Below are 57,671 nucleotides of genomic sequence, written 5' to 3' on the forward strand. Positions count from 1 at the left end.
GTGAACTCCATCGAATCTTGCAAATCCGAAGGAATCATAACCTCTTGAAATCACCCACCTCTTTTTGAGGCAGCTTCTTAAACAGGCGATCCGCTGGTGGAGGCATTGGCTGGTCGGCGAAGACACCGGCATCATGGAAGAACCCGCCTATACCGTGCTGATCAAGGATCCGCACCGGCCGGCGCATTTCTATCCCGACCATCCCGGCCAATGGGTCGGCGAACCCGGCTGGCCGACGCCATCGGTTGAGACGAAGCGGCTTTATCTCAACGCCAATGGGCTTGCCATGGAGCCGGCGACGGATCCCGTCATGCGGCTCAAATCACCCGTCACCGCCGGCCGCGATTGCGGGCGTTACGGCGGCTATGGCGGCGAAGTTCCCGATATGGCGGGCGATCAGCGCCGCGAGGATGGGCTGGGGCTCTGTTTTGAGACGGCTGAACTCGAAGACGATCTCGTGTTGCTCGGCGCAGCCGTGGTCGACCTCGAACTGGCCTCGGACCGGCCGCAGGCGACCATCGTCGCCCGGCTCTGCGAGATCTGGCCCGATGGCATGTCCACATTGATCACCTGGGGCGCACTCAATTTGAGCCAGCGGGAGAGCCGCGAGGCGCCGACGCCGCTTGAGCCCGGGGAACCCGTCAAAGCGCTGCTTGAGCTCAATCATTGCGGCCGGCGGCTGGCGCGCGGCAACCGCCTCCGGCTGGTTCTCTCCAACCAGCACTGGCCTATTCTCTGGCCTGCGCCGGAGATGCCGACTTTCACGCTCGCCTCCGGCGCCTCAGCGCTCTTGCTCCCTGTCCGCGCCGCCCAACCCGGTGACGGCGACATCGCCTTCGAGCCAGCCGAAATGTCCCCGCCCGTCGCAGCGACCGAGTTGCGCGAGACGCATGACAGCCGCATTGTGACAATCGACGCGGGAAAGCGGTGCGAGACGCTGACGCTAGACAGCGATTACGGCCGCCAGCGGCTTGAGGATCGCGGCATCGAGACCTGGTCCGCAGTGCGCGATGTCATGGCGATCACCGAGGATGATCCGCTTTCGGCCAGACTGGAAACCGGCTGGACGCTCGGCTTCAAAAGCGGCGAATGCGACGCCGAGGCGACCTCGCAGGTGACGCTGAGGTCGACGGCGACGCAGTTCCATCTGCAATGGCGCGTCGAGGCGCGGGAGAAGAACGAGACAATTTTCACCAGGGAGGGCAAGGCATGGATCGATCGGGATCATCTCTAGCCCCGTTGAGGAGCCTGCGGGCAAGTGGGCCGCGCCTTGGCTGGGGGAGGGCGACGTCATGACCGCCTTCATTATCCGCCGCGTTGCGCTTGGCGGGCTGATCCTGCTGCTGGTCTCGATTCTGCTCTTCCTGATGCTGCATATGATCCCCGGCGATCCCACCGTGGTGGCGCTCGGACCACGCTCGACGCCGGAAATGCGCGAAGCCTTCCGCGCGATGATGGGCCTCGACAAACCGCTTATCGAGCAACTCGCCGCCCATCTTCTGCGCCTTGCCCATCTCGATCTCGGACAGGATGTCTGGAGCCGCAGGCCGGTGATGGATATCGTCATGGAAGCGCTGCCCTACACGGTGACGCTCGCCTTTTGCAGCTTCATTTGGGCGGTGGCGCTCGGCACGCTGCTCGGCTGCGTCGCCGTGGTTCACCATGGCCGCTGGCAGGATTGGCTGATCGGCCTGTTCTCGGTCGGCTTCGTCGCCGTGCCATCCTTCGTCGTAGCGCTCTATTCGCTGCTGTTCTTCGCCGTAACGCTGCACTGGCTGCCGGCGATCGGCGCAGGCGAGGCGGGCGATCCCCTGTCGCAGATCCGTGCGCTGATCCTGCCGTCTTTCGCCATCGGCATCGGCTGGGTGGGCTATGTCGCCCGCATCATGCGCGCCGCGATGATCGAAGCGCTCGGCGAGAGCCATGTCCGGACGCTGCGGGCCTTCGGGGTCCGGGAAAGCCGCATCGTCTATGGCTACGCGCTGCGGCAGGCCTTTCTCTCGGCTCTGCCGGTGATCGCCATCGGCTTTGGCGGACTGCTGACCGGCTCGGTTTTCGCCGAAATCGTCTTCACCCGCCCGGGCCTCGGCAAACTGACCTATGACGCGGTGATGTCGCGCAATTATCCGGTGGTGATGGGCGCTGTGCTCATCGCCTCAGCCCTCTATGTCGCCTGCATGATCATCGCCGATCTCCTTGCCGCAGCGCTGGATCCCCGCGTCAGGAGCGCCCTCTGACATGGCCGAAATCGCCAGCGCCCGGACCGAGGACAGACATCAGGAGCCCGGCGCGCTGGCGCGGATCGTGGCGGTGCTAGTCTCGGTCCTGTCGACGCCGCTCGGCCTTATCGGAGCGGCGCTCGTGTTGCTGGTCGTCTTCACGGCGCTGTTTGCCCCCTGGCTCGCGCCCTATCCGGCCACCGCCATCAATGTGAAGGAGAGGCTTGCCGATCCCTCCTGGGCGCATTGGCTCGGCACCGATCAGCTCGGGCGAGATCTCTTTTCGCGCGTGGTGATCGGCACGCGCACGGCGATGAGCGTGGCGCTGACCGCGCTCGCCATCGCGCTCGCAGCAGCCCTGCCGCTCGGATTGATCGCCGGCTATGGGCCGCGCTGGCTGGACGCGCTGATGATCCTCGTCTTCGACAGTTTCTCCTCGCTGCCTATGATCATGCTCGGTCTGACGCTCGTGGTGCTGCTCGGCCCCGGTCTTGGCACGGTCATCCTCGTCATCGTCCTCTATTGCATTCCGAGCTATGCCCGGCTGGTGCGCGCACAGGTGCTGAGCCTGAAATCGCTCGATTTCATCAAGGCGCAGCAGGCGATGAACGCCAGCACGCCGCGCATTCTCTTCCTGCATCTGCTGCCCAATGCGGTGGGTCCACTGCTCATCCTCGCCTGTCTCGATCTGTCCACCATCATCACGCTCGAAGCGGGTCTCTCGTTTCTCGGCCTCGGCGTGAAGCCGCAGATCCCCAGCTGGGGCAATATCCTCAGCGATGGCTTCGCCGTGCTGCGCAAGACGCCGGTGCCGGTGATCGCCGGCGGCCTGCCGCTGATCATCGCCACGATCGGCTTCACATTCTTCGGCGAGGCCCTGCGCGACGCGCTCGATCCCAAGCTCGCCAGGAGGCGGTCGACATGACGGACGCTCCAGTGCTCGACATCAACAAGGTAAGCATCACCTATAGCGGTGTCGCGCGCGCGGTGTCCGAGGTCAGTCTCCGAGTGGCGCCCGGCGAGGTGGTCGGGCTGATCGGCGAAAGCGGATCGGGAAAATCAACGCTCGCCCATTCCATTCTCGGCCTCCTGCCCAAAAGCGCCGAGATCAGCGGGAACCGCATGCAGCTTGCCGGCGTCGACCTGCTCAAGGCCGGGGAGCGCGATTTCGCCCGCCTGCGCGGGCCGGCGGCGGCCATGGTGTTCCAGAATCCGATGGCGACCTTCAGCCCGCTGCACCGGATCGGCCGGCAACTGACGGATTTCCTCTGGCGTGACCGCACATCCACAGAACGCCAGAAGCGGGCGAAAATCATCGCAGCCCTCGCGGACGCCGGCATTTCCGACCCCGAAGCGCGCTTTGACGCTTATCCCTTCGAACTCTCGGGCGGCATGTTGCAACGCGTCTCGATCGCCGCCGCCCTGATGTGCGAGCCGGCGCTTCTGATCGCCGACGAGCCGACCACCGCGCTCGACGTCACCATGGAAGCGCAGATCCTGCATCTGATGCGCGAATTGCGCCAGAGAACCGGCGTGGCGATCCTGATGATCTCGCATCAGCTCGGCGTCATCGCCGAAATCTGCGACCGCGTGGCGGTGATGCAGGCGGGCCGGATCGTGGAGGAGGGGCCTGTCGAGCAGATCTTTTCGGAACCCCGGCATCTCTATACCCGCGCTTTGCTCGCCTGCGAATTGTCGCTGGTCGACGACGAAGCCAAGCGGCTTCCGGCCATCACCTGGGATGAGACGATGGAGGCGGCGCGATGACCGCGACGCCAATCCTTGAAACGCGCTCCCTCTCGGTTTCCGTTCCCGGCAAGAGCCGCCTGCCATTCTTAAAGGGCCAGACACTCGATATCCTCCGGGACGTGTCGCTGGATATTGGCCGCAGCGAAATCATCTCCATGGTCGGCGAAAGCGGCTCGGGCAAATCGACCTTCGGGCGCACGTTGGTCGGCCTGATGAACCCGTCCGGCGGCGAGATCCTGCTCGATGGGGAAGCGCTTCCGAAATCACAGGCGAGCGTGAGACGTCTACGGAAGGCGGCGGCGCTTCTATTTCAGGACCCGGTCACCTCTTTCGACCCCCGCCAGCGAATCGGCTCGATCATCGCCGAGCCGCGCCATATCGCCGGTCGCAGCGATACCGGCCGGGACGCGATCGCGGAGATCGCCGCGAAAGCCGGTCTCACCCGCAATCTGCTCGAACGCTTTCCGCATGGTCTCTCAGGCGGACAGGCGCGCCGCGCGGCGGTGGCGCGGGCTTTATCAGTCACGCCGCGGCTGATCATCGCCGACGAGCCGACCGCCGGCCTCGATCTCTCGGTGCAGGCGGGCGTTCTCAATCTCTTTCTCGACATCCGCGACAATGTCGGCTCGGCCTTCCTGATCATCACGCATAACCTGGCCGTCGCGCGCCGCGTCTCCGACCGCGTCGCCATCATGTATCTCGGCCGCATCGTCGAGACAGGGCCGACGCGCGAGATCTTCGCCGCCCCGCGCCATCCCTATACGCAGGCGCTTCTGGCCGCAGAACCCGCGCCGGACCCGCGCAAGCGGCGAACCGAACCGCCGGTGATCGGCGAAACGCCGAGCCTCCTGCATCGTCCCACAGGCTGCGAATTTCATCCGCGCTGTCGCTTCGCGCAAGACCGCTGCCGAACCGAAGCGCCTGTGGAGACCCAGCTCTCCGACGACCACCGTATCCGCTGCCACACTCCGCTCACGCCACCGGCGTCAGGAGACGGCTGACCGCATCGCATCACAAAAGAGGGAACGATCATGACCGGACTGATGATGAATCGCAGGCATTTCCTTCACACCGCAGCGGCGGCGGCCGGCGCATTGGCGCTGAGACCCGGCCTTTCCTACGCCGTCGAGGGCGACACGCTGGTGATCCGCGGCGCCTCCGATATCGAAGTGCTCGATCCCGCCTTCCAGAATGGTCTTCTTGAAGAGGAGGTCGGCCGCGCGCTGTTTCTGTCGCTCAACCGGCTCGGCGATGTCCGCGGCGGCACGAAATGGGATCTCTACGCCGCCAAGGAGCTCAAGCAACTGTCGCCGACCGAAATCGGCTTTGAGCTGCATGACTGGCTGGAATGGACCGGCGGCCATGGCCCCGTCACCGCCGACGACGTGAAATTCTCCTTCGAACGGGTGAAGGATCCCGCCAACGCCTCGGCCTGGGCTTATGCCTTCGACGCCATGGACAAGGTCGAGGTCACAGGCGAACGCACCGGCGTCATCAAGCTGAATGCGCCCTCAGCCCCTTTCTGGCTGACCACCATGCCCTATTACATGGGCAAGATCGTCTGCCGCAAAGCGGTGGAAAAGGCGGGCGGCAAATTCACCACAGAAGCGCCGGCGACGTCAGGCCCCTATGTGATCGAAAAATGGACGCCGAAGCAGAATCTGACGCTCGCCCTCAATCCCGGCTGGAAGGGACCAGCCCCGGCCTTCCCGAAAATCCGTTTCGAGATCGTCACCGACGACGAGGCGGCCGCGCTCGCCTATGAATCCAAGGCGATCGACTATGCCAAGATCAGCCTCAACACGCTCGCCGCCTATCGCGATAAGCTGCCTGAGAATACCGACTTGATAGAGATGGATGGCAACCGCTTTCTGTGGCTCGCCATCAACGTCAACAATGAGAAACTCAAGGATGAACGCGTCCGCCGCGCGATCCAATATGCCGTCGATGTCGAGCAGATCATGCAGGGCAGCTATTCCGGCCTCGCCAAGGCGGCCACCGGCGTGATCCCGCCGGGGATGACCGGTCATCGCGACGCAATCCTCTATCCCGCCGACGCCGCAAAGGCGCAGGCGCTTCTGGAAGAGGCCGGCGTTTCGGAGCTGACGGTGGAGTTGATCTGCCAGAACGACAAGACCAGCCAGCTCACCTGCCAGATCGTCCAGGCGCTGCTCGGCCAGATCGGCGTCACCGTCGAGATCAAGGCCTTGGATGACGGCGTCTATTGGACGGTCGGCGACAAGAGTTCGGGCGAGCAGTGGAAGACGCTGGAGATCGTGCTGATGAATTTCGCCGGCGGCGTCGATCCCTCCGAAAATCTCACCTGGTTCCGCCCCTCGCAGATCGGCGTCTACAACTGGTCGCAATTCGACAATCCCGACTTCGAAATGCTCTATCAGGAGGGCGTGGCCGAGACGGACGCGGTCAAGCGTGACGTCATCTACAAGAAGATGCAGGATCTGATGGAGCAATCCGGCGGCTTCGTCTTCCTGACCCATGAAACCTTCGCCGCCGTTGCGCGCAACGGGCTGAGGCCGATGATCCTGGCAGACGGCTATCTCGACGTCACCCGCTTCGCCAAAGCCTGACCTTAACCCCGATACGGCTCCTCTTCACTGAAAGAGGAGCCTCTGATGCAGGAGAAGACCATGACGCGACAGGCGGGACGCCGCGAGGCGAGACGAACGGCGGGCGGCATCAGGCAGATGGGCTTTGGCGGCGTCGTCAATCGCTATCCGCCGATCGCGCTGTTGAGCGAGGACGAGGTCCACTCCATCCATCTCGCCTCGCTCGATCTACTCGCCCGGACGGGCATGGAGGTGATGCATGGCGAAAGCCGAAAGCTTCTGAAAGCGGCCGGCGCGAATGTCGACGAAGCCAGCCAGCGGGTGCGCTTCGATCCCGCTATGATCGAAGAGATCATCCGCAGCGCGCCGTCGTCCTTCACCTTGCAGGCCCGAAATCCCGCCCGCGATCTCCGGGTTGGCGACGGCAGCCTGATTTTCGCGGCCACCGGCGGCCCGGCCTTTGTCTCCGATCTCGATCGCGGCCGCCGCGCCGGCAATTATCGCGACATGTGCGACTATATCAAAGTCGTCCAGAGCCTGAATGTCATTCATCAGGAAGGCGGTTGCCCTTGTGAGCCCACAGACCTCGATCCTGACAGCCGCCATCTCGATTTCTACGACGCGGCCATCCGGCTGACCGACAAGTCCTGGCAATGCTGGGCGCTCGGCCGCTATCGGGTGGAAGACGCGCTGGACATGCTGGCCATCGCGCTCGGCCAGAGCCGGGATGAGTTGCGCCGGAAGCCGGCGACACTGACGGTGGTGAACTCCAACTCGCCGCTCCGTCTCGATATTCCCATGGGGGAGGGGCTTCTGGCCATGGCGCGGGCCGGCCAGCCGGTGGCGATGACGCCGTTTACGCTGTCCGGCGCCATGAGCCCGGTCACGATCGCCGGCGCGCTGACCCAGCAGAACGCCGAAGCGCTCGCGCTGATCACGCTGGCGCAGATCGCAGCGCCGGGCGCGCCGGTGCTTTATGGCGGCTTCACCTCGAATGTCGACATGCGCACGGGATCACCGGCCTTCGGCACGCCGGAATACGCCAAGGCGCAGATCGCCTCGGGCCAACTGGCGCGGAAATACCGTGTTCCCTTCCGCTCTTCCAATGTCACGGCCTCGAATACAGTCGATGTCCAGGCGGCTTATGAAAGCGGCATGTCGCTGTGGTCCACCATCATGGGCGGCGCGCATCTCATCGAACATGCCGCCGGCTGGCTGGAGGGCGGGCTGACCGCCTCCTTCGAAAAGCTGATCCTCGACGCCGAAATGCTGCAGATGATGCGCAGCTTCCTCGATCCGCTGCAGGTCGACGCCGACACCCGCGCCGTCGAGACAATCGGCGATGTCGGCCCCGGCGGCCATTTCTTCGGCGCGCCGCACACGATCGCCCGTTTCGAAAACGCGTTCTACGAGCCGATGCTGTCGGATTGGCGCAATTTCGAGACTTGGTCCGAGACGGGCGCTCGCAGCGGCACGGAACGCGCCAACGCCATCTGGAAGGAGCTGCTCAGAACCTATCAGCAGCCGGCATTGGATCCCGCTGTCGGAGAGGAACTGGAAGCCTATGTCGCGCGCCGGAAAGAAGAGATTGGCCGCGGCCAACTCGACGCGGCCTGATCGGACCTCGGTCCGATCATCTCTCCTTGCTCACCAGTTCCGCCGCCGCGCGGTTGGCGCTGTGCAGAGCCTGCTCGAAGCCCGCGCCCCGCGCCATTTCTGCTGCGAGAACGCCGGTGAATTCGTCGCCGGCGCCATGCGTGCTGACGAGCTTCACCTTGATCGCCTCGATCGCGTAGTCTTCGCCGTCCGCGACGGCGGCGACGCCATCGCCGCCAGCCGTCACCACGACGGCAGGGAAGCGTTTTGCCAGCCCCTTGGCCGCATCGAGCGCGCCGGGGAGGGAATCGACCACGGCTGAGCCGCCGATCTGCTCGGCCTCGATGGCGTTGACCACGAGGACATCGACGAGCCCCGTCATCTCCGCAGACAGCGGACGCGCCGGCGCGGCGTTCAGGATGACCGCGCCGCCTGCCTTGCGCATGGCCTTGGCGGCGGCGATGTTGGCGGCTTCGGGAACTTCGTTCTGCAACACCAGAACAGCGCCATTCGTGAAGAGGGCGGCGGCGTCGTCGATATCGGCCTGTCCCAAAGCGAGATTGCTGCCGGAGACGATCACCGCGCCGTAATCGCCGTCTGAATCGAAGATCGCCACGCTCATGCCGCTGCCGGAGCCTTCGAGCGTGCGGACAAAACGATGGTCAACGCCGCCCAGTTCGAGATTGTCGATCAGCGCCTTGCCGAAGGCGTCGTCGGCGACCGCCCCGATCATGGCCGTTGCGACGCCGGCGCGGGCGGCGGCCACAGCCTGATTGCCGCCTTTGCCGCCGCATTTCGGCTCCCAGGCGCGGCCGGTGACCGTTTCGCCCTTGCGTGGACGGTCGGGGCCATAGACCATGATGTCGTAATGCAGGCTGCCGAGCACAACCACCGACGGCTTGGAACTCATGGGATCTCGTCCTTTCGCTTCGACATGGCGGCAATGAGTTTGTTGTGCGCGACTGCCGCCTTCAGTTCAACATCCACAGACCGGAAATCGCGTCAACCAGCGCCGGGCTCGATGAGGATGGCTCTGAAATCATTGACATTGGTGAGAGTCGGCCCCGTGACGACCTGACGGCCGATCACGCCGAAGAAAGTGTGCGCATCGTTCTCCGCCAGCGCCTTGGCCGCGTCGAGCCCCGCCTGTTCGGCGTCAGCCAATATATCGGGATCGACCAATGCGCCGGCGACTTCCGCCGCGCCGTCGACGCCGTCGGTATCGCAGGCGAGCGCATGGATGCCAGTCGCGCCACCGAGCGCCAGAGCAAGAGCGAGGCAATATTCCGCATTGGGCCCGCCGACACCACCGCCACGGCGCGTTACCGTCAGCTCGCCGCCGGACAGGAGCAGGACGGGCGCATCTCCAGGCTTCAGAGAGGCGCAGATTTGCAGGGCGAGGCGCGCCTGTTCGGCAGCGACATCGCGTGCTTCGCCCTCCAGCGCATCGCCCAGAATGCGAACGTCGCAGCCGCTTTCGGAAGCGAGATCGGCCGCCGCCTGCAGCGACTGCCGCGGCGCGGCGAAGATGACGTTGTCGACGCGAGATAGCCTCACGTCTTCAGGGGCAACGACGCCCGAGTGGCCCTTGAGCGCTTGCTCGACGGAGGCGGGCACGCCGACCTTCCAGCGCTCCAGCGCCGCGCGCGCATCGGCCGGCGTCGACAGATCGCCGACCGTTGGTCCGGAGCCGATAAAGGCGGGATCATCCCCAGGCACATCCGACAGCAGAAGCGCCAGCATGCGGGCGGGATAGGCCGCCGCCGCAAGTTGTCCGCCCTTCACCCGGCTCAGATGCTTGCGCACCGTATTCATCCGGTCGATCGGCGCGCCGGAGGCCAAAAGCGCCTGATTGACCGCCTGCTTTTCCTGAAGCGTCACACCGTCGACCGGTTGCACCAGAAGCGCCGACGCTCCGCCTGAGATCAGCGCCAGCACGAAATCTGCTTCCGATGCGCCTTGTACCAGCTCCAGCATCCGCGCCGTCGCTTGGAGCCCGGCTTCGTCAGGCACCGGATGCGCCGCTTCGACAATCTCGACGCCTTGGCAGGGACGGCCATAGCCGTAGCGGGTGATAACCAGACCCTCGCAAGGCCCCCAGACCGCCTCGACCGCCTCGGCCATCCGGGCGCTGGCCTTGCCGGCCCCGACGACCAGAATGCGGCCCTGCGGCTTCGGCGGCAGGAAGGCGGCGAGGGCGCGCATGGGATCGGCGACCTCCACCGCCCGGTCAAACAGCCGTTTCAGGAAGTCTCCGGGATGCTCGATCACGCTGGCTCCGCCCTTCGCATGAGATGGGATGAGGCCTGTTTATCTGAGTCGCATGCTCGGCGCCCGCATCTCCCGTCAGCCGGCGGCCCTGACCCGGGCGGTTCCGGCGGCTACAGGAGAGAACTCCACCCAAGTCCGGTTCTCGTCGTAGCGCCAGGCCATCTGTCCCCTGTCATCAAGGGTGAAGAGACTGAGCCAACCATTGTCGAACAGTGCGCGGACATTCGGATGACGCTGCAGTATCTCCGAAATCGCCTCCTTCGGCGCTTCCAAGGCCACTGTCAGACGTAAGGGCTCGTGTACAAAGGCTTCGCCGTCATGCACGGATTGCCAGGGCAGACCGGCGCGCAGGTTTCCGCCATTGCCTTCGACCACGCCGACGCCGCCGACGACATTGTGCAACAGCTTGTTGCCGGCGCCGAACAGCGAGGGCGCAACCGAGGAACCGAAATACTGCAGGCTGATCCAGCTCGCCACCACCACCGGCGCCGTCAGGATCAGTTCGAGGATCTTGAAGCCCTCGTCCTTCCGCCAGACATAATCATGCAGGAAGACCTGCCCGTCGAGCGACCGGCCCGCCGTACGCGACCGCGGCGCAGCGATGAAGGCGCGGCAGCCGGCGAGACCGAGTTCCGGCCGCACTTCCGACCAGTCGCGGCTCCGGGCAATCACATCGCTCGCTTTGGCGCGCGGCAGCTTCCGGGTCCGTTCGGCCCGTGTCAGCTGTCCCGCGAGAGCGAGCCAATGTCGGATGCGCGCGAGGTCTTCAGCCGCGATCGCCGGTTCGACATCATCGGCAAACAGGGTGACCGCATCCGTGGTCGTGTCATGCAGACCGGCGAGGAAAACTGTGTCCGGCGGGATGCGGAGACCCTTCACGGCAAGCCGTTCGCGCACGGCCCGATCATTAAGGAGATCCGCCAGGAGACGCGCATTCACGTCGCCGGCATAGCCGCCGCAGGCGCCGCAATGCAGTGCGCTGGCATAGGGATTGTTGACCGTGTTGGCGCCGTGGCCAGCGATCAGCACATAGCGGCCGAAGCCTTCCGTCAGCGACATCGCCTTCAGCACGGTCTCCGCAATGCCGGCGCGCTGGTCGAAATCGAGGCTCGCAGAGAAGCGCGGCTTGGCAGTATCTGGACGCTTGGCCTTGCCGAAGCCGAGACCGTCGCGCAGGAGTTTGGCCGCATAGACCGGCCCCATCGCCTCGACGAAGGCGAAGGACGAGACGGCCGCGAGCTTGAACCGACCCCAGGCGCGAAGGCCGCGCGCGGTGAAGCGGGCCTGCCTGTCCACATCCTTGTCCCGATCGACTTCGGCGCAGGTGAAGACCGACGGCTTTAGAAGCACAGGCAAGCGGTGTTCCGACACGTCGGAGGCAAAACCCCTATGGCTGGCGCCGAGGCCGAAGAAGCCGGCGAAGCCCAGAGTGCGGATGCCGCTATCGGCGCTTTCGAGCGCGCGCCGGAACACTTCCGAACGCACGTCGATGCAGAAAGCGGCCTGCAGCATCGGCCTGATCTCGGCGACTTTGGCTTGGGAGGGGGCGGCGAGCAAGGACGCCAGCTTGCGTTGCGCAGCCCTCTCGGCGGCCTGTTGCAGCACGGCGTCGATGCGGGTGTCGGCATCCGGGCTCGCCGGCTCGGCATGGGTCTTCCGAACCCTGCGCCACTCATCCTCGATTGCGCTTCTGTGGCGGAGATAGAGGGCTTCTTCGAAGACGAGGCGGATGGCGAGGAGTTCGAGCGGCGTCGTGTCGCTCAGGCCTGAGATTTCCGCCTTGAACTGGATATGGCGGGCATATTGCGCCCAGCCGCCAAGGGTCAGCAACAATTGGTGGAAATAGGAGCCGGGCTCGGCGCCGAGGCTGAGCGAAACGGCGGCGCGTTCGATCGCCGCCTGCGGCGTTTCCGGCGTGTCGGAAACATGTCCGCCAAAACCCTTGAGGCCGAGGATCTCCGGCGTCAGGTCATGCATGGCGAATGCGCGCCAGGCGGCATAGAGGCCATTGCGCCGCGAGGCGGCCCAAAGCGCCTGCCCCTCATCGAAGTAGCCGGCGGCGAAAGCGCCGATCCGGTCCGCCACCAGCGCCGGCCAATCTTTTCCTGCAGCGCGGGCCGCGAGTTCGGCAATGGTGGGCAAAGCGGAGATCGGCTTCGGCTCGACAGTCAGCGCCAATTTGAGCGCAGCGAGATCCAGGTCCGACCCGGCTCTGGAGGCGTGAAGCGCCGCCAGCAGATCGTCGTCCGTGATGTCGCCCGCAGCGACCTTGTCGGCATAGTGCTTGCGGGGCAGAGCGAGGCGCACGCCGCCGATGCGCGAGAGGAGGGCGGCGGTCGTTTCGAAGTTTTCAGTCGACTGGCCGAGAAAGGGATTGACGGCGACGGTCGCGGTGAGCGGCCAGGCCGGCGGGATCGCCCTGACGGCCTTGTCCGCCGCGCGAGACAGCGCCTGACCATGCAACGTGTCGAAAGAAGAAGTGTCGGCCATGGGTCAATCCTTCGCAATAGCGGGTTGAGCGGAGAGCAAGCGAGAGCTGGACCAACCGCCGAGGAGGCGATCGAAGAGGGCGTTGACATAGAGTCCGTTGGAAAGATGGACGCGGGGGCCAGCGGCGGCCGGGTGATAAGCCCAGAGCGGGAAGAGCGACTGCGCCACCGCCACCGCGCCGAAGGAAACGACGGCCAAGAGCATCAGCGACCATTCGAGCGGCCCGGGCGAGGGCGGGGGCGGCAAGACGCCATGCATCAGCAAGTCCGACAGGCGGTGAAGCCCGAAATAGGCTGTGGCGGCGGCAATCGAATAGAGCGTCGTCCGCCAGGTCAGCGCCCAAGGGGCCGCATCGGCCAGTCCCTGCGCGATGAGATAGGCGACGCCGAAGATCAGCATGGCGCCGAGCGCCATCGCCTGCGGGGACATATGGCAGAAGCCGAACAGCAGGCCGATCACTGCGTAGATGGCAAGCGCCAGCAGGAAGGCGCGACCGACGGCCTTTACGTCGGGGATCGCCACCGGGCCGGGCCGGCGGATGGACGCGACCCGTTCGATGGCCGAGCCGGACGCCAGAAAGGCGTGCGCCTTGTAAAGAGAGTGGGCGACGATGTGTAGCAGCGCGATCGGAAACAGGGCGAGACCGCATTGCAGGATCATGAAGCCCATCTGCGCGACCGTGGACCAGGCCAGCGACGTCTTCACCGCCGGCTGGGTCAGCATCACCAAGCAGCCGAACAGCGCGGTGAACCCGCCGACCATGACCAGCACCGCCAGCACGCCGGGCGCCTGCAACATGACATCGGCAAAACGGATAAGCAGGAAGCCGCCGGCATTGACGACGCCGGCATGCAGGAGCGCTGAGACCGGCGTCGGCGCCTCCATGACCTCCGTCAGCCAGCCATGGGTGGGAAATTGCGCGGACTTCAGGAGCGCGGCGAGTGCGAAGAGAGCGGCCGCGCAGACCGTGAGCGGTAGTCCTGGCCCCTGCCGCGCGGACGCCAGAATGGTGGCGATGTCTCCGGTTTCGAAGGAAACGGCCAAGAGCCCGGCTGCACCGATCAGCGCCGCGTCGCCGAAGCGCGAGACGATGAACTTCTTGCGCGCGGCTCGCCGCGCAGCCGGCCGCTCCGGATAAAACAACAGCAACCGATGCAACAGCAGGCTGGCGCCGACCCAGCCGATGATCAGCATCAGCAGCGAGCCCGCCTGAACCAGCAACAGGACCGCAGCCAGCGTCGCCGTCATCCAGCCGGTGAATGGCCCTTGCCGGGCTTCGCCGTCGAGAAAGACGCCTGCGAAACGAAGCACCGCCCAACCGACGAAAGAGACGAGGGCGAGCATAACAAGACTGACGAGATCCAAGCGAGCAGAGAGCGTGACATAACCGATGCCAATGGCGGGGCTGGTCCCGGCCCCATACCTGCCGATCACGAGCGCGGAAGCGGTAACAACTATTATGGAACACACGGCTGCGATCTCAGCGGCGCGGACTGCTCTTCGCGGACGACGCCCGGGAGACATGAACGCGAACACGGAAGCTGCCGCGAAAAACAACGGCGCGAGCATTGGCAAAGCATGGATCATGAAAACGCTCCGATCAAAAGCCCAGCCTCGGACGGCGGCGTAGGCCAAATTCACGGCTTTGTTATCAGGCGAAGTTCCTCAATAAAAATTCATTGTTTCTGCAATTTCATTCTATAAAATAGATCTATGCTGGAACTGAACTATCATCATCTGCGCTATTTTCGCGCCGTCGCCCATGACGGGAACCTGACGCGCACGGCGGAGCGCCTCAACCTGTCGCAGTCGGCGTTGTCGATCCAGATCAAGCAGTTGGAGGAACGCCTGGGACACGCGCTTTTCGAACGCAGGGGTCGGCAACTGTTTCTGACCGAAGCCGGCCGGATCGCGCTCGATCATGCCGACACGATTTTCTCCGCCGGCGAAGAACTGGTCGAAACCCTGAAGGAGACCGGGCGAACTCGACGCGCCATCCGCATCGGGTCGCTCGCGACGCTGTCGCGCAACTTCCAGATCGAATTTCTCCGTCCGATTCTCGGCCGGTCGGACGTAGACATCATCCTGCGTTCGGGCAGCGCCGGGGAATTGTTGGGCGCGTTGGAGGGACTCAATCTCGACATAGTCCTTCTGAACCAGCCGCCCATGGCCCAAGCCACCACGCCCTTCATCGCCCAGCATATCTATCAACAGCGGGTGAGCCTCGTCGGCCGACCATCCTATGGCGAACCGGGCGCGAAACTCTCGGATCTATTGGCCTCTCATCCGGTGATATTGCCCACGCTCGAAAGCGGCGTGCGCACGCAATTCGAGGCGTTGGCGACGCGCCTCGGCGTGACCCCGCAGGTGGCTGCAGAAGTCGACGACATGGCGATGATGCGCCTCCTGGCGCGTGAGGGCGCGGGCCTCGCCGTGCTGCCGCCGATCGTCGTGAAGGGTGAACTCGAAACGGGCGCGCTCGTGGAATTCGACGCCCTGCCCGGAATGATCGAGTCTTTCTACGCCGTGACGGTCAAACGCCGCTTCCCCAACCCGCTGATCGGCCCGCTCCTGGAACCCGCACTGGAGCGCACGATCGGGACATGACCAAAAATGGATACCGACGGTTTCACCCGGCGCCGCCCACCGTCTATGTTCCGACGCTGGAGCGCAATGCACGCTCCAGCCCATTCCAGCTGCATACCGGCCGTCAGTCCGCCTTCGCCAGAGACAGCAAGCCGTCATAGAGCGCAGTCGCCAAGGGATCTACGCCGGGCGCTTCGTCATTGAGCCTGAACGTCGTCGCCACCAGCTTGCCGCGACCCAGCCGCTTCTCGACCAAAAACGCAGCCGGCTTGTGGACCCAACCGACGACGACGCCGGCATGCACCCGGCCGTGAAACTCCCAGGGACGAAAACCCGCCATCAATTGCTGGGGCGCGACCGTGCTGAAGGACAGATCGAACAAAGGGCCGCCCGGGATCGCCGAAAAGGCGCCGTCTCGCCGAAGCCATGAGAAATTGCCCACCCAGTCACCGCGCCAGATCGTCTTGTGACGATTGACGAGATTATAACCGGGGAAGCTGAAATAAGGTCCGGAGATCATGCCGCCGGCGCCGGGATCGATCTCCATGGACATAGGGCCGTCGCGCGGCGGCGTGTCGTCGCGCAGGCGGCCCGGCTCCTTGGCGACGATCTGCAAAACGCGCAGACCCGAATGGATCGCTTCCACCCGCGCCGCGTCGATGTCGCCGGTGACGAAGACCTCGCTGTCGCCGATATCGACCTGCTCATGCCCGAGGGCCGTCAGACGCGCAGCGATATCCTCGGCGTCGGACGCAAACCGAACCGGCTGCAGGTCCTTGCGGCTCGCATGGATCGAAATCGTCTCGGTGTTGCGCGCCAGCCGCTGGCCATTCGGACCGAGGATGCTGAATTCCGCCGTTTTGCGCTCTGCGCCGGACGCCCTGTCCGACCCCGCGCGTATTTCGACATTCTGGACCTCCATCGACGACGAGGATTTCAGCGCCACATCGCCGCTCTCATCGCCAAACCGCCAGACGAGGCGACTGCCTTCCGGCAACGACGCGCCGCCGGTGGCGATCTTGAGATCGAACTGTGCGTCGTCGCCTGAGGCGATTGCCAAACGCCGCGCGCCCGGCGAGATGACGATGTCGGAATTCACGTCCGGGAGCGCCTCGGCGAACGCGCGAGGATTGCGCGCCATGTCCATCAGCCCATTGCCTTCCCAATGGACATCGGTGAGTTCGGTGATCACATATCCACCGATCGGCGCATGGCTGCGGATCACCTCGAGTTCATATTTCAGGTTCATGTGCTGGTGCCACTGCACCTGCTCGATGAAGCTCGAAAACGCTCCGAAGACCTGCCCCAGGCCGAGCTCGCGATAGCGCGCCTCCACGCCTTGCGGCAGCGCGACGCCATCGGCCCAGGTGGCTCCATAAGGCATCCACCAGGGATCGCGGCCGTTCTCGTCACGCAGCTTGGCCGGATCCGGCAGGCCCCAGACGCCAAATTCGGACAGGATCAAAGGCTCCTGTTTCGTCCAGACCGCTTCCTTGTCCTGAGAAAACGTCCATTCGGGATTGCCCGCGAATTCCTGGCAGAGCCTGTCCCATTCCTCGCGGCGATCGACCGCCGTGCGATAAAAATGATAGTCGTTGATATCGGTCTTGACGTGAACATTGGGGAAGCAGGCGGAATTGTCGACAACCAGGCGCAGCGGATCTTCCGCGCGCAGCCAGTCCACCATCGCCGAGATCCATTCGCGCTGCTCGGCGGCTTCGCGCAACCGCGTGCCCCAGTCTTCGTTGATCAAGGTCCAGATCACGATCGACGGATGGTTCCGGTCCCGCGCCAGGATCCCTTCCATCGTGGCCCGCAAACGCGCGCTCGAAGCGGGGGAATAGGTCTCGATATTGGGGATCTCCGTCCAGATCAACATGCCCAGACGATCGGCGACGTCGTAATAGCGCGGGTCAGGCACTTTGATGTGGCAGCGCAGGCAGTTGAGTCCCATGGACTTGGCCTTGCGCAGCTGATCTTCCAGCATTTCGAGCGAGGGCGGGGTTCCGAAACCATCGGGATAATAATCCTGGTCGAGCGCGCCGCGGAGATAGAGTGGTTCGCCATTGAGATGAAGATAGCCGTCCCGGGTTTCGAACTTTCGAAAACCGATCCACTCGACGCGCTCATCTATGACAGTATCGCCAGCCCGCAGCGTGGCGCGAACCTTGTAGAGAATCGGCGCATCCGGCGACCAGGACTCGACGTCGTTCAGCGATACGCTGTGCCGGCCTTGCCCATTATCGACAGCGCAGGAACTCGTATGTACCACCGTCCCGTCCGCACTGGTGATTTCGAAGGCGAGCGACAGGGCCGATCCTTCGGAAACGCCGGCCAGGATATCGAGCCGGCCTTCCGGCCATATCGGGTCCAGCCGAAGCGTGCCGATATGCAGCGGATTGCGCGCTTCAAGTCGCACCGACTGCCAGATGCCCCCTTGGGGACCGTACCAGCTTTGCTTGCCATGCGGGATTTCGGCGAAATCGGCATGATCGCCGCGACGACGCGCGTCCGGCAAGGTAGCGATCACCTCGACGACATTGTCCGCTTTCAGCACATGCTCCGGAATGACGATCTCGAACGGCAGATAGCCGCCCTCGTGACGGCCGATCTCAAGCCCATTGACCGAAACGACGGCGAATTCGCTCACCGCGCCGAAGCAAAGCGCCACTTGCTTGCCGCCCCAGCCCGCCGGGATCGAAAACGCGCGCCGGTATGTCGCTTCGCCGAAGCTGACGGCGAGATCGTCGAAGCAGGCTTGCCACGGCGCCGGCACTTTCGCCTGCCGCCAACCGGCCTCCTTCTCGAAGCGAAACTGCCACATTCCATCGAGGGAAATCGCCGTGCGAAGCGGCGTCCTGGATTGGCGGGGCATGGGGGAATGGGCATTCATCGGGTTTTCCTCGGCAAGGCGATTTCGGTCCAGGACATGCGAGCGCCGAGCCCGCATGTCCTGGTGGGAGGCCAGCCCTGACAAGCAGGGCTGGAGGGACGGTCAGCGGTTGCGGCGCAAGATGCGTTCCGCGCCGGCCTGCATGGCTTCCAGCGCAGCCTGGGGTTCAGCGCCGGCGAGCCACATGGCGTTGAGGTCGGTCGTCATGGCGTTGTAGATGCCGCGCTGGTTCTGGATCTGCGGCAAGGACGTGGCGTTGTTGGCCGTGTCGGCAAATTCGGCGCGATGCGGCAGCGCCTTGAATTCCTCGGATCCCAGCACCGACTGGCGCACCGAAAGGTGACCCGTCCGCGACCACTGGAAATTGTTGTCGTTGAGGAATTTGATGAAGGCGAGCGCGGCTTCGGTCTTCTCGGCGCTGCGGTCGTCGTTCTTCGGCATGACCCACATATGGCTGTCGGCCCAGACGGCCGGCTTCGAGAACAGTTGCGGGACATTGGCGACGCGATAGTTCTTGAGCGCGACCTTGCCGCTCTTGGCCTGCGCGTCGTAATTGTCGACGCCCCAGGTGCCGTTGATCAGGATGCCGGCTTCGCCGTTCAGGAAAGCCTGCTCGGAACCGGGATAGTCGAGCGCGGGATTTGCGAGACCTTCGGAATAGATCGAGGAAATCAATTTGGCGGCGTTCAGGCCTTCGGGCGTATTGATGCTGGCCGTCTTGCCGTCGGCGGAAATCACGTCGACGCCCTGCTGCCAGACCAGCGAGTCGAAGATGCGCACCATCGTCCCCTCGGAACTCTGCGATTCCACGGAGATGTAGAATTTCCCGGTGGCCTCCTTGAATTTCTTGCCGTGCTCGATCAGTTCTTCCGGCGACTTGGGCAGGATCGGCGTGCCATCGGCGTTGACGAGGCCAGCCTGCTTCATCAGGTCCATATTGACGTGGAACAGTTCGGCATGCAGGTCATAGGGCAGCGCATAGACTTCGCCGTTGGCGCTGGCGTTCTTCAGCGCGGCCGGCGCGAAATCCGCGGTGTCGATGCCGATGTCGGCCATCGGCTTGGACAGCGGCGTCAACAGATCACGGCCGGAGAAGTTCGGCATCACCGATGCATGCATCACCGCGACATCCGGAACGTTGCCCGTCGAATACGTCGCCGTCAGCAGATCGTAATAGGCGCCCCAATCCACCGTCTGTGTGACGACCTTGGCGCCGATCTTGTTCTCGGCGTTGAACTTATTGGTCAGAGCGGTGATGATGCCGCATTCGCCATAGGCTTTGGACATGTCAGTGACGTTGCCGAATTCGGTGTTGCAGTCACCGAAGAAGCGAAAGAACGAGATCTCGGCGGCGCTGACGGCGCCCGTCCAAAGCGAGGTCATCAAGGCCGTGGCCAGCGCCAGGCGCTGTATCGTTTTTGTCTTGCGCATCATATCCTCCTGTCGATGCGGTTGTCGTTATCTCGCCCGGCTCGCCGGGACAGAGGGCGTCTACTTACCGGCGCTCATGGCGACACCCGCCACGATGAAACGCTGGAAGATCAGAAACAGAAGCACGATCGGCAGGCTCGCGAAGACGGCCGACGCCATGACGGAGCCCAATCCCTCGGTGAAGGCGAAATTTCCCTGGATCGACGCCAGTCCGAGGGTCACCGTGTACATGTCGGCCTTGGTGGCCGAGACCAACGGCCACAGAAAGTCGTTCCAGGCGAAAATGAAGGTGAACAGCCCGAGCGTGGTCAGCGCCGGCACGGAAAGCGGCAGCATGATCTTGAGGAAGATCGTCAGCCGCGAGGCATGATCGATCGCGGCGGCTTCCTCCAACTCCTTGGGCACGCCGCGAAAGAACTGCGTCATCAGGAAAACGCCGATCGGTACGGCCACCCGCGGCATCACGAGCGCAAAGTGAGTGTTGTGCAGGCCCCAATCGGAAAACATCGTGTGCAGCGGGATGAACACAGACTGTTCCGGGACCATCAGACCCGCGATCATCAGCAGGAAGAGCGTCTTCTTGAACGGGAACTCGAGACGGGCGAACGCGTAGCCCGCCATGGAGGAGACGACCAGAACCACGCACGTCATCGAAACGGCGACCAGGAAACTGTGCATCAGCCAGCGCGGCACGGTGTCGAGTTTCAGCAGTCCGATATAATTGTCCAACGTGAACGGGATCGGCAAAAATCCGACCGTGGAGCGCATCAGTTCCTGATTGGGCTTCAGCGACATCGCCACCACCCAGATGATCGGGGCGAGCCAGAGGATCGCGAAGGCGACGGTGGCGCCGAGGATCAGCGTATCGGTGATGCGGCGAGCGCCGATTGCGCGTGCGGTGGCCATCATTCCTCTCCCTTGCGGCCGAGCCAGAGCTGCAGCATGGTGAAGCCGAACATCAGGATGAACAGGCCGAAGGACATGGCCGATGCATACCCGACCTGCCAGTCGCGGAAGCTCGTCTCGTAAATGTACTGAACCAACATTTTCGTCTTGTTGGCCGGCCCGCCCTGGGTCATCAGATGCGCCTGGCCGAAGATCTGGAACTGGCCGACGATCTGCAGCACCAGCACCAGCAGCAATGTCGGGCGGATGGACGGCAATGTGATCCGGATCAATGTCGTAAACCGGCCCGCATGATCGAGCTCGGCAGCTTCGTAGAGCTCGGATGGAATCTGGCTGAGCGCGGCCAGAAACAGCGCCATCGGCAACCCGACGCCCCACCAGAGCGTCGTCAGAGCGAGCGACGGCATGGCGAGCGTCGGATGACCGAGGAAATTGATCGGCTTGACGCCGAACAGATTGAACAGCGGCACGAGCAGACCGTTGTCGGCGGACAGCACCATCGACCAGATCAGCGTCACCACAGACACCGAGAAGACGCTGGACATGAAGAAGATCGACCGCAGCGCACCCTTCAGCCTGCCATCGCCAAAGACCGCCAGAGCCAGAGCCAAAGCCAGAACGGTCATGGCGGGAACGGTCATGACGACGAATTTCAGCGTGTTGCCGACCGCCTTCCAGAAAATCGTGTCGGCCCAGAGGTCCCGATAGTTCAGGAATCCGATGAACTCCCGATAGTCGCCGGCGAGCTCCCAGTCATGCAGGCTGATCCACAATCCCTTGAAAAAGGGATAGACGAGAAAGGTGCTATAGATGACGAGAAACGGCGCCAGGAAGACAAAAGCCGCCAAGGCGTCGCGGCGACGGACGATCTTCTGCGTGACGGCTGTCATGCGCCAGCCTCCGCATGTCGGGTGATGGCAACGTCGTCCCCATTGAAGACATGCCGAATACCCGCGCCGATGGCGAAGTGAACGCGTGATCCGATCGCCGGCGTGGCCGCCCCCCGAACCTCGGAGACGACCGAGGCGCCATCGGCGAGCGTGGCATAAACCAGCTGGCTCGACCCGAGTTGCTCGACAACGTCGACGACGCCCGCGATCGATCCGTCCGCGGACGGCGTGAGATTTTCCGGCCGTAGCCCGAGCGTGACTTTGTCGCCGGTCCGGACCGATCCCGGCGCGACCTTCGCCTGCACGCGGGCGCCGCCGGGCCCCGACAGTTCCACGTCGTCGCCGCCCACGGAAACGACCGTGGCGGGAATGAGATTGATGCGAGGAGCGCCGAGAAAGCCCGCCACGAAAGCATTGACGGGGCGCTCATAGAGTTCGATCGGCGCGCCCACCTGCTCGATCCGCCCCGCGCGCAACACGACGATCCGGTCGGCCATCGTCATCGCTTCGGTCTGGTCATGGGTGACATAGATCATCGTCGCGGCAAGGCGATGATGGAGCTTCGCAATCTCGGTGCGCATGGACACGCGCAAGGCGGCGTCGAGATTGGACAAAGGCTCGTCGAATAGAAACACGTCGGGTTCATGCATGATGGCGCGACCGATGGCGACGCGCTGGCGCTGGCCGCCCGACAGGGCCCGGGGCTTTCGTTCGAGATAGGGGCCGAGCTGCAGAATATCGGACGCCTTGGCGATGCGCTGGGCGATTTCCGCCTTTGGCGTGCCGATATTCTTCAGCCCGAAAGCCATATTCTCGCGAGCGGTCATATGCGGATAGAGCGCGTAGTTCTGGAACACCATGGCCACGCCGCGATCACGGGCGGCCACGTCGTTGACCCTGTTGTCGCCGATCCGGATCTCTCCGCCGGTGATGGTCTCGAATCCGGCGATCATTCTCAGGAGGGTCGACTTGCCGCAACCGGACGGCCCGACGAACACCACGAACTCCCCGTCCCGGATCTCGAGCGAGACATCGCGAATGACGTTCACGGCGCCATAGTCCTTCGACACGTTCGCCAACGTTACCTTCGCCATTCACCCCTCCCCGAGCGATTAGTTATAATTTAGCGTTTATAACCTATTTTATTATCAGGCAAGCCCCCGGCGAATCTTTTGAACGGCGAAACTTCGTGTTAAGCGATAGGCAGCATAGCGTGAGGGGCCGCGTGACCAAGAAGCCGACCATGTCCGACATCGCCACCGCCTGCGGGGTTTCGCAGGCGACGGTGTCGCTTGTTCTGAACAATTCGCCGGGGACGCGCGTTTCGGACGCCACACGCGCCGCAGTGCTTCGGAAAGCGGAGGAAATCGGTTATAAAACCGGCCATCGCCGCTTTGAGCAACGCCGCCTGATCGCGATGATCATCAACGAAGTGTCGAGTTCGCCGCATGTGGCCGGCCTGATCGAAGGGGTCTCCGAAGCCGCCAACGATCTCGGCTTCCTCACGACGATCATTCCGACGGCCGGAGACGACGACGCCGAACATTCGGCGCTCGAACATCTGGCGGGCCTGCCGGTGGCAGGCGTCATCTACACGCGCCTGATCACCCAACAGATCGAGCCGCCTCCTCAACTCGCGCATTGGCCGACAGTGCTGCTCAACTGCCATGCGACGGGCGACCCGTTTCCGAGCGTCGTGCCCGGCGATCTCGCCGGCGGCATGGCGGCGACCCTGAGATTGATCGCGGCCGGCCACAGGCGGATCGCCTATATCGGCGGCGAGGACACGATCGAAGCCTCGCGCGAGCGCATCAAGGGCTATCGCCGCGCATTGACGACCAATGATATTCCCGTGGATACGTCATTGATCATCAAGGGCGGCTGGACCATCAAAGGCGGCTATAACGCCTTCAAGAAACTGCAGAAGCTCCAGACGCCGCCGACCGCCATCTGCTGCTATTGCGATCGCACCGCGATGGGCGTCTATGCCGCCGCCGCCGAAGCCGGTCTTTCGATACCGGACGACATCTCGATCATCGGCTTCGACAACGAATCCTTCACCGCAGACATGCTGCCGGCGCTGACGACGCTGGAATTGCCGCACTACGACATGGCGCGCTGCGCGGTCGAGCAATTGGCTGAAATGATCGCCACGCCGAAACGCCGGCATGGCCATCACAAGCTGAAAGTCGAGTGCGAACTCATCGAACGCTCCTCCGTTCGCCCTCTCGACCGAACTGAGCCGGAGCCCGCTTAGATCGGGGTTCGCGACTGTTCGAAACGCAGGCCAGCGATTGAACGGGACCTTCACTTGACGGTCGCCCGTCAGAGCAATTCGACGGGTTTCGTCCACTGAATGAGAACGACGCAACCCTCCTCGGAGGCGACGGAATGGACCGTGCCTTCCGCGTTGGCGACCAGCGAGCCAGGACCATATCGGCCAGATTCGTCGCTTTGCGAGCCTTCAAGCACCAGGATTGTCTCCAGACCGGTATGCAGATGCTTGGGCACGCTGGCGCCCGGAGCGTATCGAAGCAGAGCCAGTTCCGGCTCGCCACGGACAAGGCGGCAGATTTCGACGCCGTCGCGAAAATATTCGAAGGCGCATTGACGCCAGGCGCCGGTCAGGAAGTCAGCGATATGCAGCGGTTCAGTCATCAAGCGCCTCGACAATCTCATCGACGGTGGCCGCCCAGCCGACGATCGCACTTTGGGCGATTATCATATCGATGGCGGCTTTCTTGAATTCGGGAAAATAGCTTTCGGTGGCGTCGGTGGCGAGAAGGCACTCATAGCCGCGATCATTGGCCTCGCGCATGGTCGTCTGCACGCAAACCTCGGTAGTCACGCCGGCGAACACCAGTTGGGAGACGCCTTTGCCCGCAAGGATGTCGCCGAGCGGCGTCGCGTAGAAAGCGCCCTTGCCCGGCTTGTCGATGACCGTTTCACTCGGCAGCGGATAAAGCTCTTCCACGATGTCGGCCCCTGTTTCCCCCGCGATCAGGATACGACCCATGGGACCCGGATCGCCGATGCGCAGGGACGGTTTGCCCCGCGTCCGTTTCGCTGGAGGGCAGTCGGACAGATCGGGCGCATGGCATTCCCGCGTATGGATGACCGGCAGTCCGGCCTTGCGAAAGCCGGCGATCAGCCTGGCGGTGGCGGGAATGATGGCCCGAAGCAGGGAGACGTCGTTGCCGAGCGTCGCGCCGAAGCCGCCCGGCTCGATGAAATCGCGCTGCATGTCGATGACGATGAGCGCCGTTTTCGCCGGAACGAGGGTGAAATCGAAGGGTCGCGCCTTGACCGTCGCCATCAGTGATGTCCCGCCATGTGTTTCCCGATCTCGCCGATATCGGCGCCCGCCGCCTGGGTTTCGAAGACGATGGATCCTTCCGACATAACCAGAATGCGATCCGAAAGCTCGAGTATTTCATCGAGATCCTCGCTGATCAGCAGCACCGCCGCCCCCGCATTGCGGGCCGCCATGATGCGGGCGCGGATATCGGCGACGGCCGAGAAATCGAGCCCGAAACACGGATTTGCGATGAGGAGGAGATCAACCTCTCCGTTGAGTTCGCGCGCGAGCACGGCGCGCTGCACATTGCCGCCCGACAAAGACGATATCGGCGTGTCGAGCGAGGCTGTTTTCACGTTGTATTCGCCGACCAGCCGGGCGGCCAGCGACGCCATGCGGCGGCCCTCGAGCCAGAATTTCGATGTGCCGGCGACGACGTCGAAATCACGGAAGAAGATGTTTTCGGCGACGCTCATCTTGGGCGCGCAGGCGTTGCGCAGCGGTTCTTCCGGCAGAAAGCGCACATTGAGCGCTCTCACCTCGCTGCGGGTGGCGCGGAACGGCGCGTCGCCGACCCGGATCCGGCCCGCCGACAGCGGACGCTGTCCCGAGAGCATTTCCATCAGTTCCATCTGGCCATTGCCGGAAATTCCGGCGATGCCGACGATCTCGCCGGATTTGACCTGGAGATCGGCGATATCGATCGTCTTCAGACCCGAACGATCCGACGCCGTCGCGCCCGACATCGTCAGAACGGGTTTGCCGTCGATCGCCATGCGGGCGGCGGGCCGCACGAGTTCCTTCTCGCCGATCATCAACGCCGCCATATCCGCCGTCGAGAGATCGGAGACCTTGCCGCCGCCGACATGCTCGCCGCGCCTGAGAACGGAGACTTCGTCGGCGAAAGCGGTCACTTCGCGGAATTTGTGAGAAATCATCAGGCAGGTCAGTTCGCCCGATGTCGTCAGTCCGCGCACCATGCCCAGCAATTCATCCGCCTCGGCCGGCGTCAGCACCGACGTGGGTTCATCGAGAATAAGAAAGCGGCGACCGAGATAGAGCTGCTTGAGCAGTTCCAGCTTCTGTTTTCCCCCGGCCGCCAGTCTGCCGACCGGCACGTCCAGAGGAACGGCAAACGGCATCGTCGACATGAAGGCCGAGAGCGCCGCGCGCTCCCTCTCCCAATCGATGCGCGCGGGCGCGTCGTTGCGGCTGATCACCAGGTTCTCCGCCGCCGTCAGCGACGGCGCGAGCGTGAAGTGCTGATAGACCATGCCCAGGCCGAGATCATGCGCCGCGCGCGGATCCGGGACCTCCACTTCGCGACCCTCCACCGCCATCTGCCCCGATGTCGGGCGGTAGAAGCCCATCATGCATTTGACGAGCGTGGATTTGCCGGCGCCGTTTTCGCCGAGAAGAACGTGAAAGGAACCGGCCGCGACCCGGATCGACACATCCTTCAAGGCCGTGAAGGAGCCGAAGCGCATGGTCATGCCGATCGTCTCGACGCCGATGGCGCGCGACGGCGCCTCCTGCTGGAGCGGCGGGACTCTCATGGCAGCGCCTCGACGAATTTGGCGCTGTCGGAGACCGAGCCGAACACGCCGCCCTGCATCTTCACCATCTTGATGGCGGCAGCGTGGTTGCCGGGATCGGTGGCGGCGCAGCAATCCTCGAGCAGCAGGCATTCGAAGCCGCGGTCATTGGCCTCTCGCATCGTCGTGTGCACGCAGACATCGGTGGTGATGCCCGAAAGCACGATGTTCTCGATGCCGCGCGTGCGCAGGAGCAGTTCGAGATCTGTGGCGCAGAACGAGCCCTTGCCCGGCTTGTCGATGATCGGCTCGCCGTCCAGCGGCTTGAGCTCATTGATGATCTCCCAGCCCGGCTCTCCGCGCACCAGGATGCGACCGCAAGGCCCGGCGTCGCCGATGCCCGCGCCGATCTGGCGCGAACGCCAGCGCTTGTTCGGCGGCAGGTCGGAAAGGTCGGGCCGATGTCCCTCGCGGGTATGGATGACGTGGTAGCCCTTGGTCCGCATGGCCGTGAGCACCGCTTTGATCGGCTCGATCGGCGCCCGGGTGAGCGAGATGTCGTAGCCCATCGTGTCGACATAGCCGCCCGGCCCGCAGAAATCCGTCTGCATGTCGATGATGATCAGGGCGGTGTTTTCCGGCCTGAGATCGCCGTTGTAAGGCCAGAGATAAGGATCGGCCTGAATGGTGGTCATCACGGTCTCCATTCCTTCGCCGCCGGTTGCGGCGCATGTCTATTTGGTGATGCTGAGTTCGCCCGGAGCCGACGGCATCGCCCGGGTCGGCGAGCTGGTGGCAACCAAGAGCCCGAGGGTGAGCACGTAAGGCGCAGCGTAGAAAAGATAGTAGCCGCTGGTGACGCCGACCGATTGCAATGCCGGACCGAGCGCTCCCGCGCCGCCGAACAGCAACGAGGCATAGAGGCAATTGACCGGGTTCCAGCGGGCGAAAATGACGAGCGCCACCGCCATCAGACCCTGGCCTGAGGAAATGCCTTCGTTCCAGCTGCCGGGATAGTAGAGCGAAAGATAGGCTCCGCCGACGCCTGCGAGCGCGCCGCCGGCCGCCGTGGACCAGAGCCGTACGCGGTTCACATCGATGCCGATGGCGCGGGCGGCGTCGGCGCTGTCGCCTGTGACGCGGATGGTCAGCCCGACGCGGGTGTTTTTCAGCATCCAGGCCGCCGCAAATGCCAGGACGACGCCGATCAGGAACAGAACATTGACGTTGAGCGCCGCCGCGACCTGCGGGCTGCCGGACCAGAAACCGAGCGGAATGGCAGGAAGATCCGGCGCGACGGGCTGCACATAGGGCTTGCCGAAGAAGAAGGCGAGGCCGGTTCCGAAGATCATCAAAGCGATGCCGATGGCGATGTCGTTGACGCGCGGCATCTTGCAGATCCAACCATGCAACAGGCCAAACAGCAGGCCGGCAAAGGCTGCCGCGAGCGTTCCCAGCCAGGGAGAGCCCGTGTGATAGGCCACCGCATAGCCGCTCATCGCGCCGAAGACCAGCGTGCCCTCGAGACCGAGATTGATCCGTCCCGAGCGCTCCGTCAGGCATTCCCCGATCGAGACGAAGATGAAGGGGGTGGAGACGCGGATCGCGCCGCCGAGAATGGCGAGGGGCACGCCCCAAAGGCCGATATCGTCCGTCATGCCCGCCTCCGTTCGAAAGTCGCCAGAAAGCGCAGCCGGCCCTGAACCGAGTCCGACAGGAGGATGGCGATAAAGACCATGCCCTCCAGCACCAGAACCGTCGCATCGGGCAGATCCATTCGCCGCTGCACGAGCCCGCTCGACGCCTCGAAACCGGCCAGAAGAACAGCGGCGGGAATGATGGCCAGGCCATTGTGGCGGGCGAGAAAGGCGATGAGAATGCCGGTGTAACCGTAGCCCGCGGCCAGAGACGCATTGGCCGAGCCATGAACGGCTGCGACTTCGAACATGCCGGCAAGGCCGGCGAACGCGCCGCCGAGAGCCGTAAAGCCGATGGCCAGCACAGCCGTCGGCAATCCCTGAATTTGAGCGGCGCGGACATTGCCGCCGACGATCCGGGCGGCGAAGCCGAGTGTCGTCCTCTCGATCAGCACCCAGCTGACAAGGCAGGCGAAAATGCCGACCGCGAGACCCCAATGCACGCCCATGCCCGGAATCTCGCCGATCCGCCACGCCTCTGGCAGGGACGCGGTCGAGGGCTTGTTCAAACTGGCGGGATCACGGAAAGGACCTTCGATCAGGTGGTTCATCAGCGCAATGGCGATATAGGCCATCAGCAGACTTGAAATGGTTTCGTTGACGCCGCGCAGCTGGCGGAGCGCCCCGACCCCGCCGATCCAAAGACCGCCCACGACCATCGCGGCGATCGCCATGATTCCGATGCCGAGGGGCGCCGGCAGACCCGGCGCGAGCATGGCGACGACGCCCGCCGCCACGCCGCCCAGCACGATGGCCCCCTCCCCGCCGATGATCACCAGACCGAGCCGCGCCGGCAGCGCCACGCAGAGGGCGGCGAACAGAAGCGGCGCCGCCCTCGCCAGGGTGTTGGTCCATGAAAAGCCGGTGCCGAAACCGGCCTTGTAGACCAGAAGATAGAATTCGACGGGCGATTTGCCGAGCGCGGCCAGAAAGACGGCGAAGGCCGCCAATCCAGCCAGCAAGGCCCCGAGCGGCAGAAGCGCCGCCTCGACCCGCCGCGCTGCGGCTTCGCTGAGGAAGCCCCCCCGTCCGGCGAACGCAGCCGCCTGTTCGACCTGCACGCTCATGGTCTGCCCTCCGGTCTTCAACCGCTGTTTCAGGAGGTGGAGCCGACAACGCCTTCCACGAGGTAGTCCATGCTCTCGAGCGCCACGTCGGTCTCGACGAAGGCCTGCCCCTCGGTCGCCACGACCTTGCCCTTGTTGTCCTTGAGCGGCCCCTTGATGGCGGCGAAACCGCCCTTCAGGATCTCGGCCTTCACCGCTTCGAACTGGGTGCGGGCCGCTTCGGAGACGGCCGGGCCGAGCGGGCTCATCTTGATGAACCCTTCGGCGAGGCCGCCACGCACGAAATTATCGATCGTTCCGCCCGACAGGGTCGCCTTGACCATGTCGGTGTAGACCTTGCCCCAATTCCATTCGGCGCCGGTAAGATACTTTTCGGGCGCAAGCGCGCTTTGGTTGGCGTGATAGCCGCACAGATACATGCCGCGGCCCGCGCCGGTTTCCATCACCACCTTGGGACCATCCACATGGCAGGTGACAACATCGACGCCCTGATCGGCGAGCGCATTGACGGCCTCGGCCTCTTTCACCGCCAGCGACCATTCGCCGGTGAAGATGACCTGGCAGGTGATGGCGGGATCGACCGCGCGCGCGCCGAGCAGGAAGGAGTTGATGTTGAGGAGCACCTGGGGAATGGGTTTGGCGGCGACGAAGCCGATCTTCTTGGTCTTGGTCGCATGGCCGGCGGCGATGCCGTTGAGATACTGACCCATGCCGATATAGCCGAAATAGGAGCCGACATTCTTGGGCTTGTCGGGCGTCCACAAGCCGCCACAATGCTCGAAACGCACAGCCGGGTTTTTCGGCGCCAGGGCCAGGATGTGCGGATCGAAATAGCCGAAGGAGGTCGGGAAGAGCAGCGTCGCGCCGTCGAAGCCAATCATGCTCTCCATGGTCTTTTGCACGTCGACGGTTTCGGGAACCTGTTCCTCCTCGACCACGGTGACGCCTTCGATCGCCTTGACGGCGGCCGCGCCTTCGGCATGCGACTGGTTATAGCCGAAATCGTCCTTGGGGCCGACATAGATGAAGCCGACCGTCAGCCCGGCGGCGCGCGCCATTCCGGCCGGCAACAATCCGGAAAGAGCGGCTGCGCCGGCGAGGCCGGCGGTCGTTTGAAGAAACTGGCGGCGATTGGGCATCAGGATCTTGGACATGAGATGGTTCCCCGTTCTTGTTTGATGCGGCGTCGTCCGCCGTCTTGAATTCTGACGCCAGTAATCCAGATGGACGCGCTTCTGTCTTGTGCTATGTTTTGGCCAGGCCGCTGCAAATATTGCAGCGCCGGAGGGAAGCCGGCATGCGCTATCTGTCATCCATCCGCTATATCGACGCCGTGGTGAAGGCAGGCTCCATCAGAGCCGCAGCGGATACGCTCGCCATCACGTCGACGGCGCTCAATCGCCGTATTCTGGCGATGGAGGAGGAGTTGGGCGTGCCGATTTTCGAGCGTCTTCCGCACGGCGTGCGGCTGTCGGCGGCAGGCGAGATCTATATCCACCATATCCGCAACCAGCTCTCCGACATGGAGCGGGTGCGCTCCCAGATCGCGGACCTGTCAGGGGTAAGGCGGGGCCATGTCTCGATCGCCTGCAGCCAGGCGCTCTTGCCGTATTTCCTGCCGAACCAGATTGCGCTCTACCGGAAGGAGCATCCGAATGTAACCTTCGGCGTACACCTGCGCGACCGCGAAGCGGCCGAAGGGGCTCTGGTCGATCACAGCGCCGATCTGGCCGTCGTGTTCGAGCCGGTTCGGCTGACGGATTTCATGACCTTGATCAGGGTGCGCCAGCCGGTGCATGCGGTCATGTCGCCGGATCACCCCCTGGCGAGGAAGACGACCTTGCGTCTATCCGACTGCGTCGACTATCCGATTTCACTGCCGACAACGGCTTACGGGGTCAGGCACCTTCTGGATATCGCGATGCGAATGACCGGAGTGCGTCTCGACCCGGTCATTCAGTCCGACAATTTCGAATTTCTCCGCAATCATGCAGTGGCGGAAAACATCATCACGTTCCAGATCCCGATCGGTTTGTCGGACCAGACCTCGACCGGCCGGTTGATCTCCCGCCCCCTCGACATTCGCGACGTGCCGGCGGGAATTCTTTATCTCGGCCAGTTGAAAGGCCGTACCCTGCCCGTTGCGGCCGCCCGTTTCGCCTCGCAACTCACCAGCGCTCTGGCGAGCCAGTTCGAAGCATCGTAAGCTGCGCATGCCGCGGCTCGAGGCATGCCTGCGCAGCGCCCATGCCGTTGTCTTTGGGCGCATCGTATCGAAGCCCAGGCAAGCCGGGCTTACGGTCAGATCCGCAGCCCCGATACGCCGTCGAACAAATGAACAGAGCCCTGGTCGAGCCGAAGCGAGCAGGTCGCCCCGATGCCGAAGTCAGGCCGGCTTCGCATGACCATCGAGATGGGTTTGCCGTTCATCACCAGTTCGACGAATGTCTCCGAACCTGTCGGCTCGATGTTGACGACGGTGGCCGAGAGAGGACCGGGCGCGTCAAGGGCTATTTCCTCCGGGCGCTTGCCGATCTGGACCGCGCTTCCTTCGGCCAGGCCTGCGGGAGCGGCAATGGCTGTCTGGGCGACATCGTCGATCAGCAATTGCCCATTGCGCACCGTCGTCGTGAACAGGTTCATGGCCGGCGAGCCGATGAATTGCGCGACGAAACTGTTGGCGGGCCGATCATAGAGTTCCAGCGGCGCGCCGATCTGCTCCACGCGTCCGCCTTGCAGAACGATGATGCGGTCGGCCATGGTCATCGCCTCGACCTGGTCATGCGTGACATAGATCATCGTCGTGCCCAGGCGGCGATGCAGCGCCTTGATTTCGCTGCGCATCTGCACCCGCAGCTTGGCGTCGAGATTGGAGAGCGGCTCGTCGAACAAGAAAACCTGCGGGCTCCTGACGATGGACCGCCCCATCGCGACGCGCTGGCGCTGACCGCCCGACAGTTCTTTCGGCTTGCGCTCGAGCAGTGGCGTGAGCCCGAGGATCTCGGCGGCTTCCCGAACCCTTCTATCCTTCTCCGCCTTGGGCGCCCCCGCAAGCGTCATGGAAAACGCCATGTTTTCCGCGACCGTCATATGCGGATAGAGAGCGTAGTTCTGAAACACCATGGAGATGTCGCGTTCCTTCGGCGGAAGATCGTTGACGACGCGCCCGCCGATCGAGATCGCCCCGCCGGAAATGTCCTCCAGTCCGGCGATCATCCGCAGCAGCGTGGACTTGCCGCAGCCGGAAGGGCCGACCAAGACGACGAACTCACCGTCCCGGATTGCCGCATCCACTCCGTGGAGAACCTCCACCTTGCCGTATCGTTTCACCGCGTTCTGGATTGTGACGCTTGCCATCAGTTTCTCCTCAGACAGGACGGACGCGGATGCGGGTCGCGGAAAGCGCCCCTTCATACACGACCAGACCGGCCGCTCCGCCAGGGAAAGAGGCGTCGCTGGCGGTGATGACCGTATCGCCGATGCGAGCCTCCATTCGGTCCTGGACGGCGCTGACCGTCATCGCAAAGGCCGTTTCGAACGGCATGTCGAGCGATGTCTCGGCGAGCACGGTTTCAGTCTCGTCCTTGCGACGAACGATCTGGAACCGGCCGTCGCTCGTGACGCGTCCGGCGTAGAAACGCCGCTGCCCCTCCGCGCGCAGGATAACCCCGCCATAAGCGCCGAGATGCAGCATGAGATCGGCCTCGACGGCGTAATCGGCCCAGTCGCGGCTGCCCTGCATGATCAGGCCTTCGCCGCGATTTTGGCTGATGCGGAAATCCTGGGGGAAGTTCTTCGAGAAAAAGTGCACATTGCTGACCCAGGCGCGCCGCCAGAAATCGCCGTTGCCGGCCGGCTTCCGAAAGGTCACATCCGGGCAGCCGTCCCAGGTCAGGCTGTCGAGGAGCACGCGGCCCGAACTCCGGCCGTCCGCGACGGCGAGGACGAGGCCGACCTCGGCAATCGGCTGGAAGCCGGTCTCCGGGACAGTCCACACCAGTTCGGCCGAACGACCAGGGGCCAGATCGATGGGCTGAGGCATGTCGACATCGACGAGGTCGTCCTTGTCGTCATAATGCCGGATGCGCAGCCGCGCCTCGACGGTTCCCTGATTGTCGGATGCCGCGCGAACAACGGCCCTGAGCACCTGACCGGCATGAACGCGCGGGCTCGCCATCAGGTCATAGGTGCGCATGCCCTTGACCTCCTTCGGCGTGAAGACGGGCGTCGTCGCCGACGCTTCGCGCCCCCTGGCGAGCGCGCGATATTCGAGGGCCAGCGCTTCGCCTGTGCCGGTGACCGAGAAGTCGGCGAGCGCCGCCAATCCGCCCTGAGCACGAAAGCCCTGGACCGAGCCCGGCAGAGAGAAGTGGAATTTGGCGCCTTTCTTCGGGTCAGGTTCGGCTTGGACGCCGGCCAGCTTGCGGCCGAGATTGGCGAGCCAGAGCGATATCTCCACAGCATCGGTGATCGAGCGTCCGCCGTCGGCGGTGGAGACATAGAGGCGGTCGGCCACCGGCCCGCGCCAGTCCGGTCCAGCGTCGAGGCCGTCGAGCCCGAGCATGATGCCGTGCAGGCAGCCCAGATTGCCGGCGTTGCAATCGGTGTCCCAGCCCGACGTGTTGACGATCATCTGCCCGCGCTGGAAATCGTGCGGAGCGTGCAGGAGCGCCATGATCATCAGGGCATGGTTCGGCACGACATGGCAGTTGCCGGGATATTTGTCATAGCCGTAATTGTCCTCGATGCGCTGCCGCGTCGCCTCCCAATCCTCGTTGCCGGAGGTCCATTGGCGGATGTCGGCGATCAGCGTCGCAATCAGGCTGTCCTTCGGAATATAGGAGAGCCCGGTGTCGAGCAGATGGTCTACGTCGCGGCTGAGGAAGGCTTCCGCCTCCATGGCCGCCCAGAGGACGGCGGCGTTGACCGCTTCGCCATCATGGCTGACCGAGCCGGCGGCCCGCGCCAGCTTCGCCGCCTGAGCCGGATTGCCCGGCGAGACCAGCGCCCAGCCGTCAATGAAGATCTGCGCGCCGATCTGCTCGGCCACGGTGACGCCATTGGTGGCGATGGAGCCGGAGGCCGGCGCCATGATGCCTTTTTGCAGATTGAGCCAGGCGGTGTGCTCGGTGGAATTGCCCGCGCCGCCCCACCAGAGGATAGAGCGCTCTTCGACGATATAGTTCATCCAGGCCCGGCCGATGTCCTCGGCGCCCAAATCGGCGGATATGCCGTAATCGTCCAAGGCGCGGGGAAAGGCGAAGGTGCCTGCGACATCGTCATCGGTGACCACGAGCGGGTCGCCCAGCCGGTCGTGGACATAATATTCGATACGGCCGAGCTTGGCGAGAATGTCCTTGTAGCGCCAGTTTTCGAAGGGACGACCCAGATAGACGCCGATGAGCTTGCCGAGGACGCCGGCATAGACCCGGTTCTGGTAGTCTGCAGGGAGGGACATGCGAATTCTCCTGTTCAGCCCTTCACCGAGCCGCCCGCCATGCCTTCGATGAAGCGGCGTTGCAGCAGGATGAAGAGGATTACGATGGGTAGGACGATGATGAGCGCAGCAGCCATGATGACGCCCCAGTCGGAGCTGTACTGGCCGGACAGAAGGAAGAACGACACGACGCCGGTCAGCCTTTCCTGTCCCTGAAGGAAGGTCGTGGCGATGAGGAATTCATTCCACGAATAAAGGCCGATGATCAGGGCCACCGTGAGTATCCCCGGCGAGACGATGGGGAGAAAGACCCGGGTGAACACCTGCCAATGAGTGGCTCCGTCGATCAGGGCGGCTTCTTCGAGTTCTTTCGGAACCGCCAGGAAATAGGTCCTGAGCAGCATGATGGCGAAGGGCGAGTAGACCGCCGTGTAGATGAAGGCCACCGCGACGGGATTGTTGATCAGCCCCAGCTGCGCAAAGCCGAAATAGAGCGGGAACAGAAAAAGCTGGATCGGGGCGGTGGTGCTGGCGAGCAGGTAGAAGGTCACCAGCTTCCAGGTCTTGATCTTGCGTCGCGCCAGCACATAGGCCGATAGCGATCCCGTCGTGCAGACGAGCACGATCGTCATGGCGGTCAACGTCACGGAATTCATCAGCGTCTGGCCGAAATTCGCGTCGCTCCAGGCGCGTGTGAAATTGTCGAAGCGCAGGGTCTCCGGAAGCGCAAGCGGATTCTGGACGATCTCGGCCGATCCCTTCACGGAGTTTAGGACCAGCAGCGCGATGGGGAACAGCGTGATGAACAGCAGGACGCCGAGCGTCGCGTAGACGATCCAGAGCGTCAATCGGCTTTCGGTCGATCTCATTGGTCGAACTCCTTCGCCTGAATGCGGATGTAGAAGACGGTCGCGGCCAGTCCGAACAGGCTGATGACCACCGAGATCGCCGCCGCCTTGCCGACCGCGAGATCGTAAAAGGCGGACCGGTAAGCGAACGTGGACAACACCTCGGAAGAGAAAGCGGGACCGCCCTGGGTGAGGATGTAGACGAAGTCGAAGACGAGGAAGGACCAGATGACGGTCATCACCATCATCAGCGTGATGGTGGAGCGGATGCCCGGCAACAGCACGTATCGGACCGTCTGCAGGAATGTCGCACCCTCCACTTTGGCGGCTTCGAGTTGTTCCTGCGGCACCTGGCGCAACGCCGCGAAGAAGATCACGCAGAGAAATCCCCACCAGTGCCAGAGATCAACGACGGCGATGCCATAGAGCGCGCTCGATGTCTGGCTGAGCGGGTTGTCGGCCTCGATGCCATAGCGCTGCAGCAGACCGGTGACGCCGGTGATGGGCGAATAGATCATCCCCTGCCAGATGCGCCCGGTGATGGCGGTGGCGATGATGACAGGCAGGAAATAGATGACCTGGAAGAAGGTCGATCCGCGCCGGGCGATCAGCATCATCGTCGCCGCCAGGAGCCCGAGCATGATCGGCACCGTCAGGAAGATCAGCGTCCAGACGATGTTGTTGCCGAGCGCGGTCCAGAAGACCCTATCGTCCCAGAGATCCGCAAAATTGGCAAGCCCTACGAATTGCGGCGCACTGATGCCGTCCCACTGGAAGAAGGCCAGCGCCACGGTCAGAAGGGCGGGAATCGCGATGATCGCGGCGTTGATGATCAATGTCGGCAGGACATAGAGACGGTGCATGATATTCCTCCTGGGGGCGCGGCGGCCCGACTTCTCCCGCCGGGGAGGCGGGAGAAGGAGTTTTCAAGCTCGGATCGACGTTTCCGGGGCTCAGCGGTTCGGCACGGCAGGCACCTTGCCTTCGGCCTTTTCCTTCTGGAAGGTCGCGTCCAGCTTGGCGAGGAAATCCTGCGTGGTCGCCTTTTTCAGCCAGACTTCCTCGATGCCGTTGATCAGGTAGCTGTCGGTGGCCGGCGGCAGGAAGGTCCAGGTGGTGTAGCCGTATTTGCCGTCGTTGACGGATTTGGCGAGCACGCCCATGGCTTCGGTGAACAACGGCATCACATTGTCCGCCATCTTGACGTTCGACAGATCCTTCAGCGGAATGTTCCACTCGCCCTGCCAGGCGGAATTCATCGAGCCGTAGACGGCGGGGGTGAAGATGTGGTCGATGACGGCGGCCGCGCCATCGGGCTGCGTCGACTTGGCGGCGATCGAGAAGGTGGAGCCGACGCCGAGCGGGAACACCGGATCGCCCGATGCGCTGGGGAAGCCGACGAAGCCGGCCTTGTTTCCGCTCTTGCCGAAATAGGTCCCGACATTCTGGAACTGCCAGGTGCCGCTCGGCATCATGCCGGCTGCGCCTGTCGCGACCGCGTCGGCGGCTTGTTCGCCGCTGTTCAGCGAAAAATAGTTCTTTCCGAAGTAACCCTTGTCCCACCACGCGGCGATGGTGTCGATGGACTTGACGAACGGCTCGGAGGTCCAGGGGATCTCGCCCTTGAGCGCTTTGTTGATGTTGTCGGGGCCGGCGATGGCGTTCAGCGCCAGCGTCACGAACCACTCATTGGCGCCGCGCCAATCGGCGTTTCCGGCGGCGAAGGGGGTCACTCCCTCCTTCAACATGGCGTCGGCCAGCGTTTCGAGCTCGGCGATCGACTTCGGCGGCTGCCAGCCATGCTTTTCGAACAGCGAGGCGTTGTAATACAGGCCCAACGTCTCATAGGTCTTGGGCAGCGCGTAGAGCTTGCCGTTGTAGCGGCCCATATCGAGGAAGACGGGCAGGATGCGGTCGCTCCAGCCGAATTTGGCCGCGTAGTCGTCCAGCGGCAGAAGCTGGCCGGACTGGGCCATCGGCGCGACGTAACTCGGCCCCGGCGTATAGACCACGTCTGGTCCGCTGCCGGACAAGAGCGCCACGCGCAGCTGCTTGTCGAGCTCGTTGCCCCTGTAGTCGACAACGAGATTATAGGTCGATTGGGCGGCGTCGAACGGATCGACGATGTTGTCCTTGATGATCTTCTGCTGGTCGGGCGTGGCTTGCTCATACCACCAGCTGACACGGTCCTGCGCAAGCGCGGTCTGCGAGAGACCGGCGACGGCGATCAAGGCGAACAGGCTCTTCCTGTAGTTCATGGGTTCTCCTCCCTCTGTATTAGTCGTCTTTCCGACACGGTCCGACGGAGCCGCGCAGGACAAGTTCAAACGGCATTTCCTCGGCGTGACCCGGACCGCCTGTCGCAGCGGAGAGGCGCTCCACCAGCACCGCGGCCGCGCGCGCGCCGAGCCGATCCTGGAATTGTGCGACGGTGGTGAGCGGCGGCGTCACCAGAGCCGAAGCCAATATGTCGTCAAATCCCGCGACCGATATATCGCCCGGCACGGAGAGTCCCTCGGCAGCGAGCCCCTGCATGACGCCGATCGCCATCAGATCATTGGCGGCGATGATGGCGGTCGGCGGCAGGGGCGCGTCGAGAAAGCGACGAACGCTGTCTCGTCCGGCTTCCAACGTGAAATTGGCGGCCTCCACGACGATGGGATCGGCTCCAACCGAGCCCATGGCCGCAAGATACCCCTCCAGACGAAATGGCTGCGGGCCGCCCGGCGCCGCCACCATGGCGATGCGGCGATGCCCGAGACCGATGAGGTGAGAGGCCAGCGCATGGGCGGCGGCGATATTGTCGATATAGAGATCGTCGATCGGCTGGGGCCCGCCGGCTTTCCGGCTGACTTCGATGCGAACAACTGGAATGTTGAGACGTCCGAGCTGCTCCAGATCCCGGGCGCCGAGATGAAAAAACACTCCCACCACGCCATCATAGCGGCCCTGCGCCGCAGCGGCGACGACGGATCGCTCGTTTGCCGCGACGCCTTCCGTATCGATCGTGACCACCTCGTAACCTGCCGCCCGGGCGACTCTCTGCACGGCCACGACCAGCGACGGATAAAAGGGATTGGCCAGATCGGGAACGATGCAGGCGATGACGTAGCTTCGCTGCGTCCGCAGCGCCTGAGCAAACCGGTTGGGCTGGTAACCGAGCTCCCGAATTGCCGCCTCGATGCGCTCTGCGGTCTCCACAGCGACCTTCTCACGGCCACCGTTGAGGATCAATGAAACGGTCGCCTGCGCCACGCCGGCCCGGTCAGCGACTTCTTTTTGCGTGATGCGTTTTCGGGACACGACGACTTCATCTCGTTGATACGTATCAATTCAATAATTGATACGTATCAACGCGTCAAGACTGGCGCCTCATATTTATCGTTCGTACCCTAGGGAATGTCTGGGCGACATCAGCGCCAGGAACCCTTGAGACGCGATTCAGTCCGTGTTTTTGGAAAATCGAAGATCGCGTCGTGCTTGACAGCCGCTGTCGGTCGACCTCAAACCGCAATCGCCAAGGCGTCTGCCGGCAGCCGCCGGATAGCAATACCGGCCGTTTGGGTTTCGGTCCTTTTGCGATACGGACTGCATCGCCGCTTTCGCCCGCCTCTGCGACATTTCGGATATTCTTCGGCTATACGCGGCGAGAGTACGCGCAGATCGCGCAAAATTAACGATCCCGCTGTATAATTGAGAGAAGCACTGAAACCAATCGCCAAAGGTCTACAGAATGTCCGCTGACTACTCCGCTGAATCTCGGGCTTTCCAGCAATGCTTTGCGGTTGCCAGGCTCGATGCAGCCGGCCGCATTCTCAGCGCCAACATGAACTTCTCGAAGTTTTTCCAGATCCCGCTGGAGCAGCTTTCCGGTCGAAACGTCTTCGACTTTGCGCATGGGCGCGATGTCGAACGCCAAAAACGGATATGGGCCGAAGGAAGATCCGAGTCCAAATACGAGGATGTGGGTCTGTGGTGCGACGCCCTTGGGTCCAGTCTCTGGCTGGCCGCGTCCTATGTCGATGTTACGGAACCTGGTAATGCGCCGCAAACGATCATGATTGCCCGCGACGTCACGTTGGAACAGGAGCGGGAGGCCGAGGCGCGAGGCCAAATGGCGGCGATCAATGCGACACAGGGCTTGGCGCATTATTCCGTCGACGGTCTGTTGCTCGACGCCAACGAGAACTTCCTCGTCACGATGGGCTACCACATCGAGGAGCTGGCCGGCCGGCCCCATTCGATCTTCCTGGAAAGTTCAAACGCGTCATCCGACCAACAGGCGCTCTTCTGGCGCAGACTCGCCGACGGCGAACATATCGCCGGAGAATTCATCCGAGTGGCGAAGAGCGGCGAGAAGAAATGGCTGCGCGCCGTCTATAACCCGATACGGGATCGCACGGGTTCAGTGGTCAAGGTTGTCTCTTATGTCAACGACGTCACCGAAGAGCGGCTTCAGCAAGCGGATTACCAATGGCAGATCAACGCTATCCATAAATCCAACGCCGTCATCACCTTCGACATGTTCGGCACCATCCTCGAGGTCAATGATCGTTTCATCGACGCGATCGGCTACGAAAAATCCGCGGTTCTCGGCCAGCACCATCGCATTTTCGTCGAGCCGGCATACGCCCATAGCGAGGAATATGCTTCTTTCTGGAATGACCTGAGGAAAGGCCGTCATCGCTCCGGGGTTTACAAGCGCATCGCCAGGGATGGTCGAGAGATCTGGCTGCAAGCCACCTACAATCCGATCTTCGATCTCTATGGCACGCCGATCAAGGTGGTCAAATTCGCGTCCGTCGTCACCGAGGAAAAACTCTTTCAGTCGGAACTGCAGGGACAGATCGCGGCGATAGACAAGGCGCAATGCGTCGTCGCCCTGAGCCTGGACGGGTCCATCCTGGACGCCAATGAAAACTTCCTGTCCTCCGTCGGCTATCGGTATGGGGAAGTGAGGGGCAGGCATCACAGTATGTTCGTCGACGAAGAGACCCGACAAAGCGCCGAGTACAGGGAGTTTTGGGAGCAACTGCGTCGCGGCGAATATCAACAGGGCGAATATAAACGCATTTCGAGGAACGGTTCGGAAATCTGGTTGCAGGCCAGCTACAACCCGATCTTCGATCCGAACGGAAAGCTCTCGAAGGTCATCAAATACGCCACCGACATCACCGAGGAGAAACGTCAGCAGGTCGAAATCAACGGACAGATGGACGCGATCAATCGGTCCCAGGCCGTGGCCATGTTCGACATGAATGGCGTGATCCTTCACGCCAACGAAAATCTGCTCGACATTTTCGGCTATCGCGCCTCGGATATCCTCGGCAAATCCCATAGCGTTCTCATGGATGCGCAGGAGGCGCTGAGCAAGGAGTATGCCGATTTCTGGGACGGGTTGCGCCGCGGCGATTACCAGCAAGGCCTGCACAGACGCGTCGGCAAGGATGGCCGCGAAATTTGGTTGCAATGCTCCTATAATCCCATTCTCGACATCAACGGCGCGCCGCTCAAGGTCGTCAAGATCGCCACCGATGTGACGATGAACGTCGCCTTGGCGGAGGCTTTCGAGGACGCCAAACGACAGGCTCTGCACGACACGGCCACGTCGCTGCCCAACAGGGCGAAGCTGTCGACCTTTCTCGATGCGCATCTCGCCGATCCCTCCGCCAGCCTCGCAATCTTTTATATCGACCTTGATCGCTTCAAGCCGATCAACGACACGTTCGGCCATCAGGTCGGCGACAAGGTGTTGGGAGAAGTGGCGGACCGCCTACGCCGCTCTCTCCGGGAAAACCAGATGGTGGCCCGGGTGGGTGGCGACGAATTCGTCATCGCCGCGCCGGGGATGACGGTAGACGCGGTCGAACGTTTCTGCGCCAAACTCTACGCCATGATCAGCGAACCGATCCGGCATGACCGCGGAGAGATCAAGGTGGGAATGTCCATCGGCATTGCCCTGGCGCCGTCGGACGGCGGGACGCCGGACGAACTGCTGCGGGCTGCCGACACCGCCCTCTACCGGTCCAAGCAGCAAGGACGCGGCCAGTTCGCGTTCTTCGCGACGGAGATGAATGAAAAGATCATCGCCATGCGGCGCCTGGCCGACGATATGCGGCATAGTCTGGCGGCCGGCGACTTCTACCTCGACTATCAGCCGCGGTTTGATACGCGCGCGCGCCGCATCAAGAGCGTGGAAGCGCTGGTGCGCTGGATGCATCCCGAAAAAGGTCGGATCAACCCGATGGATTTCATCCCGCTCGCAGAACAGAACGGCCTGATCGTGCCGCTCGGCGAATGGATCCTGAGAACCGCCTGCCGCACGGCCCGCGACTGGGACGGCATCGGCGTCTCGGTCAACCTCTCCCCGATCCAGTTCCGCGATCGGGATCTGGTGCAAAAGGTTCGTTCGGCCCTGCAGGACTCAGGCCTGCCAAGCCAACTGCTGGAGCTCGAAATCACCGAAGGCGTGCTTCTCGAAGACGCCACCAATGCGCGAGAAGTTCTCGAAGAGTTGAAATCCCTTGGAATCAAGCTCGCCATGGATGATTTCGGCACCGGATATTCTTCGCTGAGCTATCTTCGCAACTTTCCGTTCGACGTGATCAAGATCGACCGCAGCTTCATCATGGACCTCGACAGCAGCGACAATGCGCGCCCGATCGTTCAGGCGATCCTCGGCCTCGGCAAGGCGCTTGGTCTTTCCGTCACGGCGGAAGGCGTCGAGACGAACGAGCAGCTCGCGATCCTCACCGCCGATCAATGCAACGAAATCCAGGGTTATCTGATGTCTCGGCCGCTGAAGTCGGATCAAGTCACGGATCTGCTGAAAGAAATCGACAAAATGGTGGTGTGCAAACAGGAAAGAAGCCAGTCTGAAAGACCTGCTCGCGCCCCTGGCGTCAGTTGATTTCCGTCGGGCTTTTGGCGGGCGTGGTGAACCAGCGAGGACCGTCATCCGTCATGTAGATGTGATCCTCCAGACGGATCCCGAAATCACCTGGGAACACCAGCATGGGTTCATTGGAGAAGCACATGCCCGCTTCGAGAGACATGGTGTTGCCGCGCACGATATAGGGCGCTTCATGGATCTCGAGACCGAGGCCGTGGCCGGCGCGATGCGGCAGGCCGGGCAGACGATAATCCGGACCGAGCCCGTGACGCGAGAGCACGTCGCGAGCGGCTCTATCGAGATCTTCACATGGCGCGCCGAGCGCGGCGGCGTCGAAAACGGCTTGCTGCGCCGCGCGCTCGATGGCCCAACCCTCCGCAAACGCCTTGTCGCCCTCGTCGAGCATATAGGTGCGGGTGATGTCGGAATGGTAGCCGTCGAGTCGGCAGCCGGTGTCTACCAGGACGACCTGCCCCGCCGCGAGAATCTGGTCTCCGTCCGCGCCATGAGGCAACGAGGTCGCCGTTCCAAAGGAGACGATGGCGAAGGTCGACCCATCGTCGGCTCCGGCCAGCCGATGCTGCTGGTCGATGAATTTGACGACTTCGGAGGCCGCGACGCCCGGCGCGAGCATCGAGAAGACCTTGCGATGGATATCCATGGTGATGTCCATCGCGTGCTGGATCAACGCGATTTCCGCGGGTGATTTGCGGACGCGCAGCCCGCCGATCAGCGGTCCGCCATCCATCAACCGTTCGGCGTCGAACTCCCGCGTCAACGCATGGTAGACGAAGAGCGGCAGCGCATCATCCAGTGCGAGTTTTCCATCTGCTCCAATCAGTCGGGCGACCAAGCCGGCGGCGCTCTCCTCCTCCTGCCAGACGGCAATCTCGCCTGCGATATGGGGCAAGGTTTCGACACGGCTGCGTTCGAAGCCCGGCACGACATAAGTGATGGCGTCCCCGGTGACGAGCGCGCCGAGCAGGCGCTCGCTCTGATGCCAGACCAGGCCGGTGAAATAGCGCAGGCTCTCTGTCGAACCGAGCAAGACGCCGTTGATGCCGGCATGATCCATGCGTTCTCTCAGACGGTCGAGCCGGGAGCGATATTCAGTTTCCGTTATACGGGCGACGGGGTGCTTCCAATCCATCATTTCTCTCCCTCGGAGCAAGCTTTTCAAGCGGCATTAGAAACTGTAGGTAGATTGTCGACAGACGCATCACTTACTGAGGCGTGGGTTGTCGACGGCATTCTGTTCGACACACATATCTCTGGGGACGGCCGAGCGGGTCGCTCATACGCCTGCCTTGACGATGAAAGATCCGAATTCGACGGCTTGCGACGGTCGCCAAACATGCTCCTTCAATCGATGCGAATGGTGCAGGATGTCGGAAGCTCCCTTCCCCGCTGATCTCATTCTAGCGGCAACGCGATAGGCTCCTCGAGATTGCGCGCGACATATTCCTGGATCTGCCGAACGATCTGGGCGGCATGCGCCGTGGCGAGCGCGTCGGCACGGGTTACGTCTCCCGCCTCGATCGCCACGATCATTTCCTCATGCTCATCGACATACTGGCGGGGCAGCCGGTCGTCGAACGTCGAGTAATAAAGCCTTAATATGCGGCGGCCTTCATCGAGCAGACGCGCAAAAAAACGCGTGTAGTAGCCGTTTCCTGCCGCTTCCGCGATCGCGACGTGGAATTCCCTGTTGGCGTCGATCATCGCATAAGCGTCGCGCGCGACAACGGCGGTCGCGAATGCCCGCTGGTGAGCGCGGATCTCGTCCACCATCCTTCCGCCGCGATGGAGCGCCGCGCCACGTGTCGTAACCCTGTACATTAAGGTCAACGCCTCGAAATAGGGAGGAAGACCCGCGAAATCGATCATCGAGACGATCGTGTTGCGGTTCGGCAGCGTGGTGACCAATCCATCGGCGGAGAGCCTCAGCAACGCTTCGCGAACCGGCGTGCGCGACATGCTGAAGCGCTCCGACAATCCCACCTCGTCGAGCGGGCTGCCCGGACCCAGCTTCATCGTCAGGATCTCGTGGCGCAACGCATCATAGACGCTTTGTGTGTTGGAGCCACGCGCTCGCGTCGGCTCCGGATGGCCCTGCATCGCATCATCAAGCATGTCGACCTCCGGACCCCATCTGCACGTTCACGCACCTTATCGCCTCGTGCCGAACGCGGTCCGCGCTTGAACGATACAATCTGGACTCCTGGATCTCGGCGAACCGTGTCTTAGAGCGATTTTCGCGAAAAGAAAACCAGCTTCACATCCGCGCGAGCGAGCGACCGGATTTCGGGTCGAAGAGATGCATCTGGTTCATGTTGAACGACAATGACATCGTCGATTGCGGACGAGGTTCGCTTTCCGGCTCGATGCTGGCGCAGAGTGTTGCAGCGCCGATATTGAAATAGACCATCGTCAGGGGACCGAGCGGCTCCACGAGATCGATCTTGGCGTCGAGCATTGCGAAGCCCGGTTTCGGCGCCAGGCTCGAAATCGATTCGGGGCGAATGCCGAACACCACGGCTTTACCGGCATAGGCGCTGTAGACGTCCGCTCTGGGGGCCGGAACAGCAAGACGCGAACCGTCTTCCAGCACGACGAAAAGATCGTCGCCATCTTTCTCCAGGCGTGCGGTCAGCATGTTCATCGACGGCGAGCCGATAAAGCCGCCCACGAACTGGCTGGCCGGATTATGGTAGAGTTCTTGCGGCGGTCCCGCCTGCTCGATGACGCCGCGATTCATCACCACGACGCGGTCGGCCATGGTCATAGCCTCGATTTGGTCATGAGTGACATACACCGTCGTCGTCGGCATCTGCTGGTGCAGGCGCTTGATTTCCGTCCGCATCTGCACGCGCAGCTTGGCGTCGAGATTCGACAATGGTTCGTCGAACAGGAAGACCTTGGGATTGCGCACGATGGCGCGGCCCATGGCGACGCGTTGACGTTGCCCTCCTGACAACTGGCCGGGGCGCCGTCCGAGAAGTTCGGTGATGTGCAGCGTCTCTGCCGCCCGCATGATCCGATCGTCGATTTCCGCTTGCGGCAGGCGCTGTTGCTCCAGGCAGAAGGAGATGTTTTCGCGAACGGTCATATGCGGATAGAGCGCATAGCTCTGGAACACCATGGCGATGTCGCGCTTGCCGGGACCGAGGCGATTGACGGTCTGCCCGCCGATGGCGATCTCGCCGCTGCTGATATGTTCGAGGCCCGCGATCATGCGCAGCGTCGTCGACTTGCCGCAACCGGATGGACCGACGAAGACGACGAATTCGTTGTCTTCGATATCGAGGCTGATGCCGCGCACCGCCTCGTAAATACCGTAGGATTTTACCACATTGCGCAATTCGAGCCGGGCCATGATGCGCTCCTTACTTCTCGTGCAGCCAGACCGACATTGCGCCGGCCTCGCGATTTGCCCAGAGGTGATAGGGTATCGCCTTGAACCGGCGGGCTTTCAACCGGGGAGGAGCCGTGCGGTAGAGAGTGTTTCGCCAATCTGAAGCATCGGCTTCGACGGCCTCGCCCTCGATAACTGTCGCGCCGCCGAGAAGATCCTCGTCGAAACGGGCCGACAAGGCCGCGTCTGCGGCCAGGCGCAGCCGTTGCGGCTCCGTGCCGATATCGGTTTCCTCGACGCAGAAGACGACCGGGCCGCGCTGGAGGGCGACGCGTCCTGCATCTTCTGTCGCCGCGGGATGGGCATAAAGCCTATCGATCGGCATATCGAAGGACAGGCGCACGACATCGCCGTCGCGCCATTCCCGATCGATCGCCGCATAGCCCGCGATGACCAACTTGCCGAGATCGATGGTTTCTCCGTTGACCGAAACGACGGCCTTGCGGCACCAACCGGGAATTCTGAGCCTCAAGGTGAAGCGGGCCGGCGCGTCGACGCCGATCGACAGGGCGACGTCGCCTTCCCAAGGGTAGCGGGTCTCCTGCCGCAATCGGAGGTAACGATCGCCGACGGTCAGTTCGGCGCTGTTCTGGCCGTAGAGATGCACCGCGACGTCGCTCTCGGCGCAAGAATAGAAATACTGGCCGAGCGACGTGATGAAACGGGCGATGTTGGTCGGGCAGCACGGGCAGTAATGCCATTTCCAGCGTCGATTCTGGCCATGGCTTTCCAGCACGTTTTCATAAAAATAATGCTCCCCGTCACGCGAGAGGCCGGACAGAGCGCCATTGTAGAGCACCGTTTCGAGCTTGTCGGTGAAGCGGCCGTCGAGTTCGATCTGGGCCATGCGATGGCTCCAGAAGCCCAGTGCGATCGCCGCGCAGGTCTCGGCATAGGCCGTCTCGTTGGGCAGGTCGTATTCGCGGGTGAAACCCTCGTTCGAGGCCGAAGGGCCCAGTCCGCCGGTGATGTAGAGTTGCCGGCCGATCAGATTGTCGTACAGGCGGTCACAGGCTTCAAACAGCGACGGATCGTCATTCTCGACGGCGAGATCGGCCATCGCCGAGAAAAGATACATGGCCCGCACGGCATGGCCGACCACCTGATGCTGTTCACGCACCGGCATGTGCGCCTGGCTATAAGCATAGGTCTTGTAGACATAGTCTTCGGGATTTTCACCACGCTTGCGCGCTTCCTCGTCGAAATAGGAGGGCATCTGGCCGCGCTCGTCGACGAAGTAGGTCGCCAGCGCCAGGTGGCGCGGATCGCGTGTGACGCGATAGAGTTTGACCAGGGCCAATTCGATTTCTTCATGCGCGTCATAGCCGCGAAGCTTGCCCGGCTCACGGCCGAACGTGTCGATGATGTGATCGACGGCGCGGATCATCACGTCGAGAAAGCGGCGCTTGCCGGTCGCTTCGAAATAGGCGACCGCTCCTTCGAGCAAATGACCCATGGAGTACATCTCGTGAAGATCGCGTAGATTCGTCCAGCGCTTCTCCGGCTCGCGGCGGATAAACCAGCTGTTGAGATAACCGTCCTCCATCTGCCCCTTTTCAAGCTGGACGACGATCGCATCGATCTTGGCTTCTATATCGGGATTGGGATTGTTCTTCAGCGTGTAGCTCGCGGCCTCGATCCATTTGCCGAAATCGGAATCGAAGAAATGCTGCATCGAAAGACCGCTCGGCTGGATCGGTCGCGCCAAGGGCGCAGGGGGCTTGCCGAAATCGAGCACTTCGAGAAAGCCTTCTTCGTCGAGGCGCATGTGCTGGGTGGGAATGGTGACGTCTCGCACCGTTTCGCTCCAGCTCTTCCAGAAGCCGCCGTCGAAGACGACGCGGCTGTGGTCGACCGGGACATAGCGCTGGACGGGACGGCGGGAGGGAGAAGTTTTCGTCGAAAGCATGGGGACTCCTAGAGCGGCGGGGCCGCGCTTTACTTGACGGCGCCGGCGGTCAGGCCGCGCACGTAATAGCGTTGCAAGAGCAGGAACAGGATGATGCAGGGGATCATGGTGACCACGATGCCGGCCTGCAGCGCGCCCCAATCGATGATCCCGTAGAGACCGGAGGACACGTTCACCAGCATGATGGGCAAGGTGAACTTGTTCTGGTCGGATAGGAAGATCAGGGCGGCGAGGAATTCGTTCCAGGAATTGAGGAAGGCGAACATGGCCACGGTGGCCACGCCCGGAAGCGCAATCGGCAGCATGATGCGGCGAAGAATCGTCATCTGGGACGCCCCGTCGATCCGCGCCGCCTCGATCAGGGCCTTCGGCACGGCGTCGAAGGCGTTGCGCATCATGAAGACCGAGAACGGCAGCTGGAAGGTCACGTAGATCAGCACCAGGCCGACAAGGCTGTTCTGCAAACCGAGAAACTTCAGGATCAGGAACAGCGGCGTCAGGATCGACTGGAACGGGATCATCATCGTCGCCATGATCAGCACGAAGAACAATGATTGGCCGGGAAACCTGAACTTGGAAAATCCGTAACCGGCGGGCACGGAGACCAGCACGGTGAGGATGACCGTGCCGATGGCGATCATCACCGAATTGCCGGCATAGACATACCAACCGGCGCCGACATTTTCGAGACGCCGGTAGTTCTCCAGTGAAAACGCCTTGGAAAACAGCGCCGCCGGATTGGCCAGCGCTTCGGCGGCAGGCTTGAAGGAGTTGGCCACCGACCAGACGATCGGCATGATGAACAGGATCGCGAGCAGGATGGAGATGGCGAGGAACAGCCAGTAGCCCAGGCGCTCGCTCGTCGGCGAGCCGCTTGATTTCGAAGCAGGACCGGACATCAGCTTTCCTCCGGGCGGTCGCGCAACAGCACGAACTGGATGGCGCTGATCGCGACGAGGACGACGAGCAGGGCGAAGGACAGAGCCGATCCATAGCCGAGCCGATAAGACGAGAAGGAGGCGAGATAAATCGAGAACACCGCCGATATCGTCGAATTCTCCGGTCCGCCCTGGGTAATGATGAAGAACTGGTCGAAGGCAAGCATGGAAGAGGTGACGTTGATCACCAGCGCCAGCACCAGCGAGTTGCGCATCAGCGGCAGCGTGATGCGGCGGAAGCGGGCAAAGACGCTCGCGCCGTCGATCTTGGCCGCTTCGATTACATCGTTGGAGATGCTCTGCAGTCCGGTGAGAAGGATGACCATGGTGAAGCCGGCGGTTTTCCAGACGACCATAAGGATAATCACAGCCAACGCCGGCCAGAAGCTTTCGAGCGGGCGCGGCGCCGACGAGATCAGGCCGAGGCCGCGCAGGACCTGGGCGAAGACGCCGCTGTCGGGATTGAGCAGCCACATCCACAGTGTCGACGCGGCTCCGAAACCGATGACCACGGGCATGAAATAGACCGTGCGGAAGAAGCCCGCCGAGCGCAGCGGCTTGTCGACCAGAAGCGCCAGCGGAAACGCAACCGCGAAGATCGCCGCTGTCACCAGGCCGGTGTAAAGCAAGGTGAAGCCGAGCGAGTGCCAAAGCTGGGTGTCGCCGAGCAGTTCGACATAGTTTTCGAGGCCGATGAACTTTCGACGTCCGAGCAGCGGCCAGTTGTAGAAACTCATCCAGATCGTCATCGCCAGCGGCACGAGGAACAGGACGAAGATGAACAGGAAGCCCGGGAGAATGAAGGCCAGGCCGAGCCAGCCCTTGGGCTCCGCATCGGCGGCAACGGCGCGCTTCATACGCGCTTCCTGATCGCTCGTGAGCGGTTGTGACACGGGATGCCTCAGGTTCGGAATTCGGGAGGTCGTGGAGGTCGAATGCGAGGCGGCGAACCGCCTCGCACCTGATCGATCAAGGATTGGTGCGATCGAGAATCTTGGTGAATTCGCCCTGGGCTTTGGAGATCGAGCCGTCGACGTCTTCGCCGAAGATCGCGCCCTGGATGAGGTTCAGGAACGGACCGGTGCGGCTGACGAACAATTCGTCCGAAGAGAAGGTGTAGGGCGTGCGCGCTTTCGCCAGGATATCATAGGCGACGAGGTTGCGCGGGTCGAACTGGGCATAGGCCTCCTTGGCGAGGTCGGTGCGCGACGGCATGCCGGATTCCTTGGTGATGTAGACCTGCTGCTCCGGCTCCATGTAGAATTTCACGAAGTCCAGCGCGACTTTCTTCTTTTCCTCGCTGATCCCCTTGATGAGGGCGAGCGTGTCGCCGCCGGCGAAGCTCGATGCCCCGCCGTCCGGACCCGGGATCGGCGCGACGTCAAATTTCACGTCGGGATACTTGCTGGTCAGCAGGTTCACGATGTAGGAACCGGTCATGAGGATGCCGACCTTCCCCGAAGCAAAGGCTTCCACGGCGTTGTTGCCATTGCCGGAACGGGATGTCGGGTGAATGGCGCCCGCCGCCCACATGTCGCGATAGGCCGCGACAGTATCGCGGAACGCCGGGGTGTCCACGGTCGCCGTGCGGCCGTCCTCGCTCAAAATATCGGAATTGGCGGCCCAGAGATGCGGCAGGAAATCATAGATCAGCCAGCTGCCGGAATTGGCGACGAAATAGAATCCGTAGGTCTCGTCACCGAGAGCATGAATCTTCTTGGCGTCTTCGGCGATCTCCTTGAGCGACGCCGGGGCCTTCTTGGGATCGAGGCCCGCTTTCGCGAAGAGATCGGTGTTGTAGGCGATGATCGAGGCGTCGGGCAGCGCGGGCACGCCGTAGATCTTGCCGTCGTAAGTCGCGAGGCGGATGTGAGACGGGCTGAGAGCATCGGCGTAGGGCAGGCCCTTCACGAATTCGGAGATGTCCTCGAGACTGTCGTTGGCGGCGAAGGTCGGCATGTAGATCAGGTCGAGCACGGCTGCATCGGGCGCAGCGCCGCCGGCGATGGCCGCGCCCAGCTTCGGCACCATCTGTTCAGCGGTGATTTGTGTGACATTGACTTTGTCGGAATGCGCGGCGTTGTATTTCTCGGCGAGGCCCTGCAGCACGGCGCCCGACGAGGTGCGCACCCAGAGCGTGACTTCTTCGGCGCTCGCAAGCGCGGTGCTCGCCAAAAGTGCAAATGCGGTGACCGTGGCTTTCAACTTCAACATGATGCGTTCTCCTCTTCCTTCGGACCGTCCTGGCCTCTCTACGAAGGAAACGTTATGAGAGAAGATCCGGAATGTCGACAGTCTGTGCACACCACGGGAGCAACTTTTTGATAAAACCTTTCATCAGAACGATTATTTCTGCTAAAAGGTTTTATCATATAAGCGGAACAGGAGGCTTGAGTGACCAGATCCGATAAAGGCAGGCGTACGATTCGCGATGTGGCGGATGCTGCCGGGGTCAGTATCGCGACGGCGTCGAATGCGCTCAACGGCATCGGCCGGACCAAGGCCGAGACGGTCGAAAAGGTGCGCCGGGTGGCTGAAGAGATCGGCTTTCGTCCCAATGCGCTCGCGCGTGGGTTGTTGAAGCGACGAAGCCATGCGATCGGCATGATCACCAACGACACCTATGGCCGACTGACATTGCCGATGGTCGCGGGCGTATCGGAAGCCCTTGTCGACCACGGAGTTTCGGTGTTCCTTTGCGCCACCAACAATGATCCGCGGCTGGCGCGTCTCCATCTCGAATCCCTGCTCGATCGCCAGGTCGACGGCATCATCTTCACGGCTACGCGCCTCGACATGAGGCCGCCGGCGGAATTTGCAAAGCTGCCGATCCCGATGGTCTACGCCTTTGCGGAGGGACCGGAGGAGAGCGTCACCTTCCATCCCGACGACGCCCAGGGCGCAAGGCTCGCGGTCGAACATCTCCAGGGCCTGGGGCGCCAGCGGATCCTCCACATCACCGGCCCCGAGGAATACAGGGCGGCGCGCATTCGCGCCGACGCCTATCGCGCGCTGACCGGCGATGGCGCTTCGGTCGTCTTCGGCGAATGGACGGAAGAATGGGGCCGCGAGGCGGTGGCGCAGATGCTGAGCAGCGGACATGCGCTGCCGGACGCCATCTTCTGCGGCAGCGACGAAATCGCCCGCGGCGTCATCGATGCTTTGCGCGACAACGCCATCTCGATTCCCGACGACATCGCCATCGCCGGTTTCGACAACTGGGAGATCGTCGCCAAACAGACCCGGCCGCCGCTGACGACGGTCGACATGGAACTCAAGGCCTTGGGACGACGCGCCGGACTCGCCATTCATAGGCTTTGCAACGGCGAATCTGTGGAGCCGGGCACGACGAGACTACCCTGCAGTCTGATCGTCAGGAAGTCGTCTCAATCCGATCCTCGATAGACATGTCCGATTACGTCTTCTTCGGTGACGAGTTCGGCAACACAACATCGTCGATTGGCATAAAATGGCGCAGTTGACGCCCGAGCGGAGGGCGGCGGCGTCATTACATCGCTGGCAGGAACCCGCCGCGCGCGACCGCGTTTCGGGTTTTTGACAGGAGCGCCAATGTCACTTCCACTCCCCGTCCGCTACGCCCCCGGCGTCGAAACGATCCAACCGAACGAGGGGGAGACCATCGCCGCCCTCATCGACCAGTTCGACATCATTCTCCAGACGACGTCCAAAGATTATGGTCACGCCGTCCGTTCCGTGCATGCGAAAGCGCATGGCGTGATCGAGGGCGTCATGCGCATTGCGGCCGGACTTCCCCCCGAACTCGCACAGGGTCTGTTCGCCAAGCCCGGGGAACATCGCGTTTTCATGCGCCTTTCCACCAACGCTGGCGATATCCTGCCCGACGCCGTGTCGCTGCCGCGTGGGCTGGCGCTGAAAGTTCTCGATGTCGACGGCGCCCGGCTTCCCGACGCCGATGGCCGGACGCAGGACTTCATCATGGTCAACGGTCCGATCTTTCAAGCGCCGACGCCTGAGAAATTCCTGTCGAGCCTGAAGCTTCTCGCCAAGACGACGGACCGGATGGAGACGACCAAGACCGTGATGTCGACCGTGTTGCAGACAGTCAACATGGGCCTCGAAGCGGTCGGCGTCTCCAGCCCGACGATTGCCGGGTTGGGCGGCGCGCCGAATTCCGATCCGCTCGGAGAGACTTATTTCAGCGTCACGCCGTTTCGCTATGGCGACTACATCGCCAAATTCCGCCTCAAGCCCGTCTCGCCGGACCTCACCAGGCGCACAGGCGCGGATATCGACGCCAGGGATCGTGAAAACGCCATTCGGGAGACGGTGCAGTCCGAGATGAGGACGACGCATGGCGTCTGGGAATTTCAAGTTCAGCTTTGTCGCGATCTCGCCGCGCATCCCGTCGAAGACCCGACGGTGGAGTGGAAGGAGGACGACGCGCCTTTCGTCACCGTCGCGACGATAGAGGCGGGACCTCAAGACAGCTGGCGCGACGATATCGTTCAAAAAGTCGATGAGGAAATGCGGTTCAGCGTTTGGACGGGCCTCCTCGATCACCAGCCGCTCGGCGGCATCAATCGGGCGAGGAAAGAGACTTATCGCCATTCCGCCGAATTTCGGGCCCGCTTCAACGGCTGTCCTTTCCACGAACCCGCCCGCTAAGTTTGCGCCAAACGCTCCGACAGCGCCTTCGCCACGCGAGGCGCTGTCGATCATTTTTGCACCCTCAATGGGAAATTCATCATGACCGACGCCATCGCCAACCCTGAATCCGAAGGCCCGGCCGGAGGCTGGGGCTCACTTACGTCACTCGCCCGCATCGCAAGCGACACGCATCCGCCGGCGGGCGTCGTCGAAGACATTTGGCGGATGAACAAACCCGGCGGCGTGATGTGCGTGTCCTGCGCCTGGCCGAAACCGGCCAATTACAGAGCGTTCGAGTTTTGCGAAAACGGCGCGAAAGCCACGCTCTCGGATCTCACCGGCGCCCGCTGCGGACCAGAGTTCTGGAGTGTTCACACGGTTGCGGAGCTGCGAAGCTGGAAGGATTACGATCTCGAGCAAACCGGCAGGTTGACCCATCCGCTGCGCTACGACGCTGAAACGGATCGATATGCAGCCGTGTCCTGGGAAGACGCTTTCGCAGACATTGGCGCGACCTTGAAATCACTGCCGCGCGACAGCGTCGTCTTCTACGCCTCGGGCCATGCCGGGCTCGAAGCTTCCTATCTCTATGCGCTTCTTGCCCGCACCTATGGCAACAACAACCTCCCGCAAAGCTCAAACATGTGCCATGAGACCACCTCGGTGGGCCTCAACAAGGTCATCGGGTCTCCGGTCGGCACCGTGGTCTGGGACGATCTGGAAAAGGCCGACGCCTTCTTCTTTTTCGGCCAGAATCCCGGCTCGAACAGTCCACGATTCCTTCATCCGCTTCAGGAGGCCAAGCAGCGCGGCGCTAAGATCGTGACGTTCAATCCAGTGGTCGAGCAGGGTCTCGTCTCCTTCGTCAATCCGCAAAATCCATTCGACATGCTGACCGGTCGTGAAACCCCGATCTCGGACGAATATCTGCAGGTCCGCGCCGGCGGCGACATCGCCGCCATTCTCGGCCTTTGCAAAGTCGTGATCGAAGCCGACGACGACGCTCTGGCCCGGAACCTGCCGCGGATCATCGATGTCGCCTTCATCGCGGAACACACGACCGGCTTCGACGACTTCATCGAACTCGTGCGCTCGACGGATTGGCATGCGATCGAGCGGGAAAGTGGTTTGTCGCAGGCCGCGCTTCGGCGCGCAGGCGAAATCTACATCGAGGCGGAACGCGTAATCGGCGTCTATGGCATGGGTCTCACCCAACACTCCCAAGGCGCGATCAACATTGCCATGGTCGTCAATCTCCTGCTGTTGCGCGGCAATATCGGTCGCGAGGGCGCTGGCTGTTGTCCCGTGCGAGGGCATTCGAACGTCCAGGGACAGCGCACCGTCGGGATCGCCGAAAAAACCAAACTGATCCCGATGGACAGGCTGAAGACCTTGTTCGACTTCGATCCGCCGACTGAAGACGGAACGACGATCGTCGATGCGGTCAAGGGCTTGATGTCGGGCAAGATCAAGGCTTTCATTTCGCTCGGCGGCAATCTCGTCCGCGCCACGCCGGACCAGGAGGCGATGGAACGGTGCTGGGCCGCCCAGGACCTTACGGTTATGGTCTCGACGAAGCTGAACCGCAGCCATCTTTTTCCGGGAAAGTCCGCCTATATCCTTCCTTGCCTGTCGCGCTTCGAGCGGGACGAACAGGCGACAGGAGTGCAATCGGTCACCACGGAGGACAGTTTCTCCCACATCTCGGCCTCCACCGGCAAAAGGACGCCGGCGTCGGAGCATTTGAAAAGCGAATTGGCGATCGTTGCCGGCATCGCCAAGGCCTCGGTGGCTGCGAACCCGAGACTGACTTGGGATGATTGGACGTCAGACTACAGCCTGGTCCGCGATCTGATCGAGGCGACCTATCCGGGCGACTTCAAGGCTTACAACGCGCGCATGTTCCAACCGGGCGGCTTCTACCGCGGCAATGCGGCGCGTGAGCGCGTCTGGAAGACGGAGCAAGGCAAGGCCGTCTTCACGACGCCGGATCGGCTGAACGCGCTCGCTTTCGCCGACGCCCCCGGCCGCTACCGCCTGATGACCCTGCGCTCCAACGATCAGTTCAACACCACCATCTACGGCTATTCCGATCGCTTCCGCGGTATCGAAGGCACGCGTGACGTGGTGCTGATGTGCGACGACGACATCCGGTCCGCCGGATTGACGGAAGGCCAGATCGTCACCCTCTTCAGCGATTTCGAGGATGGCGTACGCCGCGCCCTTCCCGGTCTGCGGGTCACCCGTCACACGCTTCCGCCTGGAACGATCGGCGCCTATTATCCCGAGGCCAACGTCCTCGTGGCGATAGACCACCATGACGAAATGTCCAAAACGCCCGCCTCCAAGGCTGTGCCGGTTCGCATCGAGCCGTAAGCAGGTATGAAAACGCCGCCGGCGCTCGCGCGTCGGCGGCTTTGTCGTTTCAGGGCTCAGCCAATCCGCAGACATTGCCGGCGCAGGACTTCGCGAGGCGTATGCAGCCTTCATCCGAGCGAAGGCATGCCCTCCAACAGCTTGTCCAGCGTCACCGGGTAATCGCGCACGCGAATGCCGGTCGCGTTATGGATCGCATTGGCGATCGCCGCAGACACGCCGCACAGGCCGAGTTCGCCGACGCCCTTGGCTTTCATCGGCGAAGAGTAAGGATCGGTCTCATCCAGGAAGACGACCTCCTGATGCGGTATGTCCGCATGGACCGGAACCTCGTAACCCGCGAGATCGTGGTTGACGAAAAAGCCGCGGCCGGCGTCGACCGCGAGTTCCTCCGACAGGGCCGCGCCGACGCCCATGGTCATTGCGCCGATCACCTGGCTGCGCGCCGTGACCGGGTTGAGGATGCGACCGGCGGCGCAGACGGCGAGCATACGACGTACGCGGGTTTCGCCGGTGTAGACATCGACGCCGACCTCGACGAAATGCGCGCCAAAGGTGGATTGCTGGTGCGTCTTGGTCAGATCACCCCATTCCATGCTGTCTTCGGCGACAATCTCGCCGTCGACGGCCGCTTGCGCGAGCGCTTCGGACCGGTTGCCCGAGCGGACTTGGCCGTTCTCGAACACGACGTCGCCGGAATTGAACCCGAGCTTGCTGGCCACCGCATCGCGGAGTTTCACGCAGGCCGCGTAAACGCCCGAAGTCGAGGAATTGGCGCCAAACTGACCACCGGAGCCCGCAGAGACCGGAAAGCGGGAATCACCGAGATGCACGGCCACCTTGTCGATCTCGACGCCCAGCATCTCGGCTGCGGTCTGTGCGATGATCGTATAGCTGCCCGTGCCGATGTCGGTCATATCCGTCTCGACGGTGACCAAGCCGTCGGCGCCGAGGCGCACGCGGGCGCCCGACGGCATTACGAGATTGTCGCGAAACGCCGCCGCCACGCCGTAGCCGATCATCAGATCGCCGTCGCGCCGCGAGGCGACCGCAGGGCGATCCTTCCATCCGAAACGATCCGCGCCCAGTTCGAGACATCCGACCAGATCGCGGTGCGAGAAAGGACGCTCGGGATTTTCCGGATCGACTTGCGTGTCGTTGGCGATGCGGAAGGCGATCGGATCTATACCGAGCTTTTCGGCCATTTCGTCGATGGCGATCTCCAGCGCCATCAGGCCGGGAGCTTCTCCAGGCGCGCGCATGGCGTTGCCCTCGGGGAGATCGAGGGTCGCAAGCCGCATCGCCGTCATCCGATTGGCGCCGGCATAGAGAAGCCGGGTCTGGTTGACTGCAGTTTCCAGGCTGCCGCCGGGAAGATTGCCGGACCAGCTCTCATGGCCGATCGCGGTGATCTTTCCGTCCTCGCCCGCGCCGATCCGGATGCGCTGGATCGTCGCCGGTCTGTGGGTCGTGTTGTTCATGATCATCGGGCGCGGCAGTCCGACCTTCACCGGACGTCCGACTTTCTTCGACGCCAACGCGGCGAGCACGGCATCCGTTCGAAGGAAAAGCTTGCCGCCGAAACCGCCGCCGATGAAGGGCGACATGATGTGCACCTTGTCCTTGTCCATGGCCAGCGTCGTCGCGAGGTCCGTTCGCCACCAATCGATCATCTGGCTCGAGGTCCAGACCGTGAGGTCTTCCCCGTCCCATGCGGCGATCGAGGCGTGCGGCTCCATCATGGCGTGCGACTGATCCGGCGTCGTATAGGTCTCGTCGAGCGTGACGGGCGCGGCCTTGAAGGCCGCGTCGAAATCTCCGACCGCCGTATCCGGCTTGTCGGACTCATCGGGTTTCTCCGCCTTCGGCTTTGCTTGCGCCAGGTCGAAGGCGCCACGCTCTTCCGCATAATCGACCTTCATCAGGGCGGCCGCGGAACGGGCCTGCTCGAATGTCTCGGCCACGACGACCGCGACCGCCTGGTGATAGTGCTGAACCTCGCCACCGCCGAACAGTCGGGCTGTGTTCAATT

The 57,671-nt window shown here is 62.8% G+C and carries 44 protein-coding genes (1 of these 44 running past the window's edge); 14 read left to right on the top strand and 30 right to left on the bottom strand.

Going from position 1 to position 57,671, the window contains the following annotated elements; translation table 11 throughout:
• The first annotated feature begins 64 nt into the window (after positions 1-64).
• The 7 genes from OCK01_RS24465 to OCK01_RS24495 are packed head-to-tail and all read left to right on the top strand — an operon-like array spanning position 65 to position 8,152.
• Positions 65-1,234 (top strand): CocE/NonD family hydrolase C-terminal non-catalytic domain-containing protein, encoded by a 1,170-nt coding sequence (locus OCK01_RS24465; RefSeq protein WP_263826214.1) that lies wholly within the window; start codon positions 65-67, stop codon positions 1,232-1,234.
• A 58-nt stretch (positions 1,235-1,292) separates the two neighbouring features.
• The gene (locus OCK01_RS24470; protein ID WP_263826215.1) at positions 1,293-2,237 is read left to right on the top strand and encodes an ABC transporter permease; all 945 of its coding nucleotides are present in this window, start codon (positions 1,293-1,295) and stop codon (positions 2,235-2,237) included.
• A 1-nt stretch (position 2,238) separates the two neighbouring features.
• Positions 2,239-3,144, top strand: a complete 906-nt coding sequence (locus tag OCK01_RS24475) for an ABC transporter permease (protein ID WP_263826216.1) — start codon at positions 2,239-2,241, stop codon at positions 3,142-3,144.
• Positions 3,141-3,986, top strand: coding sequence for an ABC transporter ATP-binding protein (locus tag OCK01_RS24480; RefSeq protein WP_263826217.1), 846 nt, complete (start codon positions 3,141-3,143; stop codon positions 3,984-3,986). The genes OCK01_RS24475 and OCK01_RS24480 overlap by 4 nt, the downstream gene beginning before the upstream one ends.
• The gene (locus OCK01_RS24485) at positions 3,983-4,969 is read left to right on the top strand and encodes an ABC transporter ATP-binding protein (protein ID WP_263826218.1); all 987 of its coding nucleotides are present in this window, start codon (positions 3,983-3,985) and stop codon (positions 4,967-4,969) included. Before OCK01_RS24480 ends, OCK01_RS24485 begins: the two co-directional genes overlap by 4 nt.
• Before the next feature lie 30 nt (positions 4,970-4,999).
• Positions 5,000-6,556 carry an ABC transporter substrate-binding protein gene (locus tag OCK01_RS24490; protein WP_263826219.1) on the top strand — a complete coding sequence of 519 codons (1,557 nt, stop codon included), beginning with the start codon at positions 5,000-5,002 and terminating at the stop codon, positions 6,554-6,556.
• A gap of 45 nt (positions 6,557-6,601) precedes the next feature.
• Positions 6,602-8,152 carry a trimethylamine methyltransferase family protein gene (locus tag OCK01_RS24495; RefSeq protein WP_263826220.1) on the top strand — a complete coding sequence of 517 codons (1,551 nt, stop codon included), beginning with the start codon at positions 6,602-6,604 and terminating at the stop codon, positions 8,150-8,152.
• A 16-nt stretch (positions 8,153-8,168) separates the two neighbouring features.
• Here OCK01_RS24495 and OCK01_RS24500 read toward each other — a convergent pair whose 3' ends face one another.
• The 4 genes from OCK01_RS24500 to OCK01_RS24515 form a co-directional block, all read right to left on the bottom strand.
• Positions 8,169-9,041: a ribokinase gene (locus tag OCK01_RS24500; protein WP_263826221.1), complete on the bottom strand. Its 873-nt coding sequence runs from the start codon at positions 9,039-9,041 to the stop codon at positions 8,169-8,171.
• A 92-nt stretch (positions 9,042-9,133) separates the two neighbouring features.
• Positions 9,134-10,402, bottom strand: coding sequence for a glycerate kinase (locus tag OCK01_RS24505; RefSeq protein WP_263826222.1), 1,269 nt, complete (start codon positions 10,400-10,402; stop codon positions 9,134-9,136).
• Between the two features lie 75 nt (positions 10,403-10,477).
• Positions 10,478-12,892, bottom strand: coding sequence for a DUF2309 domain-containing protein (locus OCK01_RS24510; protein WP_318530259.1), 2,415 nt, complete (start codon positions 12,890-12,892; stop codon positions 10,478-10,480).
• Between the two features lie 3 nt (positions 12,893-12,895).
• On the bottom strand, positions 12,896-14,479 hold the full coding sequence (locus tag OCK01_RS24515; RefSeq protein WP_412179066.1) for a proton-conducting transporter membrane subunit: 1,584 nt from the start codon (positions 14,477-14,479) through the stop codon (positions 12,896-12,898).
• Positions 14,480-14,605: 126 nt separating this feature from the next.
• On the opposite strand from OCK01_RS24515, the gene OCK01_RS24520 reads away from it, so the two are divergent.
• Positions 14,606-15,499, top strand: coding sequence for a LysR family transcriptional regulator (locus tag OCK01_RS24520; protein ID WP_263826223.1), 894 nt, complete (start codon positions 14,606-14,608; stop codon positions 15,497-15,499).
• A 103-nt stretch (positions 15,500-15,602) separates the two neighbouring features.
• Here the strand turns inward: OCK01_RS24520 and OCK01_RS24525 are convergent, their stop codons facing one another.
• The 5 genes from OCK01_RS24525 to OCK01_RS24545 form a co-directional block, all read right to left on the bottom strand.
• Positions 15,603-18,371: a glycoside hydrolase family 2 TIM barrel-domain containing protein gene (locus OCK01_RS24525; RefSeq protein ID WP_263826224.1), complete on the bottom strand. Its 2,769-nt coding sequence runs from the start codon at positions 18,369-18,371 to the stop codon at positions 15,603-15,605.
• Positions 18,372-18,473: 102 nt separating this feature from the next.
• On the bottom strand, positions 18,474-19,802 hold the full coding sequence (locus OCK01_RS24530) for an extracellular solute-binding protein (RefSeq protein ID WP_263826225.1): 1,329 nt from the start codon (positions 19,800-19,802) through the stop codon (positions 18,474-18,476).
• Positions 19,803-19,862: 60 nt separating this feature from the next.
• Entirely contained in the window at positions 19,863-20,711 is an 849-nt protein-coding gene (locus OCK01_RS24535; protein WP_412179067.1) for a carbohydrate ABC transporter permease, read from the bottom strand.
• Complete coding sequence (locus OCK01_RS24540; protein ID WP_263826227.1) at positions 20,708-21,598, bottom strand: carbohydrate ABC transporter permease; 891 nt, start codon at positions 21,596-21,598, stop codon at positions 20,708-20,710. Before OCK01_RS24540 ends, OCK01_RS24535 begins: the two co-directional genes overlap by 4 nt.
• Positions 21,595-22,692 (bottom strand): ABC transporter ATP-binding protein, encoded by a 1,098-nt coding sequence (locus OCK01_RS24545; RefSeq protein WP_263826228.1) that lies wholly within the window; start codon positions 22,690-22,692, stop codon positions 21,595-21,597. Before OCK01_RS24545 ends, OCK01_RS24540 begins: the two co-directional genes overlap by 4 nt.
• Positions 22,693-22,823: 131 nt before the next feature.
• On the opposite strand from OCK01_RS24545, the gene OCK01_RS24550 reads away from it, so the two are divergent.
• Complete coding sequence (locus OCK01_RS24550; protein ID WP_263826229.1) at positions 22,824-23,855, top strand: LacI family DNA-binding transcriptional regulator; 1,032 nt, start codon at positions 22,824-22,826, stop codon at positions 23,853-23,855.
• Positions 23,856-23,923: 68 nt separating this feature from the next.
• On the opposite strand, the gene OCK01_RS24555 is transcribed toward OCK01_RS24550, so the two are convergent.
• From OCK01_RS24555 to OCK01_RS24585, 7 genes are read right to left on the bottom strand one after another with little or no spacing between them, the layout of a single operon-like run.
• Positions 23,924-24,256, bottom strand: a complete 333-nt coding sequence (locus OCK01_RS24555; RefSeq protein WP_263826230.1) for a cupin domain-containing protein — start codon at positions 24,254-24,256, stop codon at positions 23,924-23,926.
• Positions 24,249-24,914, bottom strand: coding sequence for a cysteine hydrolase family protein (locus tag OCK01_RS24560; protein ID WP_263826231.1), 666 nt, complete (start codon positions 24,912-24,914; stop codon positions 24,249-24,251). Before OCK01_RS24560 ends, OCK01_RS24555 begins: the two co-directional genes overlap by 8 nt.
• Positions 24,914-26,566: an ABC transporter ATP-binding protein gene (locus tag OCK01_RS24565; protein ID WP_412179068.1), complete on the bottom strand. Its 1,653-nt coding sequence runs from the start codon at positions 26,564-26,566 to the stop codon at positions 24,914-24,916. The genes OCK01_RS24560 and OCK01_RS24565 overlap by 1 nt, the downstream gene beginning before the upstream one ends.
• Positions 26,449-27,126, bottom strand: a complete 678-nt coding sequence (locus OCK01_RS24570; protein WP_263826233.1) for a cysteine hydrolase family protein — start codon at positions 27,124-27,126, stop codon at positions 26,449-26,451. Before OCK01_RS24570 ends, OCK01_RS24565 begins: the two co-directional genes overlap by 118 nt.
• Before the next feature lie 39 nt (positions 27,127-27,165).
• A complete protein-coding gene (locus tag OCK01_RS24575; RefSeq protein WP_263826234.1) occupies positions 27,166-28,089 on the bottom strand; it encodes an ABC transporter permease in 924 nt (307 codons plus the stop codon).
• Entirely contained in the window at positions 28,086-29,195 is a 1,110-nt protein-coding gene (locus tag OCK01_RS24580) for an ABC transporter permease (protein ID WP_263826235.1), read from the bottom strand. The genes OCK01_RS24575 and OCK01_RS24580 overlap by 4 nt, the downstream gene beginning before the upstream one ends.
• Positions 29,196-29,224: 29 nt before the next feature.
• Positions 29,225-30,349 carry a BMP family ABC transporter substrate-binding protein gene (locus tag OCK01_RS24585; protein WP_263826236.1) on the bottom strand — a complete coding sequence of 375 codons (1,125 nt, stop codon included), beginning with the start codon at positions 30,347-30,349 and terminating at the stop codon, positions 29,225-29,227.
• Positions 30,350-30,492: 143 nt separating this feature from the next.
• On the opposite strand from OCK01_RS24585, the gene OCK01_RS24590 reads away from it, so the two are divergent.
• The gene (locus OCK01_RS24590; protein ID WP_263826237.1) at positions 30,493-31,401 is read left to right on the top strand and encodes a LysR family transcriptional regulator; all 909 of its coding nucleotides are present in this window, start codon (positions 30,493-30,495) and stop codon (positions 31,399-31,401) included.
• Between the two features lie 95 nt (positions 31,402-31,496).
• On the opposite strand, the gene OCK01_RS24595 is transcribed toward OCK01_RS24590, so the two are convergent.
• The 6 genes from OCK01_RS24595 to OCK01_RS24620 all read right to left on the bottom strand — a co-directional run bounded on the left by OCK01_RS24595 (position 31,497) and on the right by OCK01_RS24620 (position 38,783).
• A complete protein-coding gene (locus tag OCK01_RS24595) occupies positions 31,497-32,552 on the bottom strand; it encodes an ABC transporter ATP-binding protein (protein WP_263826238.1) in 1,056 nt (351 codons plus the stop codon).
• A gap of 10 nt (positions 32,553-32,562) precedes the next feature.
• Positions 32,563-34,653, bottom strand: a complete 2,091-nt coding sequence (locus OCK01_RS24600) for an ADP-ribosylglycohydrolase family protein (RefSeq protein WP_263826239.1) — start codon at positions 34,651-34,653, stop codon at positions 32,563-32,565.
• 14 nt (positions 34,654-34,667) lie between these two features.
• On the bottom strand, positions 34,668-35,501 hold the full coding sequence (locus OCK01_RS24605; RefSeq protein WP_263826240.1) for a carbohydrate ABC transporter permease: 834 nt from the start codon (positions 35,499-35,501) through the stop codon (positions 34,668-34,670).
• Positions 35,498-36,343, bottom strand: a complete 846-nt coding sequence (locus OCK01_RS24610) for a carbohydrate ABC transporter permease (RefSeq protein WP_263826241.1) — start codon at positions 36,341-36,343, stop codon at positions 35,498-35,500. The genes OCK01_RS24605 and OCK01_RS24610 overlap by 4 nt, the downstream gene beginning before the upstream one ends.
• Positions 36,344-36,433: 90 nt before the next feature.
• Complete coding sequence (locus OCK01_RS24615; protein ID WP_263826242.1) at positions 36,434-37,738, bottom strand: ABC transporter substrate-binding protein; 1,305 nt, start codon at positions 37,736-37,738, stop codon at positions 36,434-36,436.
• A 19-nt stretch (positions 37,739-37,757) separates the two neighbouring features.
• Positions 37,758-38,783: a LacI family DNA-binding transcriptional regulator gene (locus OCK01_RS24620; RefSeq protein ID WP_263826243.1), complete on the bottom strand. Its 1,026-nt coding sequence runs from the start codon at positions 38,781-38,783 to the stop codon at positions 37,758-37,760.
• 430 nt (positions 38,784-39,213) lie between these two features.
• Here OCK01_RS24620 and OCK01_RS24625 point away from each other — a divergent pair, with 430 nt between their 5' ends.
• Entirely contained in the window at positions 39,214-42,390 is a 3,177-nt protein-coding gene (locus OCK01_RS24625) for a bifunctional diguanylate cyclase/phosphodiesterase (protein ID WP_263826244.1), read from the top strand.
• On the opposite strand, the gene OCK01_RS24630 is transcribed toward OCK01_RS24625, so the two are convergent.
• The 7 genes from OCK01_RS24630 to OCK01_RS24660 all read right to left on the bottom strand — a co-directional run bounded on the left by OCK01_RS24630 (position 42,383) and on the right by OCK01_RS24660 (position 50,848).
• Complete coding sequence (locus OCK01_RS24630; protein ID WP_263826245.1) at positions 42,383-43,522, bottom strand: M24 family metallopeptidase; 1,140 nt, start codon at positions 43,520-43,522, stop codon at positions 42,383-42,385. The genes OCK01_RS24625 and OCK01_RS24630 overlap by 8 nt on opposite strands.
• 263 nt (positions 43,523-43,785) lie before the next feature.
• Positions 43,786-44,490: a GntR family transcriptional regulator gene (locus tag OCK01_RS24635; RefSeq protein ID WP_412179069.1), complete on the bottom strand. Its 705-nt coding sequence runs from the start codon at positions 44,488-44,490 to the stop codon at positions 43,786-43,788.
• 157 nt (positions 44,491-44,647) lie between these two features.
• A complete protein-coding gene (locus OCK01_RS24640; RefSeq protein WP_263826247.1) occupies positions 44,648-45,748 on the bottom strand; it encodes an ABC transporter ATP-binding protein in 1,101 nt (366 codons plus the stop codon).
• Positions 45,749-45,758: 10 nt separating this feature from the next.
• A complete protein-coding gene (locus OCK01_RS24645) occupies positions 45,759-47,696 on the bottom strand; it encodes a glycoside hydrolase family 127 protein (RefSeq protein ID WP_263826248.1) in 1,938 nt (645 codons plus the stop codon).
• 29 nt (positions 47,697-47,725) lie between these two features.
• Positions 47,726-48,595, bottom strand: coding sequence for a carbohydrate ABC transporter permease (locus tag OCK01_RS24650; RefSeq protein ID WP_263826249.1), 870 nt, complete (start codon positions 48,593-48,595; stop codon positions 47,726-47,728).
• Positions 48,595-49,491, bottom strand: a complete 897-nt coding sequence (locus OCK01_RS24655) for a carbohydrate ABC transporter permease (RefSeq protein ID WP_263826250.1) — start codon at positions 49,489-49,491, stop codon at positions 48,595-48,597. The genes OCK01_RS24650 and OCK01_RS24655 overlap by 1 nt, the downstream gene beginning before the upstream one ends.
• 112 nt (positions 49,492-49,603) lie before the next feature.
• Positions 49,604-50,848: an ABC transporter substrate-binding protein gene (locus OCK01_RS24660; protein WP_263826251.1), complete on the bottom strand. Its 1,245-nt coding sequence runs from the start codon at positions 50,846-50,848 to the stop codon at positions 49,604-49,606.
• Positions 50,849-51,028: 180 nt separating this feature from the next.
• On the opposite strand from OCK01_RS24660, the gene OCK01_RS24665 reads away from it, so the two are divergent.
• The 3 genes from OCK01_RS24665 to OCK01_RS24675 all read left to right on the top strand — a co-directional run bounded on the left by OCK01_RS24665 (position 51,029) and on the right by OCK01_RS24675 (position 55,639).
• Complete coding sequence (locus OCK01_RS24665) at positions 51,029-52,039, top strand: LacI family DNA-binding transcriptional regulator (RefSeq protein ID WP_263826252.1); 1,011 nt, start codon at positions 51,029-51,031, stop codon at positions 52,037-52,039.
• 165 nt (positions 52,040-52,204) lie between these two features.
• Positions 52,205-53,281, top strand: a complete 1,077-nt coding sequence (locus OCK01_RS24670; protein ID WP_263826253.1) for a catalase family protein — start codon at positions 52,205-52,207, stop codon at positions 53,279-53,281.
• 81 nt (positions 53,282-53,362) lie between these two features.
• Positions 53,363-55,639, top strand: coding sequence for an FdhF/YdeP family oxidoreductase (locus OCK01_RS24675; protein WP_263826254.1), 2,277 nt, complete (start codon positions 53,363-53,365; stop codon positions 55,637-55,639).
• Positions 55,640-55,749: 110 nt separating this feature from the next.
• On the opposite strand, the gene paoC is transcribed toward OCK01_RS24675, so the two are convergent.
• Positions 55,750-57,671, bottom strand: the 3' portion of a protein-coding gene (gene paoC / locus OCK01_RS24680; protein ID WP_263826255.1) for an aldehyde oxidoreductase molybdenum-binding subunit PaoC. The gene runs 277 nt beyond the window's last position; only the last 1,922 of its 2,199 coding nucleotides appear in the window; the start codon falls outside the window, past its right edge; its stop codon occupies positions 55,750-55,752.

Source organism: Rhizobium sp. TRM95796 (assembly GCF_025779995.1).
Lineage (GTDB): Bacteria > Pseudomonadota > Alphaproteobacteria > Rhizobiales > Rhizobiaceae > Rhizobium_E.

Bases quoted from the DNA above. Each gene is read 5' to 3' on its own strand.
- OCK01_RS24510 (WP_318530259.1), bottom strand. From the start codon at position 12,892: ATGGCCGACACTTCTTCTTTCGACACGTTGCATGGTCAGGCGCTGTCT.
- OCK01_RS24660 (WP_263826251.1), bottom strand. From the start codon at position 50,848: ATGTTGAAGTTGAAAGCCACGGTCACCGCATTTGCACTTTTGGCGAGC.
- OCK01_RS24595 (WP_263826238.1), bottom strand. From the start codon at position 32,552: ATGGCAAGCGTCACAATCCAGAACGCGGTGAAACGATACGGCAAGGTG.
- OCK01_RS24540 (WP_263826227.1), bottom strand. From the start codon at position 21,598: ATGACAGCCGTCACGCAGAAGATCGTCCGTCGCCGCGACGCCTTGGCG.
- OCK01_RS24610 (WP_263826241.1), bottom strand. From the start codon at position 36,343: ATGCACCGTCTCTATGTCCTGCCGACATTGATCATCAACGCCGCGATC.
- OCK01_RS24650 (WP_263826249.1), bottom strand. From the start codon at position 48,595: ATGTCCGGTCCTGCTTCGAAATCAAGCGGCTCGCCGACGAGCGAGCGC.
- OCK01_RS24470 (WP_263826215.1), top strand. From the start codon at position 1,293: ATGACCGCCTTCATTATCCGCCGCGTTGCGCTTGGCGGGCTGATCCTG.
- OCK01_RS24495 (WP_263826220.1), top strand. From the start codon at position 6,602: ATGCAGGAGAAGACCATGACGCGACAGGCGGGACGCCGCGAGGCGAGA.
- OCK01_RS24635 (WP_412179069.1), bottom strand. From the start codon at position 44,490: ATGCAGGGCCATCCGGAGCCGACGCGAGCGCGTGGCTCCAACACACAA.
- OCK01_RS24625 (WP_263826244.1), top strand. From the start codon at position 39,214: ATGTCCGCTGACTACTCCGCTGAATCTCGGGCTTTCCAGCAATGCTTT.
- OCK01_RS24630 (WP_263826245.1), bottom strand. From the start codon at position 43,522: ATGGATTGGAAGCACCCCGTCGCCCGTATAACGGAAACTGAATATCGC.
- OCK01_RS24530 (WP_263826225.1), bottom strand. From the start codon at position 19,802: ATGCGCAAGACAAAAACGATACAGCGCCTGGCGCTGGCCACGGCCTTG.
- OCK01_RS24555 (WP_263826230.1), bottom strand. From the start codon at position 24,256: ATGACTGAACCGCTGCATATCGCTGACTTCCTGACCGGCGCCTGGCGT.
- OCK01_RS24585 (WP_263826236.1), bottom strand. From the start codon at position 30,349: ATGTCCAAGATCCTGATGCCCAATCGCCGCCAGTTTCTTCAAACGACC.
- OCK01_RS24605 (WP_263826240.1), bottom strand. From the start codon at position 35,501: ATGAGATCGACCGAAAGCCGATTGACGCTCTGGATCGTCTACGCGACG.
- OCK01_RS24490 (WP_263826219.1), top strand. From the start codon at position 5,000: ATGACCGGACTGATGATGAATCGCAGGCATTTCCTTCACACCGCAGCG.
- OCK01_RS24475 (WP_263826216.1), top strand. From the start codon at position 2,239: ATGGCCGAAATCGCCAGCGCCCGGACCGAGGACAGACATCAGGAGCCC.
- OCK01_RS24675 (WP_263826254.1), top strand. From the start codon at position 53,363: ATGACCGACGCCATCGCCAACCCTGAATCCGAAGGCCCGGCCGGAGGC.
- OCK01_RS24575 (WP_263826234.1), bottom strand. From the start codon at position 28,089: ATGACGGACGATATCGGCCTTTGGGGCGTGCCCCTCGCCATTCTCGGC.
- OCK01_RS24615 (WP_263826242.1), bottom strand. From the start codon at position 37,738: ATGAACTACAGGAAGAGCCTGTTCGCCTTGATCGCCGTCGCCGGTCTC.
- OCK01_RS24515 (WP_412179066.1), bottom strand. From the start codon at position 14,479: ATGATCCATGCTTTGCCAATGCTCGCGCCGTTGTTTTTCGCGGCAGCT.
- OCK01_RS24525 (WP_263826224.1), bottom strand. From the start codon at position 18,371: ATGAATGCCCATTCCCCCATGCCCCGCCAATCCAGGACGCCGCTTCGC.
- OCK01_RS24640 (WP_263826247.1), bottom strand. From the start codon at position 45,748: ATGGCCCGGCTCGAATTGCGCAATGTGGTAAAATCCTACGGTATTTAC.
- OCK01_RS24655 (WP_263826250.1), bottom strand. From the start codon at position 49,491: ATGAAGCGCGCCGTTGCCGCCGATGCGGAGCCCAAGGGCTGGCTCGGC.
- OCK01_RS24600 (WP_263826239.1), bottom strand. From the start codon at position 34,653: ATGTCCCTCCCTGCAGACTACCAGAACCGGGTCTATGCCGGCGTCCTC.
- OCK01_RS24485 (WP_263826218.1), top strand. From the start codon at position 3,983: ATGACCGCGACGCCAATCCTTGAAACGCGCTCCCTCTCGGTTTCCGTT.
- OCK01_RS24535 (WP_412179067.1), bottom strand. From the start codon at position 20,711: ATGATGGCCACCGCACGCGCAATCGGCGCTCGCCGCATCACCGATACG.
- OCK01_RS24590 (WP_263826237.1), top strand. From the start codon at position 30,493: ATGCGCTATCTGTCATCCATCCGCTATATCGACGCCGTGGTGAAGGCA.
- OCK01_RS24480 (WP_263826217.1), top strand. From the start codon at position 3,141: ATGACGGACGCTCCAGTGCTCGACATCAACAAGGTAAGCATCACCTAT.
- OCK01_RS24645 (WP_263826248.1), bottom strand. From the start codon at position 47,696: ATGCTTTCGACGAAAACTTCTCCCTCCCGCCGTCCCGTCCAGCGCTAT.
- OCK01_RS24570 (WP_263826233.1), bottom strand. From the start codon at position 27,126: ATGACCACCATTCAGGCCGATCCTTATCTCTGGCCTTACAACGGCGAT.
- OCK01_RS24520 (WP_263826223.1), top strand. From the start codon at position 14,606: ATGCTGGAACTGAACTATCATCATCTGCGCTATTTTCGCGCCGTCGCC.
- OCK01_RS24580 (WP_263826235.1), bottom strand. From the start codon at position 29,195: ATGAGCGTGCAGGTCGAACAGGCGGCTGCGTTCGCCGGACGGGGGGGC.
- OCK01_RS24500 (WP_263826221.1), bottom strand. From the start codon at position 9,041: ATGAGTTCCAAGCCGTCGGTGGTTGTGCTCGGCAGCCTGCATTACGAC.
- OCK01_RS24560 (WP_263826231.1), bottom strand. From the start codon at position 24,914: ATGGCGACGGTCAAGGCGCGACCCTTCGATTTCACCCTCGTTCCGGCG.
- OCK01_RS24545 (WP_263826228.1), bottom strand. From the start codon at position 22,692: ATGGCGAAGGTAACGTTGGCGAACGTGTCGAAGGACTATGGCGCCGTG.
- OCK01_RS24670 (WP_263826253.1), top strand. From the start codon at position 52,205: ATGTCACTTCCACTCCCCGTCCGCTACGCCCCCGGCGTCGAAACGATC.